This window comes from Lysobacter dokdonensis DS-58 (genome assembly GCF_000770795.1).
Lineage (GTDB): Bacteria > Pseudomonadota > Gammaproteobacteria > Xanthomonadales > Xanthomonadaceae > Noviluteimonas > Noviluteimonas dokdonensis.
The window spans coordinates 171160-225569 of the sequence record NZ_JRKJ01000002.1 but is presented as its reverse complement, the minus strand read 5'-3'; the positions used below and the strand labels follow the sequence as shown (position 1 = coordinate 225569).

Below are 54410 nucleotides of genomic sequence, written 5' to 3'. Positions count from 1 at the left end.
ACCCCGCCGCCTGCAGTTCGAACAATTCCGCGTAGCGCCCGCCTTGTTCCAGCAGTTCGCGATGCGTGCCGCTGGCTTCCAGGCGCCCTTCGTTCAACACGAGGATGCGGTCGGCCATGCGCACGCTGGAGAAGCGGTGCGAGATCAGCACCGCGGTGCGTCCGTGCGAGAGTTCCTTGAAGCGCTGGAAGACTTCGAACTCGCTGCGCGCATCCAGCGCCGCGGTGGGTTCGTCGAGGATCATGACCTGCGCATCGCGCATGTACGCGCGCGCGATCGCGATCTTCTGCCACTGGCCGCCGGAGAGATCCACGCCCGTGCGGAAACGACGGCCGATGACCTGGTCGTAGCCTTTCGGCAACCCCGCGACCACCTCATCTGCGAATGCGCGCCGTGCCGCTTCCTCGATGCGCGCGCGGTCGTCCATCGCATCGATCTGGCCGACGCCGATGTTCTCCCCTGCGGTGAGGTGGTAGCGCACGAAATCCTGGAAGATCACGCCGATGTTGGCGCGCAGGTCGTCGAGGTCGTAGGCGCGCAAGTCGCGGCCGTCGAGCAGGATGCGGCCTTCGTCGGGGTCGTACAGGCGCGCGAGCAGCTTGACGAGCGTGGTCTTGCCCGCGCCGTTTTCGCCGACGAGCGCGAGCACTTCGTCGGCTCGCAGTTCGAAATGGAGATCGCGCAAGGCCCAACGTTCCGCTTCCGGGTAGCGGAAGCCGACGCCTTCGAATACGAAGCCCGTCCTGATCGGCCGCGGCACGGGCACGGCGCCGGGCTTCGAGCGGATCTCCGGTTCGATCTCGAAGAACGAATACAGATCGTCGAGATACAAGGCTTGCCCGGCGACCTGCGAGAACCCGACGAGCAAGCCTTCGAGCAATTGGCGCAGGCGACGGAAGCTGCCGGCCAGGAACGTCAGGTCGCCGATGCTGAAGTCGCCCTTCACTGTGCGCCACGCGATGTAGCCGTACGCGAGGTAATAACCGAGCGTACCGAGCGCGGCGAGCAACGTGCCCCACAGCGCGCGACGCCGCGCCAGGCTGCGATTGGCGACGAGGAACTGCGCCGCCAGCGCGCGGTAACGCGCGATGAAGTACCGGTGCAGGTTGAAGATCTTCACTTCCTTGGCGGTCTCGACGCTCGCGCCCATCTGACGGAGGTATTCGAGTTGCCGGCGCTCCGGCGTCCACTGGAAGTTGAGCTTGTAGTTGAGTGCGTTGAAATGCGATTCGCCGACGAAGGCGGGAATCAGCGCCACCGCCAGCAACAGGATCAGCCACGGTGCGTAGACGATCAGGCCCGCGGTGAAGCCCGCTACGGTGATCGCATCCTGCGCCTGCCCGAACAATTGGCTGAGCAGGTTCATGCGGCCCATCGTCTGGCGGCGCGCGCGGTCGAGGCGATCCTGCAACTCGGGATCCTCGAAATCCTCCAGGTCCAGCGTCGCGGCGTGTTCCATCAGCCGCACGCTGGTGGCGTTGGTGAACATTTCCGACAACACGCCGTCGGCGTAACTCACCAGACGGCCGAGCAGGTCGGAGAGGATCGCCAGGCCGAATTCGAGCAACAGCAATGCGAGCAGGTGGTTCAACGCGCCGCTTTGCCATGCCGCGTGCAGCGAATCGAACGCGAGCCCCTGCCCGACGAGGCGCACCGCTTCGTCGATGATCAGCTTGCCGATGTAGAGCGTGGCGATCGGCAACAGCGCGCGGACCAGGCGGATACCGAGGCTGGTGATCGTCAGCGCGCGCGAGGTCGCCCAGATTTCGCGGAGGAAGGGCGGCAGGTTGCGCAACGCGCCCACGCGTTCGCGCAGCGTGGGGTTGGCCGAGGGCGGGGCAGGCTGAGCCATTTCCCCAGTGTCGCGAGGGCCGGGTGACGGCGGAAAAAAGAAGGGGCGCGGTTGGGTCCGCGCCCCTCAGGGACGAAGCCGGGAAGGGGGAGCCCGGCTGCGTACTGGCTGTGACCGCTTACTCGAAGACAAGTTCCCCGTCGCCGGAGAAAGTTTCGATGCGGATCAGGCCGCTGCCCGAACCGTAGCGGTGTTCGAAGCTGGCGCCCGGGCCGTACTTCGGGCGTTCGATCTTCGCGCCCGGCGCGGTGAGGTCCCCGCTGAAGGTTTCGCCGGAGACCTGGGCCGAGGTGTTCTTCGGCAGCGTCATGTGCAGGTCGCCGCTGACCGATTCGGCCTTGAGCTCGCCGCCGTTCTGCAAACCGGCGCGGACGCGGACGTCGCCGGAGACCGTCGAGGCCGAAATGCGGCGCAGCGCCTTGCCGTTGCTGTCGGCGTCGATGTTGCCCGAGACGGTCTCGACCGACATCTCGCCGTCGAGCTTGCCGCGCAGGCGCAGGTCGCCGCTGACCGACGAGGCGCTGACATCGCGCGTGTTGAGCGTCAGGTTGAGATCGCCGCTGACGCTCTCGATGTCGGCCTCTCGCGGCGCGCCGGCGACGGTGACATCGCCGCTGACGCTGTCGATCTGCAGCGACTCGCCGGCGGTGCCGACGACATCGACCGTGGCGGAGACCGAATCGATCTCCAGTTCGGCCAGCACGGGCACGTTGAGGATCAGGTCCGTCGGCTCGGTGTTGTCGTTGTTGCGCCAGCCGTTGCGGCCGCGGGGATACTCGACCTTGACGACGAGGTCGCTTTCGTCGCCTTCGATCACGAGCTTCTCCACGCCCTTGCCGAGGCTGCCGGTGATCTTCACTTCCTTCCGATCCCACGTGCGCACCTGGATGCGGCCCTTGAGATTCTCGATCTCGATATGGCCGCGCGCGTCCAGCGGGCGGGTCTCGTTGATCGGCGTGGCGGCCCACGCCGCCGGTGCGGCCACGCAGGCGATGAGGGTGAGGACGGTCAGGGTGCGTGTCATCGGGGTGTCTCCGGGTAATGAGGTGCGAACGCGCGCCGGTCAGCTGGCGAGCGAAGTGCGGGCCAGGCGCTGGGTGAGCTCCAGGCGCCGCGTGTAGGTGCGTTGCAGGCGGTCGAGCAGGAAGCGCGCGTCCGGGTCGCGCGTCAGCGCGGTGCGGATCTGCGCGGCGCTGCGGTCGAGCACCTTCAGTTCGGGCGCGGCCTTCGCCGGCTGCGGTGCGTAGGCGTCGATCTCCTTCAGCGCGGCCTGGTATTCGAGCGTCATCGCTTCGGCTTCGCGGGCGATGATGCGCGGCTGCGTGCTGCTCGCCGCGGGCACGTCGGACGGCGAGACCGGGCGCACTTGCCAGGCGATGCCGATGGCCAGCGCGAGCGATGCGGCCGCGGCCAGCGAGGCGATCGGTTGCCAGGCCTTCCGCTGCGGTGCCGGCGCGACCTGGGGCGTCGCCGCGATGCGGGCGGCGATCGACGGCCAGAGGTCGGCCTGCGGGGCGACGTCCTTGCGCAGGGCGCGCAGTTCCCATCGCACCGCGTCGGGGAGGTGGCCGTCTTCTTTGTCGATGTCATGCGTCATGGGAACCTCCGAGGCGCGTGCGCAGCAATCCGCGCGCGCGATGCAACTGGGCTTTCGAACTGCCGACCGCCATGCCGAGTTCGGCGGCGATCTCTTCGTGCTTCCAACCTTCCACGTCGTGCAAGACCAGCACCGCGCGGGCCCGCGGGGGCAGGGTGGCCACCGCGCGTTCCAGGTCCATCGTCAGCGCGGTGCCGTGGCCTGCGGAGTCGGGCGTGCCGAGCTGGTCGAACGCGTCCTCGTCCTCGCTGGCCTGCGGCCGGCTCTTGCGGGCGCGCAGCTCCATCAGGGCGGTGTTCACGGCCAGGCGATGGAGCCACGTCGTGAACGCGCTTTCGAACCGGTACCCGGGCAACGCCTGCCAGCACCGCACGAACGCTTCCTGCGTGAGGTCCTCCGCGCGGCCCGCGTGGCCGCCGACCAGGCGGAGAATGGTGCCGTGCACCCGCGAACTATGGCGGCGATAGAGCGCTTCGAAGGCGGTCGTGTCGCCGCGGCCCGCCGAGCGCACCAACGCGCCATCCACGTCCTCCGCGGGCGCGGAAGACAGGGGCGCTGCTGTGGTGTGGGGTGTCCATTCGGTCACGGCGGAAGTCAGCATACCCACTCCGATGCACGGTCCGCCCGCAGGGTTTAGAGCCGACGGACGGTCGCCGGCGGGCTAGAATCCCGCCTTTCGCACGCCCCCGGTTGTCCCGTGACCCACGCTCCCGTCTCGCCCCGTCCTTCCGGCCCTGTCTCGATCCGCCAGGACGACCTCATCCAGTCGGTCGCCGACGCCCTGCAGTACATCTCGTACTACCACCCGGTCGACTACATCCGGAATCTCGCCGCGGCCTACGAGCGCGAAGAAAGCGAGGCGGCGAAGGACGCCATCGCGCAGATCCTGATCAATTCGCGCATGTGCGCCGAAGGCCATCGCCCGATCTGCCAGGACACCGGCATCGTCACGGTGTTCCTCACCATCGGCATGGACGTGCGCTGGGACGACGCCACGATGGGCGTCGAAGACATGGTCCACGAAGGCGTGCGCCGCGCGTACAACCATCCCGACAACAAGTTGCGCGCCAGCGTGCTCGCCGATCCCGCGGGCAAGCGCACCAACACCAAGGACAACACGCCGGGCGTCGTCAACGTCCGCGTCGTGCCGGGCAACACGGTGGAGGTGATCGTCGCGGCGAAGGGCGGCGGTTCGGAAGCCAAGTCGAAGTTCGCGATGCTCAACCCGTCCGATTCCATCGTCGACTGGGTGCTCAAGACCGTGCCGACGATGGGCGCCGGCTGGTGCCCGCCGGGCATGCTCGGCATCGGGATCGGCGGCACCGCGGAGAAGGCGATGCTGCTGGCGAAGGAAGCGCTGATGGAGCCGATCGACATCGTCGACCTGCAGGCGCGCGGCGCGTCCAATCGCGCCGAGGAATTGCGCCTGGAACTCTACGAGAAGGTCAACGCGCTCGGCATCGGCGCGCAGGGCCTCGGTGGTCTCACCACCGTGCTCGACATCAAGGTCAAGGATTACCCGACGCATGCGGCCAACCTGCCCGTCGCGATGATCCCCAACTGCGCCGCCACGCGCCACGCGCACTTCGTGCTCGACGGCAGCGGGCCGGTGATGCTCGATCCGCCGTCGCTCGCCGATTGGCCGCAGCTCACGTACGACGAGAGCAAAGGCCGCCGCGTGGATCTGGATACGCTGACGAAGGACGACCTCGCGTCCTGGCAGCCCGGTGAAGTGTTGCTGCTCAACGGCAAGCTGCTCACCGGCCGCGACGCCGCGCACAAGCGCATGGTCGACATGCTCAACAAGGGCGAAACGCTGCCCGTCGACCTGCGTGGCCGTTTCATCTATTACGTCGGCCCGGTCGACCCGGTGCGCGACGAAGTCGTCGGCCCCGCCGGCCCGACCACCGCCACGCGCATGGACAAGTTCACCGAACAGGTACTTGCGCAGACCGGTTTGCTCGGCATGGTCGGCAAGGCCGAACGCGGTCCGGTGGCGATCGAGGCGATCCGCAAGCACCAGTCCGCATACCTGATGGCGGTCGGCGGCGCGGCGTATCTCGTGTCGAAGGCCATCAAGGCCTCGCGCGTGGTCGCCTTCGAAGACCTCGGCATGGAAGCGATCTATGAGTTCACGGTGCAGGACATGCCGGTGACGGTGGCGGTGGATTCGCGTGGCACGTCTGTCCATGCGACGGGCCCGAAGGAATGGCAGGCGCGCATCGGGAAGATCCCGGTGGTCGTCGCGTGATCGCACCGATCCTCGTCGAACACGACGCCGCAGGCCAGCCGTTCAAGGTTCGATTCGAGCAACACCATGGGTATGTGCGTGCCTTCGTGCACGAAGGCCGCGATTCGCTCGAAGTCTCGGTCGCCATGTGGCACCTGCTGGGCGACCACTGCCGCAAGCACGGCGCCACGCGGTTGCTCGTCGTTGAAGATCTCGACGGCACCGTGCCGATCGACCAGATCGACACCGTCATCGCCGCGATGGCCGACGCCGGCTTCGCGGCGATCCGCACGGCCTTCGTCGAACTGCAGGACGACCTGCAGGGCAGCGAACACGGCTCGATCCTCGCCAGCGAACGCGGCGTGGAGGTGTACGTGACGAACGACGAATTCGTCGCGCGCCACTGGCTGATGTACGGCGAGTGAGCCTGCCCGCGACGCTTATTCGGGCGTCGCGGGGCTCTTGTCGTCGAGCAGGTTGACGTCCTCGGTCTTGCGCTGCGCCTCTGCGAGTTGCGCGTCGATGTCCTTGTCCTTCGACGTATCGACGTGCATCGCGTGCTCCATCGTCGGCATCGCGGGTTGGACCGCCGAAGCCGGCATCCCCGCGCGGCGCACGCCGCCCTTGTCGAGCGCCGACTTGACCGCCCGCATCGCTTCGCTGCGCACGCGCGGCACGCTGTTCTGCCGTTGGTCCACCCAGCCGAGGAACTGCGCCTTCAATTGATCGTGCAGGTATTCCACGATCAGGGCGTTGGGCGCCGGCTCCTCGAGCACTCCGCCGATGCCGCGCAAGCGTTCCAGGCCCAGTTTGAGCGCATCGCCGACCGAGGCGCCCGGGTCGAGCGGCACGATGAAATCGAAACGCCGCTTGGGATTCTCGGTGTAGTTCAGCACGACGCTGCGGAACACCAGCGCATTGGGCAACGCGACCTGGTTGCCGTCGAGCGTCATCAGCAGCGTGGTGCGCGAGGTGAGCGCGACGACCTTGCCTTCGTGCACGCGATCCACGACCACGTGGTCGCCCGGCGCGAACGGCCGCCGCAGGCTGAGCAGGATGCCGGCGATGTAGTTCTCCGCGATGTCCTTGAACGCGAAGCCGAGCACCAGGCCGATGACACCCGCCGAACCCAGCACGGCGCCGACCAGCGACGATGCGCCGAGCAGGTCGAGCGCGATCAGGATGCCGGCGAGCGTGATCAACCCCTGCACCAGGCGGCGGAGCAGGGCTTCCATGTACGGGTTGTTGCTGTGGACGCGCGACATCCACTTCATGCGGCGCGCCAGGCGCCTGCCGATCCACGCCGACAACAGGATGATCGCGATCGCGACGACCAGCAGCGGCGTCGCGGCCACCAGGCGCACGAGTTTTTCGGTCACCGCCTGCATCGCCACCTGAAAGCGGTCGGAGAGCTTGGTGCTCAGCTCGACGCGGTTCTCGACGCGCTCGATGCCCTGCGTCTGCGCCGCGATGGCGCCGGCCATCTTGATGTCGTCTTTCGTCAACACCTCGCCCTGCAGCAGGGCGCCGCGATTGACGACGGCGGCCTCCACTTCCTTCAGGGCCGGCTGCGTCTCCAGGCGCGCCTCGACGCGCTTGCTCAGCGCGTGGTCCACCGCATCGACGGTGGCCGGCGCCGTGCTCGCGGCAACGGGCAGGGTGGCGGTGACGGCGGGCGTGGCCGCATGGGAGGCCAGGCACGCGAGGAACAACAGGGGCGCGATGCGCGCGGCGATCGATCGAGTCATCCAGGACCGTCGGTTCAGGGCGTGGGCCCAGTCTACAACTGCGAGCGGATCGGCAGGATCACCCGCTCGATGAACTTCTCCTTGAGCGGGCGGTTCTCCCACATCTCGTAGCTGTATCGCTTGGTGTGCTTGAGGTCTTCCTCGAAGATCTGCGTCATGCGTTGCGCGAAACCGGTGTCGTAGACATTGAGGCTCGCCTCGTCGTTGAGGCGGAAGCTGCGCAGGTCGAAGTTGGTCGACCCCACCGAGGTGATCTCCGTATCCACGATCAGCATCTTGTTGTGGAACATGGTCGGCTCGTATTCGCTGATCTCGATGCCGGCCTTGAGCATCGGGCCCCAGTCCATGCGCGAGGCATGCCGCGCGGCATCCGAATCGGTGTTCTCGCCAGGCACGATCACGCGGATGCGCACGCCGCGCTTGCGGGCGGCGAGCAAGGCCTGGGTGATCAGTTCGTCGGGGATGAAATACGCCGCTTCCAGGTCGATGGTGCGCTGCGCCGCGGCGATGGTCATCAGGTACATCAGGTGCATGCTCTCGCTGCCGCCGTTGGGCGAGCTGATGAACATGTGCGCATCCATCCCGTCGGCGCTTTCCATCGCCGGGAAGTTCTCCGCGCCGTTGAGGATCTCGCCGGTGGTCTTGATCCAGTTGTCGTTGAACGCCGCCTGGAATTGCGCCACCACCGGCCCTTCGACGCGGAAATGCATGTCGCGCCAATGGTCCTTGTCCTGCGCGTGGCCTTCCCACGGATCGCCGATGCCCACGCCGCCGGTGAAGCCGATGCGCCCGTCGATGATCAGCAGCTTGCGGTGCGTGCGGTTGTTCATCCGCGAGAGGTTGTACCAATGCAGCGGGCGGTAGCGCACGACGTGCACGCCGGCCTCTTTCATCTGATCGAGCAGTTTTTCCTCCATCGAATAGCTGCCGGCCCAGTCGATGGTGACGTGCACCTGGACGCCGGCCTGCGCGCGCTCGCTCAGCGCGGCGGCGAACTTCCGCCCGATTTCGCCTTCCCAGTAGATGTAGGTCTCGAAGCTGATGGTTTTCTTCGCGCCGTGGATTGCCTCGAGCATGGCCGGGAAGATTTCCGACCCGTTCTGCAGGTCCTTGACCGTGTTGTGCGGCAGGATCGCAGGACCGAGCAGCACGCCCATTTCGCGGCGGAACTGTGGGTCGCTCACCGCATAGCGGTGCTCGACCTTCTTCTCGATCTGTTTCTCCGGCTTGACGAAGTTCAAGCCGAGGATGACGGCCAGCGCCGTCGCGAGCACGGTGATGATGATGACCGTCAGCATGCGGGTCTTGCTCCAGCGCATCGCGCGCCCCGTGTTCTAGGGAAGCGCGACGTTAAAGAAGCGGCCGCAGCCGAAGCGTGAATGCGTCACTCAGAAGAACCAGGCGAAGGCGAACACGCCGATCATCGCGAAGGCCAGGCCGAGCTTGAGGACGATGGCCAGCACGATGCCGAGCCACGTGCCGAACCCCACCTTGGCCGCCTTGCGGATTTCGCGCCCGTGGATCAGCTCGCCGATCAGCGCGCCAACGAACGGCCCGACGAACAACCCCAGCGGGGGCATGATGAAAAGTCCGGCGAAGGTGCCGAGCACCGCGCCCCAGATCGCATGCTTGCTGGCGCCCACGCGCTTGGCGCCGTGCGCGGTGGCCCAGAAGTCGACGACGAACGACACCGCGGTCATCAGTCCGAGCACGACCAGCGTGACCCAACCGATTTCCTGGAAGCCCCCGGCCCAGGCCGCGATGAACATGCCCGCGAAGACCAGCGGCAAGCCGGGCAGGGCCGGCAGGACGACGCCGACCAGGCCGACGATGACGAGCAGGACGGCGAGGGCATAGAGCAGGGCTTGCGTGGTCATCGGGATCCTCTGGGATGGCTTCCGCCGGACGGTCGATTCTGGGGGTTCGAGGGGGCCGTTACGGCCGTTGCATTTTGCCGAACCCGGGCGTACGGTGCGGCCGCTGCGTTTCGCCGGACCCCGGCGAGCCACCAACCGCCGAGGGAGCTACACCGATGTCGAACCGCGAGACCGGGACCGTGAAATGGTTCAACGATGCGAAGGGCTTCGGCTTCATCAGCCGGGAAAATGGCGACGACGTGTTCGTGCACTTCCGCGCGATCCAGTCGCAGGGCTTCAAGAGCCTCAAGGAAGGCCAGCAGGTGACCTTCATCGTCGTGCAGGGGCAGAAGGGTTTGCAGGCAGACCAGGTTCAAGCGATGTGATCGGCATCGTCCGATGATGCAAAAAACCCGGCCTTTCGGCCGGGTTTTTCGTTGGTGCGTCCGATCAGTTCTGCGACGGCGTGTTCTCGGCGAAATATTCGTGGCTGTCGGCGTTGTCCACCGCGGCCGCCGGGTCGGAGATCGCCAGGCTCTTCGCGCCCGCCTGCCCGTACACGTGGTCGTCGGTGCCGGCGGTGACGTTGAAGTGGCTCATCTCGTGCACGAGCGTGCCGGCCTTCGAATCGGTGCCGGTCAGCGGCGCGGTCCAGAACGCACGGCAGACGAAGATCTCGTACGGGCGGGTCGGATACACGTAGGCGTAGTAGTTCTGGTTGCAGCCGCAGTTGATCTTGACCTGCCCGGCGTTCTGGTCCATCGCCGCGTCGATCGAAGTGAAGTGCGACTTGACGGTGTTGTAGCGCGATGAGGTGTACGTGCCGAACCACGTCGTGTAACGCGGGCCGGTGGTGCCGGCGTTGAGGTAGCCCTTCGCGTTCTCGGTGTAGTTGCGTGCGCTCACCACCGCGCTGCCGGCGGTGTTGATCTGCGAGGTGGTGCAGCCCACGTAGCTCACGCCGTTGACGACAGTGCCGCCGCCTGCCGGCGGCTTGGCCTTGCCGCCGCCCTTGGCGAGCTGGTCGCGGCCATCCACCCACAACCGCAGCGGAGCCGAGCGCGCGATCATCGGCGCGCCGTTGGCCTGGCGCAGCATCGCGCCGGTCGACAGCGACGCATGTTGCAGCGGCGCGGCGAAGGTCACGGTGTAATCGCCGGACTGCGCAAGGTCATACGCGGCGGACAGGTCCACCTTCGCGATGTAGGTCTGGCCGGGGCGCAGGATCACGAAGTCGGCCGCCGTCGGCAGGCCGCGCTTCACCAGCGGGCCTTCGTACTGCACGGGCTTGCCGTCGCGGCTCACCTGGAACAGGCGGGCTTCGAGGAAGTCCGACGGCAACTGGTAGCGCGGGATGCGCACGGTGTCGCGGCTGGTGTTGGTGAGGCGGACTTCCACCGCACCGAGGAAATCGCTGGCCTTGCCGGTGGCGGCGACCATGCTGACCTGCAGCGGGTTGTTGCGGGCCGATGGCGGCGCGGCCGTCGTGGCGGCGGCGATGGAACCTGCGAGGACTGCGGACGCGACGACGGTCTGGCTGACGGACAGTTTCATGCAGTGGAACCCCCGGAAATGGATGGAAACGCCGATGTCCGCTCTGCGTCGGACGACCCGACCATAGGCCCGGGCGATCCCGCCCGCATCTTGCGCCGCAGCAGTCGCTGCCCGGGGCATATGCGCGAAGGCCCCGTGACGGCGGCGCAAAAGAAGAGGCCGCCCGGAGGCGGCCTCGAAACCCCCGGGACGAGTCGGGGGTTGTCCTGCTGGCGCTGCGGCTCAGTTCGCCCAGGCGCGGCCGTTGTAGACGCGCACGTACGAGCCTTCACGGATGGAGCCCAGGTCGGTCTGGTTGACCGTCACCGTCTGGCCGTTGTCCATCTGCACGAAGACGTTGTAGCTCGACGCCTTGTTCATGTTTTTCTGGATCGCGTTGCCGGCGACCGCACCCGCGGCAGCGCCTGCGATCGTCGCGGTGTTCTGGCGGCCCTTGCTCGAATCCTTCGCGAGCTCATGGCCCGCGACCGCACCGACCACGCCACCGAGCACCGCGCCCGTCGCGCCGCTGGTCTGCTGACCGCCGACCGCGTCGATGCGCGTGACGCGACCGCAGTCGTAACACGATTGCGGCGGCGTGTTGTAACCGTTGTTGGACGTGCTGCCGTTGTAAGACGGCGACGTCGATGCACAGCCCGCGAGCGCCAACGTGGCGACGGCGGCTGCGGCAAGCATCTGCATCTTCATGCGACTCTCCTGTCGGTAATGTCCGGTGCCGATGCTGGGAGTCGCGCGGTGAACGAGGCATCAAGCGCGCGGGTTTGCGCCCGCGCGCATCAGCGCGTGTTCAGTTGCGCAATTTTCAGGCTTGCGGACTTAGCCGCGGAAATCCTGGTGGCACGCCTTGCACGCGCCGCCGATGCTTTCCATCGTCTTGCCGAGGGCAGGGCAGTTGAGCGGCGGATTGGCGCGCGCGGCATCCAGCGCCGCACGCAGCCCGCCCGCGGCCTTGGTGAAGCGCGCGTCGTCGCGCAGGTCGGGGAATGCGGACTCGAGGTCGTCGGCCGTCGAGCGCAGCGCGGAGAAATGCGGCAGCGTGTCGGTCGCGTTGCAACGGTTGGCTTCGAGGTTGTTCTTCAACTGCACCGCGTGCCACTGCTGCACGTGCATCAATGCATCGGGGAACGGATCCTGGCGCGCTTGCCACGTGCGCACGGCCATGACGGCGAGCACGGCGCCCATCACGAGGCCGACGAGGAAAAGGAAGAAGTAACGCGCCCCGGTGCCTGCCATGTCCGTGCTCCTGCGTGGATGGTGGCGGGAGGGTAGCAGAGGGCCGGGCTTGGCTGTGTCCTTCGCTAGAATGCGCGGTATGCGACAGGACTTGCGGGATCGATTCGCCGGCATCGACCGGCTCTATGGGCGCGGCGCCGTCGAGCGCCTCGACACGCGCCGCGTGGCCGTCATCGGGCTGGGCGGCGTGGGCGCGTGGGCCGCCGAAGCGCTGGCGCGCTCGGGCGTCGGACATCTCACGCTCGTCGACGCGGACGACCTGTGCGTGTCGAACACGAATCGCCAGTTGCCCGCGCTGGCCGGCAACTACGGCCGCAACAAGGCCGAGGTGATGGCCGAGCGCGTGCGCGCGATCCACCCGCAGATCGACGTCGACCCCGTACAGCATTTCCTGACGCCGACCAACCTCGACACGATGCTCGACCGCGGCTTCGACCTCGTGCTCGATGCGTGCGACAGCTTCCGCACGAAAGTCACATCCATCGCCTGGTGTCGGCGCCGCAAGGTGCCGATGGTGACGGTGGGGTCCGCGGGCGGCCGCACCGATCCGACGCAAGTGCGCGTGCGCGATCTGTCGCGCACCGAGCACGACGCGATGTTGTCGCTGATCCGCAAGAAGCTGCGTGGCGAGTTCAACTTCCCGCGCAGCAAGGAGCGCTACTTCGGCGTCTCGGCCGTGTATTCGCTGGAGAACGTGCGCTACCCGCAGGCCGACGGCAGCGTGTGCGGCCTGCGCCCGCAACTGGATGCGGATGCGGCGTTGAAGCTGGACTGCGGCGCGGGCCTGGGGGCGGCGACGCACGTCACCGGCGCGTTCGCGTTCGCGGCGGTGGGCAAGGCGATGGAGGTCTTGCTCAAAGGGCGAACAACCGCTCCGCATTCCGCGTCGTAGCGTCGGCGACCACCGACGCGTCGACGCCGCGCAGTTCGGCGATCGTCTCCAGCACGCGCACCATGCGCGCCGGTTCGTTCCGCTGCCCGCGGTGCGCGCAATCGGGTTGGTCGGGCGCGTCGGTTTCCAGCAGCAAGGTGTCGAGCGGCACGGACGCCGCCACGCGGCGCACGCGGTTCGCGCGGTCGTACGTCACCGGCCCGCCGATGCCGATCAGGAAGCCCAGGTCCGCGAGCTGCCGCGCCTGTTCCTCGCTCCCGGCGAAGCTGTGGACCACGCCGCGCAACTTGCCGACGCGCTTGATGGCCTTCATGACATCGTCCACCGCGCGCCGTGCATGCACGACGAGCGGCAGGTCGTATTCGCGCGCGAGTTCGAGCTGGCCGTCGAAGTACGTCGCCTGCACGTCGCGGTCGAGGTCCTCGATCCAGTAGTCCAGCCCGCATTCGCCGATGGCGACGGGCCGTTCGCGTTCGATCCAATCGCGCAGGTCGCGCAAGTGGTGTTCGCGATGTTCGGCGATCAGCAACGGATGCAACCCGTAGGCGGCGAACAACCCCGCGTCGCGTGCGCACGCATCCCGCAAACCGGGCCACGTCTTCGCTTCGATCGCCGGCACGATCTGCCGCGTGACGCCGGCGGCGCGCGCACGCGCGACCACGTCGTCGCGGTCGGCGTCGAACTCGCTGACGTCGAGATGGCAGTGCGTGTCGACCAGCGCGTGCATCAGCGCGGCGGGGCGTCGACGATGTTCGGATCCTTGCGCTTGCGGATGTTCGCGAGCAACAGCGTGCCCAGGCCGAGCAGGATCTCGTCGGCGAAGGGAATGATGTCGGGAATCAGCGTGTCGAGCGCGAACAACGCCGCCGTGACCATGAAAAGGCGCGGGAAACTCAACTTCGAAACGAACCCGAGCACCCGGTTGGTGATGGGATTGGGCATGGCCAATGCGCTCCGACGCGACCGTTTATCTGAACGCTAGCATGCACGATGCAGCGTTCGTGCCGTGCTTCACGATTCGGTTAAAAGAACGTCAATTTCTACGGTGCCCGTTCAGGAAGGGAGTGTTGGAATCCACACCAACGCCGGGGCTTGTGCACTGGCAGCAAGCACCAAAGGCCGAAGGAGGCCCAAGCCATGTTGAAGAACAACACGATCGCCATCGCCATCGCCGCGCTGCTCGTTGGCGGCGTCGCCACTGCCGCCTTCATGAACAATCGCGACAAGGCGCCCGTCGTCGCCGACGTGCAGCCGTCGCCGTCGCTCGCCGCCGATCCGGCCGCCGCCGGCGCGGACCAGGCGCTCGACGACACCGGCGTCCCGGCCAGCGGCAAGGTCGAATACGCCGACGTGGTCAACGTCAAGCCGATCAAGACGTCGGAAAAGCTGTACGCGCAGGTCATCGGCACCGAGCCGATCAAGGAAACCAGCACCACGTCCACGCCCCGCGAGGTGTGCCAGGACGTCGTCGTGCAGGAACGCGCGCCGGAACGCGACGGCAACGTCGGCGGCACGGTCGCCGGTGCGGTGATCGGCGGCCTGCTGGGCAACCAGGTCGGCAGCGGCAACGGCAAGAAGGCCGCGACCGTCGCCGGCGCGGTGGCCGGTGGCTTCGCCGGCCGCGAGATCGACAAGCGCCACGTGGGCGGCAAGGTCGTGGACAAGACCGAGCGCCAGTGCCACACGGAGACCTCGACGTCGCAGTCGTCGAGGACCGTCGCCTGGAACGTCACCTACCGCAATCCGGACGGCACCACGGGCACGATGCGCACGGGCGAGAAGCCGGGCAGCCGGATCCCGCTGGGCAGCGAGTCCAAGACGGTCGGCTATGACGTGACCTACCGCTACGACGGCCAGGAACGCACCGTGCGCATGGACGACAAGCCGGGCCAGCGCCTGCCGGTGATCGACGGCCAGGTCGTCACGCAGGTCGCTTCGGCGACCGGCAGCGACGACAACGGCTAAAAGAATCAGCGGGAAACCGTTACCACGCGGGGCCGGAGCGATCCGGCCCCGTTTTTTTTACCTACAATGCCGGGCTTCCGTCGCCGTCCAAGCCCCCCCAATGGCCCTGCATCCCTACGATCTGTACGACGTCCGTTCCCTCCTGAGCGAAGAGGAGCGCGCCGTCCAGGACACCGTCGCGCGCTTCACCGACGAGCGCGTCATCCCGATCATCGGCGATGCCTTCGACCAGGGCCGCTTCCCGCGCGAGCTGGTCGGCGAGATCGCCGAACTCGGCCTGCTCGGTTCCTCGCTGCCCGAAAAGTACGGCTGCGCCGGCCTCAACGCCGTCAGCTACGGCCTGATCTGCCAGGAACTCGAACGCGGCGACAGCGGCATCCGCAGCTTCGTCAGCGTGCAGTCCTCGCTGTGCATGTACCCGATCTACGCCTACGGCTCGGAAGAACAGCGCGCGCGCTGGCTGCCCGACATGGCCGCGGGCAAGGTCATCGGCTGCTTCGGCCTGACCGAACCGCACGGCGGTTCCGACCCGGCCAACATGAAGACCAACGCGCGCCGCGATGGCGACGACTGGGTCCTCAACGGCTCGAAGATGTGGATCACCAACGGCAACCTCGCCGACATCGCCATCGTGTGGGCGCAGACCGACGAAGGCATCCAGGGCTTCATCGTCGAAAAGGGCATGGCCGGTTTCGCGGCGCAGGAGATCAAGCACAAGATGTCGCTGCGCGCCTCGGTCACCAGCGCGCTGTTCTTCGACAACGTGCGCGTGCCCGATTCCAGCCGCCTGCCGAACGTCAAGGGCCTCAAGGGCCCGCTCGGCTGCCTGACGCAGGCGCGCTACGGCATCACGTGGGGCCCGATCGGCGCGGCCATTGCCTGCCTCGACGAAGTGCTGCACTACACCAAGGAACGCATCCTGTTCGACCGCCCCGTTGCGGCCACGCAGAGCGCGCAGATCAAGATGGCCGAGATGGCCCGCCGCATCACGCTCGCGCAGATGCTCGTGGTGCAACTCGGCCGCCTGAAGGACGCGGGCAAGATGCAGCCGGCGCAGGTGTCGCTCGCCAAGTGGAACAACTGCCGCATGGCCATCGACATCGCGCGCGAATGCCGCGACCTGCTCGGCGGCGCGGGCATCACCACCGAACACGCGGCCATCCGCCACGCGCTCAACCTCGAGTCGGTCATCACCTACGAAGGCACGGAGACCGTGCACCAGCTGGTGATCGGCCGCGAACTCACGGGCATCAACGCGTTCTGACGCCCGTGTCGCGCCTGGACACCCGCATCGAGACCGATCGCCTGCTGCTGCGCGTGCAACGCGCGGAAGACTTCGAGTATTTCGCGGAGTTGCAGCGCGACGAAGAAGCATGCCGCTACATCGGCGGCACCTCGCCGCGCGCCGCCGCCTGGCGCAAGTTCCTGCAGATGCCCGGCGCGTGGCTGGTGCAGGGCTTCGGCATGTTCGCGGTGATCGAGAAATCCACGAACCAGTGGGTCGGCAACATCGGCCCCTGGTATCCCGAAGGCTGGCCCGGCACCGAAGTGGGCTGGGCGTTGCGCCGCGCCGCGTGGGGCAAGGGCTACGCGTTCGAAGCCGCGGAAGCGGCCATCGACTGGGCCTTCGAGGAACTCGGCTGGACCGAAGTGATCCACTCGATCGACCTGGACAACCTCGGCTCGCAGCAACTCGCGCAGCGCCTGGGCTCGCACAACAAGGGGCGCGGCAAGTTGCCGGCGCCGTTCGAGGATGTCGTCATCGATATCTGGGGCCAGACGCGCGACGAATGGCGCGCGCGCAAACGCTGATGGAAACGCTCACCGTCCACGGCTTCTCGCCCTCGGGCAACTGCCACAAGGTGCGCTTGCTGCTCGAGCAACTCGGCCGCCCGTACCGCTGGGTGGAAACGCGCAGCGACATCGGCGCCACGCGCACGCCCGAGTTCCTCGCGCTCAATTCCAACGGCCGCGTGCCCGTGCTCGTGCGCGAAGACGGCGCGGTGCTGACCGAATCCAACGCGATGCTGTGCTGGCTCGCCGACGGCACGCCGTACCTGCCGGCCGATGCATGGGACCGCGCGCAGGCACTGCGCTGGATGTTCTTCGAGCAATACAGCCACGAACCGTATGTCGCCGTCGCGCGCTTCATCTGCGGATGGACGCCGGCCGATTCGCCACGCCGTGCCGAACTGCCGCGCCTGCGCGAACGCGCACACGACGCGTTGAAAGTGATGGAACGCCACCTCGCCGAACACGCATGGTTCACCGGCGCGCATTACGGCATCGCCGACATCGCGTTGTTCGCGTACACGGATGTCGCCGGTCACGGCGGCGTGTCGCTCGACGCGTATCCCGCGATCAACGCTTGGCGGGCGCGCGTGCGCGCGACGCCGGGCTTCGTCGCCTTGCCCGACCCCGATCCCGAGGCCGCCGCGCTGATCGCGCGCAGCGCCTGACCGCATCCCCCGGAGCTTTCCCGCAATGAACGCCGCCAAGCCGATTCCCGCCCGCATGAAGGGCCTCAACCGCGCCGAGATCTGCGACGTCAATTTCCAGGAGTTCGTGCGCGATTGGAACGGGCAGCGTGATGTCGCGCCCGCGCCGCACGAAGCGATCCTCGATGGCAGCGCGCTCGATGCGAAGGGCTTCCGCGAGCTGTTCGAATCGCAGCTGATTTCGCGGCACCTGGACCTGATGGCGCGCGTGCTGCGCGTGCAGAACAAGGTCTTCTACACCATCGGTTCGAGCGGCCACGAAGGCAACGCGATGGTCGCGCGCCTGACGCGCCATACCGATCCTGCCTTCCTGCATTACCGCTCGGGCGGTTTCATGGCCGAGCGCTTCCGCAAGCTGCCGGGCATGGACCCGATCATGGATTCGGCGCTGTCCTTCGCGGCCAGCAAGGACGATCCGGCCAGCGGCGGCCGCCACAAGGTGTGGGGCAGCAAGCCGTTATGGGTTCTGCCGCAGACCTCGACCATCGCCTCGCACCTGCCGAAGGCGTTGGGCACCGCGTTGGCGATCGAGCAGGGCCCGCGCATCGGCCACGATCTGCCGATTCCCAACGACAGCATCGTGGTCTGCTCCTTCGGCGATGCATCGAGCAACCATGCGACCGCGCAGACGGCGTTCAACGCCGCCGCGTGGACCGCGTACCAGAAGCTCCCCGCGCCCGTGCTGTACGTGTGCGAAGACAACGGCATCGGCATTTCGGTGAAGACGCCGACCGGGTGGGTCGCGCGCAACTTCAAGGACCGCGCGGACCTGGATTATTTCTACGCCGACGGCCTCGACCTCGCCGAAGGCTACGGCCAGGTGCAGGCCGCGGTCGAACACTGCCGACGCACGCGCCGCCCGACCTTCCTGCACCTGCGCACCACGCGCATCATGGGCCACGCGGGTACGGACTTCGAGATCGAATGGCGTTCGATCGAGGAACTGTGCGCGGTGGAAGCCACCGATCCGCTGCTGCGCTCGGCCGCGATCGCGCTCGAATCGGGCCTGATGTCGAAGGACGAAGTGATCGCGCTGTACGAAGCCACCCGCAAGAAGTGCTTCGCCGCCGCCGAGGATGCCGACAGTCGCCCGCGCCTGACGGAACTCGACGACGTCATGAAGCCGCTCGCGCCGTACACGCCCGACGCCGTGCGCGCCGAAGCCGCCCGCGCACCGGACGCCGCGCGCCGCGAGCAAGCCTTCGGCGGCGACGCGAAGTTGCCGGAGAAGCAACCGCCGCGCCACCTCGCGATCCAGATCAACAACGCGCTGCACGACCTGTTCGCGAAGTATCCGCAGGCGCTGCTGTTCGGCGAGGACGTCGCGCAGAAGGGCGGCGTGTACACGGTGACCAAGGGCCTGCAGAAGGCGTTCTCCGGCAAGCGCGTGTTCAACACGCTGCTCGATGAAACGATCATCCTGGGCCTGGCGCAGGGTTACGCGAACATGGGGATGTTGCCGTTCCCGGAAATCCAGTACCTGGCGTACTTCCACAACGCGTGCGACCAGATCCGCGGCGAAGCGGCGAGCCTGCAGTTCTTCAGCAACGGCCAGTACCGCAATCCGATGGTGATGCGCATTGCCTCGCTCGGTTACCAGCGCGGGTTCGGCGGCCACTTCCACAACGACAACTCGATCACCGCGTTGCGCGACATCCCGGGGCTCGTCGTCGGTTGCCCGTCGCGCGGCGACGACGCCGCGACGATGCTGCGTACGATGGCCGCGCTCGCGCAGGTCGACGGCCGCGTGTGCGCGTTCCTCGAACCCATCGCGCTGTACATGGCGAAGGACCTGCACGAAGCCGGCGACGGCGGTTGGCTGACGGACTACCCGGCGCCCACCGAGGCGATGGAACTCGGCGAAGGCCGCGTCTATGGCGATGGCGACGACCTGGTGATCTTCACCTTCGGCAACGGCGTGCCGATGTCGCTGCGCGCGGCGAAGAAGATCGAGGCCCAGCACGGTTGGAAGACGCGCGTCGTCGACCTGCGCTGGCTGGTGCCGCTCAACGAGGCCTTCATCCGCGCGCAGGCGAAGAACGCCAAGCGCATGATCATCGTCGACGAAGGCCGCCGCAGCGCTGGCGTGGGCGAGGGCATCGTCACCGCGATCGTCGAGGGCGGTTACGGTGCGCGTCCGTTCCAGCGCGTGGTCGGCGCCGATACGTTCACGCCGCTCGCGGGCGCCGCGTTCCTGGTGATCCCGTCGGACGAGGACATCGTCGCGGCGGCCGGCCGGCTCGCCGCGCAATAATCAGCGCGACAAGCCCGCGAGCAACGCACGCTCGCGCAGCGGGATGCCGTTCGACACGATCGGCGCATCCGGGCGCTCGACCGGCAACACGGCGAGCGCCACCCAGCCCTCCGCGTTCCGCGCGGTGCTGACGATCTGCCCCAGCGAGGCCACGCCGACCTCGACGTTGGCGCCGACTTCAGGTTCCTGCGCGCATTCGAACAACGTCAGCCCGCGCTTGACCTGCCCGAGGAAGTGCGTGCGCGCGACGATCTCCTGGCCGGGATAACAGCCTTTCTTGACGCTGAAGGCATGCAGGCGATCGAGCGAGAGCATCTGCGGCGTCCACTGTTCGACCTGCGAGGGCGGCAATCGCGGGAACCCCAGCCGCAGGTCGGCCGCGCGCCAGCGCATTTCCGAGGCTTCGTCGCGGGGCGCATCGTCCGAGGACGAGATGCGCAACGTGCGCTTGAGCCCGAATCCGCCGAAGTCGAATTCGATCCCGTCCGCCGGCGTGCCCGCGAAGCTCGCGCCCTGGGCCCTGGGCGGCGCGTCGAACACGCCGCTGGCGTGAAGGTCGTCGCGCACGGTCACCTGCAACTGACGGCGCAGGACGAAGCGCTGCAGTTGCGTCGCCAGCGTGGACGCGTCGGCGTCGGGCACGATGAGCCAAACCATGTCCGGCGCCACGCGCGCCAGCGCGAACAACGCAATGACACGGCCTTTCGGGGTCAGCCACCCGCTCCAGTGCCAGCGCCCGGCGGGCACGGCCTCCACGTCGTTCATGCATTGCGATTGCGCGAATGCGATGGCGTCGCGCCCTTCGAGGGCGATCACGCGGTGGCCGGGGAGGGCGAAAGCCTGGGCGGTCGGGGGTGCGAGGTTGTGGGACATCCGGTGCGGACTTAAACTTCGGGGGTTGTGACGCCGCGAATCATAGGTCAATCCGAACCCGCCACCGACGCCGGAACGCTGCCCGATGGTGCAGCGACGCCGCACGAAGGCACGCAGGTTGTCCCGGCCGACGACACACCCGCACCCACGCGTCCCGTCGAGATCGGCGGTCGCAAGGGTCCGGATCCGGTCCGCTACGGCGACTGGGAAAAGAACGGCCGCTGCATCGATTTCTGATGCCGCGCCGCTGACGATCACGTAAGGAAGGACGAGCCGATGGCGACGCAACGCCCCCTGTCACCGCACCTGCAGGTGTATCGCTGGCAGATCACGATGACGCTGTCGATCATCCACCGCGCCACCGGGGTGGGGTTGACCGTCGGCGCCTTCGCGTTGACCTGGTTCCTGGTGATGCTGGCATTGGGCCCGGAGCAGGGCGCGCATGCGATGGCGTGCGTGGGCTCGCCGGTGGGGCTGTTCTTCGCCTTCGCCTTCTCGCTGTGCCTGATGTACCACTTGCTCAACGGCCTGCGGCACCTGTTGTGGGACATCGGCCGCGGCTACGACATTCCGTCGGTCTACAAGACCGGTTGGACCGTGATCGTGCTGACCGTCGTGTTCACCGCCGCGCTCTGGTTCTTCGCGATGGGGAGGGCCTGAGCCATGACCGATCTTCGTACGCCGCTCGCGCGCGCCCGCGGCCTGGGTTCCGGCAAGACCGGCACCAGCCACTTCTGGGTGCAGCGCGTCACCGCGGTCGCGTTGGCGCTGCTGGTGCCGTGGTTGTTGTGGGTGGTGCTGTCGATGGTGGGCGGCACGTACCAAAACGCCATCGATGTGCTGCACCGTCCCTGGAACGCGATCCTGATGGGCGCGTTCCTCGTCGCGATGTTCTGGCACGCCAAGCTCGGCATCCAGGTGATCATCGAAGACTACGTCCACACGCGCGGTTGGGAAGTCACGCTCCAACTGCTGAATCTTTTCCTGTGCACCCTCGGCGCGATCGCGTCGCTGTTCGCGATCGTCCGCATCGCGCTGATGGCCTGAGCCCATGACCGCTTACAAGATCCAGGAACACAAGTACGACATGATCGTCGTCGGCGCCGGCGGCGCCGGCCTGCGCGCCACCTTCGGCCTTGCGCAGAAGGGCCTGAAGACGGCGTGCCTGACGAAGGTCTTCCCGACGCGTTCGCACACCGTCGCGGCGCAGGGCGGTATCTCCGCCGCGCTCGGCAACATGGGCGAAGACGACTGGCGCTTCCACTTCTACGACACCATCAAGGGGTCGGACTGGCTGGGTGACCAGGACGCGATCGAATACATGTGCCGCGAGGCCATCCCCGCGATCATCGAACTCGAACACCAGGGCGTGCCGTTCTCGCGCACCGAAGACGGGCGCATCTACCAGCGTCCGTTCGGCGGCATGACCACGCACTACGGCAAGGGCATCGCGCAGCGCACGTGCGCCGCGGCCGACCGCACCGGCCACGCGATCCTGCACACGCTGTACCAGCAGTCGCTGGCGCACAAGGCGCAGTTCTTCATCGAGTACTTCGCCCTCGACCTGATCATGGACGAGGAGGGCGCCTGCCGCGGCGTACTCGCGCTCGACATGGCCGAAGGCACGCTGCACCTGTTCCGCGCGCACGGCACCGTGCTCGCCACCGGCGGCTACGGCCGCGCGTACTTCTCGGCAACTTCGGCGCACACCTGCACGGGCGACGGCGGCGGCATGGCGCTGCGCGCGGGCCTGGGCATGCAGGACATGGAGTTCGTGCAGTTCCACCCGACCGGCATCTACGGCGCGGGCTGCCTGATCACCGAGGGCGTGCGCGGCGAAGGCGGCATCCTGCGCAACAGCAACGGCGAGCGCTTCATGGAGCGTTACGCGCCGAATGCGAAGGACCTCGCTTCGCGCGACGTCGTCTCGCGTTCGATGACCATCGAAATCCGCGAAGGCCGCGGCGTGGGCGAGCACAAGGACCACATCCACCTCGACCTCACGCACCTCGACCCGAAGGACATCCACGAAAAACTCCCCGGCATCGCCGAGAGCGCGAAGATCTTCGCGGGCGTGGACGTCGAGAAGGAACCGATCCCGGTCATTCCCACCGTCCACTACAACATGGGCGGCATCCCGACCAACTACCACGGCGAAGTCGTGCAGCTGCGCGACGGCAACCCCGACGCGGTGGTGCAGGGCCTGTACGCCATCGGCGAAGCCGCCTGCGTGTCGGTGCACGGCGCGAACCGCCTGGGCTCCAACTCGCTGCTCGACCTGGTCGTCTTCGGCCGCGCGGTGGCGAACCGCTGCGCCGAAACCATCAAGTCCGGCTCGCCGCACAAGGACCTGAAGGCCGGCGCGTGCGATGCATCGCTCGCCAACTTCGACAAGCTGCGCCACGCCAACGGCTCGCTGCCGACGGCGGAAATCCGCAACAACATGCAGCGCGCCATGCAGGCCGACGCCGCGGTGTTCCGCACCGGCCAAACGCTGGCCGAAGGCGTGGCGAAGGTGCGCGACATCCACGCCTCGTTCGCCGACGTGCGCGTCAGCGACCGTTCGCTGGTGTGGAACTCCGACCTGGTCGAAACGCTGGAACTGCAGAACCTGCTCGGCCAGGCGCTGACCACCATCGTCTCGGCCGAGAACCGCACCGAATCCCGCGGCGCCCACGCGCGCGAGGACTTCCCGGAACGCGACGACGCCAACTGGCACAAGCACACCGTGTGCTGGGTGGACGATGCGGGCGCCACGCGCATCGACTACCGCCCGGTGCACATGTACACGCTCAGCGACGACGTCGAAGTCGTGCCGCCGAAGCCGCGCGTCTACTGATCGAGGGAACGAGACACCATGGCTGAATTCACGCTCCCGAAGAATTCCAAGATCGGCAAGGGCCGCCACTTTCCCGCGCCCAGCGGCGCGAAGAACGTGCGCACCTTCAAGGTCTATCGCTGGAACCCGGACGACGGCAAGAACCCGAGCGTCGACACGTACGACGTCGACCTCGCCACCTGCGGCCCGATGGTTCTCGACGCGCTGATCAAGATCAAGAACGAGATCGACCCGACGCTGACGTTCCGCCGTTCGTGCCGCGAAGGCATCTGCGGGTCGTGCGCGATGAACATCGACGGCACCAACACGCTGGCGTGCACCCGCGCGATCTCCGACTGCACGAAGGCCGAAGTGCCGATCTACCCGCTGCCGCACATGGCGGTGGTGAAGGACCTGGTGCCGGACCTCACGCACTTCTACGCGCAGTACGCGTCGATCAAACCGTGGCTGCGCACGCAGACGCCGGCGCCGGACCGCGAACGCCTGCAGTCGAAGGAAGACCGCGCGCTGCTCGACGGCCTCTACGAATGCATCCTGTGCGCGTGCTGCTCGACGAGCTGCCCGAGCTACTGGTGGAACGGCGACCGTTACCTCGGCCCGGCGATCCTGTTGCAGGCCTACCGCTGGATCATCGACTCGCGTGATGAAGACACCGGCGCGCGCCTGGACGACCTCGAAGACCCGTTCAAGCTCTACCGCTGCCACACGATCATGAACTGCGCGCGGACCTGCCCGAAGGGCCTGAATCCCGCCAAGGCCATCGGCGAGATCAAGAAGCTGATGCTGGCGCGTCGCGGCTGATCGCCATGGTGGACGCGGAGATCCTCAAGCCCGCGTTCGCCCTCGTCGGCCTGACGGTCGTCGTGTTCCTCCGCATGTACTGGCTGCGCCTGTCCGAGATCCGGCGCGGGCGCATCGACGCGCAGGCCGTCGCCACGTCGGCAGAGATGGCGCGCCTGCTCAGCGACACGCGCGCGGCGGACAACTTCCGCAACCTGTTCGAACTCCCGGTGTTGTTCTACGCGGCCGTGTTCGTGGCGGTGACGATCGGCCGCGCGGACCACGTCTCGCTCATCCTCGCCTGGGCCTTCGTCGTGCTGCGCATCGCGCACAGCGCCGTGCATTGCACGTACAACCGCGTGATGCATCGCTTCGCGCTCTACGCCGCGGGCGCGGCCGTGCTGTTCGCCTGGTGGGGTTACCTCGCGGCCGGGATCGCCTGGTGAACGACGACGTCGAAATCCGCAAGCTCAAATGGCGCTGCCGCCGCGGCATGCGCGAGCTGGATCAATTGCTGGAACGCTGGCTCGATACGTCGTGGCGGCAATCGGGAACGGCGGACCGCGCAACGTTCCTGCGCCTGCTGGACAGCGAAGACGACCGACTGTGGAAGTGGTTCCTCGGCCACGAGGACGCACCCGATGCGGAACTGCAATCGCTGATCGAGCGGATCCGCACGCGCTAGAGCGCACGCCCATCGTAGTTGTGCACCGGAATCGTCGAAAGATCGACGCCGTCCAGCACGCGCAGATTCACCGCGGCCACCGGATTCCCCTTCGGATCGTTCGCCTCGCCGAACACATGGATCCCGCACTTGTCGCAGAACCGATGCTGGATGTGGTGCTTGTTGAACGTGTAGGTGGCCATGTCCGCTTCCGGTGTCTTCAACACCAGCTTCTCGCGCGGCACGAACCACAACAGCGATCCGCGCTTGCCGCACATCGAGCAATTGCACGCCAGGCCGCTGTCGATCTCGCCCTCGACATCGAAGGCCACCTGGCCGCATTGGCAGCTACCGGAATACTGCATGGACGTGCTCCTCGGATCGGATCGACGCATGCTGCGCGTGGGGAGCGCATCGTACAAGTCCCTTCCGAATCCGGCGCCGAAGGGGCCAATCGCGTGCCCGGCCTAACGCATTTTTGACCCCCGGCGCCGCCGCGCGGAGTACGGTCCGACGTTCCGCCCACGCAGGAGGTCGCATGACTGCCCCCAAGATCCAGCCGTGCCTGTGGTTCGACAAGAACGGCGAAGAAGCCGCGCGGTTCTACGCCGACACGTTCCCCGACTCGAAGATCATCAGCATCGGCCGGGCGCCGGGCGACTATCCGGACGGCAAGCAGGGCGACGTGCTGATCGTCGAACTGACGATCTTCAAGATGCCGTTCCTGCTGTTGAACGGCGGGCCGCAGTTCAAGTTCGACGAAGCGGTGAGTTTCCAGGTCGCCACCGACGACCAGGCGGAGACCGACCGCTACTGGAACGCGATCGTGGACAACGGCGGCCAGGAGAGTGCGTGCGGCTGGTGCAAGGACCGGTTCGGCCTGTCGTGGCAGATCACGCCGCGCCGCCTGACCGACCTGATGCACGAAGGCGGCGAGAAAGCGCAGCGTGCGTTCGCAGTGATGATGGACATGCGCAAGATCGACATCGCCACCATCGACCGCGCCGTGGCGGGGCTCTGAGCACAGGCGCCATGACGTTCCGGTAACCGCGCATCGTGCATCACTGCGCCTTCGCAGAATCCGGAGGCGCAGATGACCACCACGTACACCGTCGGCTACCTCATCGGTAGCCTCGCGAAGGCCTCGATCAACCGCAAGCTGGCGAAGGCGCTCGTGAAACTCGCGCCGCCCGAACTCGAGATGCGCGAGATCCCCATCGGCGACCTGCCGCTCTACAGCTACGACTACGACGCGGACTACCCCGAGGTCGCGCGCAAGTTCAAGCAATCCATCGCCGACGTCGACGCCATCCTGTTCGTCACGCCCGAATACAACCGGTCGATCCCGGGCGCATTGAAGAACGCGATCGACTGGGCGAGCCGCCCGTGGGGGCAGAACTCCTTCGCGCGCAAGCCATCGGGCCTGATCGGCACCTCGCCCGGCGCCATCGGCACCGCGGTGGCGCAGCAGCAACTGCGCGGCGTGCTGTGCTTCTGCAACTCGCCGCTGATGAACACCGTGGAGGCGTACATCCAGTTCAAGCCCGGCCTGATCGACGACGAAGGCGTCGTCAGCAACGACGACACCGCGGAATTCCTGCGCAACTACCTGTCCGAGTACGCGCAGTTCGTGAAGCGCGTGCTGACGGTGTTGCCGCGCGGCGGTTGATCAACCGCCCGGCGAACCCGCCCGCGCCAACACTTCCATCAACATCGCCACGGCTTGACGAGATGGAAGTCGAGCCCTGCTTCCCGCGAGGCCGCGTGGTCCTGCGGTTGCCCGTAACCCGACAACGCCGCGAGCACGCCCGCGCGCGCGCCGAGGCGCTGGCGGATCTCGCGTGCGAGTTCGTGGCCGGTGATGTCGGGCAGCCCGATATCGAGGAACGCGACCTGCGGCGGTGATTCGATGATGGCGTTCAACGCATCCCCGGCGCGATGGAACACGCGCGCGCGATGGCCGAGTGCTTCCAGCAGTACCTGCAACGTTTGCGCGGCATCGACGTTGTCGTCGACGACCACGACATCGAGCGTGGCGCCGGCCCCGTCGATGCGATGCGCGTGCGTGTCCTCGGCGACAGGCGGGGCCTCCACGCGCGGCAGGCAGATGGTGAAAACCGCGCCCTGGTCGCGGCCATGGCTGTCGGCAGTGATCGTGCCGCCGTGCAGCGCGACCAGGCTGCGCACCAACGCCAATCCGATGCCGAGCCCGCCCTGCGTGCGATCCGGCGAGCGGTCGGCCTGCGTGAACAGGTCGAAGATGCGCGGCAGCAGCGCCGGTTCGATGCCTTGCCCGTTATCGCGGATGCGCACGCGCACGTGGCCGTCGTCGCTTTCCGCGTCGAGGTGGATCTCGCCGCCCTCGGGCGTGTACTTCGCGGCGTTGTTCAACAAGTTCGCGAGGATCTGTGTGAGGCGCGTACGGTCGCCGTGCACCCAGAGGGCGCGCGCGGGCAATCGCGTGCGGAGAGCGTGGCCGCGCGCATCGATGAGCGGTCGGACCTGTTCGATCGCGCTGATGACGATCGCCTTGAAGTCGACGGTTTCCAGATCGAGATGCACGAGGCCGCGCGTGACGCGCGAGACGTCGAGCAAATCGTCGACCAACTCCGTCATGTGCCGCACCTGCCGCCCGATCACATCGCCGGCCGCGCGGATGCGCACCGGATCGGACGAGAGCTTGAGCAACTGCGACGCAGTGCTGATCGGCGCGAGCGGATTGCGCAATTCGTGCGCGAGCATCGCGAGGAATTCGTCCTTGCGCTGGTCCGCGTCGCGCAACGCGCGTTCGCTGCGCTCCAATGCATCCTGCGCGATCCGGTGTTCGTGGATGTCCGTCGCCGTGCCGAGCCAGCGCAAGATGCCGCCATCGTCGCCGCGCACGGGCACGGCGCGCACCAGCACCCAGCGGAAGTCGCCGGAGTGGTGGTGCAGGCGCATCTGGATTTCGTAATCCTCGCCGGAGTCCAGGCTGCGGCCCCAGCGCGCCCATGCACGCACGCGGTCGTCCGGATGCACGACTTCCGCCCAACGCTGGCCTTCGCCTTCGCCCGGGATCAGCCCGGTGAACTCGTACCACTGGCGGTTGTAGTAATCGTTGAACCCGTCGGGCAACGCCGACCACACCATCTGCGGCATCGCGTCGGTGATGGAACGGAAGCGCGCCTCGCTCGCACGCAGATCGGCTTCGGCGCGCACTCGGTCGCTGATGTCGGTCTGCGCAACAACGGCGCCTGCGAGTTCGCCATCGGCCAGACGCACCGGCGTGGCCTGCAGCAGCAACGTGCGCCGGGGGTGATCGTCGAACGGTTGGATCTCGACGATGTCGCCGCGCACGACTTCCCCACGCAAGGCGCGCGACAGCGCCCAATCGTCGGGTGCCACTTGTTGGCCGCGACGCGTCGAATCCTCCGCCCACCAGCCCTGGCGCTCGCCATATGCGGCGACATCGCCAGACGTCGGATGCATGCCCCAGATCTCGCGATTGGCGGCGTTCACGCGAATGATGTCGCCCTCGTTGTTGGCGAGCGCGACGCCGGAGGGGAGGGAGTCGATGACCGCTTCCAGGCGCAGGCGCTCGGTTTCCACCAGGCGTTCGGCCGTGGCCTGGTTGGTGATGTCGGTGCCCTGGATGAAGATGCCATCGACGCGGCCGTGATCGTCGACGATCGGCTGGAACACGAAGTCGACAATACGGTCGGTCATTTCGCCATCGTTCCCGCGCACCAGGCCGACGGGGATGCGATTGCCGATGTACGGCACGCCCGTGTCGTACACCTGCGTGAGAATGTCGATGAACTTCTGGTCGAGCTCCGGCAGCGCGGCGCGCACCGACAGCCCGACGATGTGCTGCCGCCCGACGAACTCCAGGTAGGCGGGATTCGCGATCTCGTAGATATGCTCGCGCCCCAGCGTGACCGCCACGAAGCCCGGCGCCTGTTCGAACAACGAAATCAGCCGCTGCATCTGCGCAATGCGCGTGCGCTCGGCGATCACGCCCGCCGTAGTCTCCGTGCACGCGCAATACATGCCGGCGATGTCGCCCTGTTCATCGGTGACCGGCGAATAGGAGAAAGTGAACCAGGTCGGCTCGTCGTAGCCCTTGCGCCGCATGAGCAGCGGCAGGTTCTCCATGTAAGTCGCCTCACCGGCCAACGCACGACGCGCCAACGGGCCGACGTCCTCCCAGATCTCCGACCAGATCTCCTCGAACGGCAACCCCAGCGCGAACGGATGCTTCGCCCCGAGGACCTCGACGTACGGATCGTTGTAGAGGAAGCCCATCGACGGCCCCCAGGCGACGAACATCGGGAACTTCGACCGCAGCATCAGGCTCACCACGCTGCGGAGCGACTGCGGCCAAGACTCCGGCGCCCCCAGCGGCGAACCGGACCAATCGTGGGAGCGCATGAGGGCTGCGACCTCGCCGGGGGCGTCGAGGAAGCGCAGGTTGGTGTCGGGGGTCATGGGGCGAATCTGGGGCAGGGCAGCGCACAGTATGCGGATGGCGCGGTGCGTGCCTTGTCACGGCGTCGCGACGGGGTTCATCAGCCGCTTGTCCTTCCGTGGCGTTATGCTTCCCGGCGGGCCCGCATGGGGACGGCGCCCGGGGAATGAATCAATGAAACTTCGGCTCATGGCGCTCGCATCCGTGCTGGCGCTGCTCGCAGGTTGCGGCGGTGGCGCTTACACGGGGGCCGGCACCAAGTCGCTTCCGCCGGCGGAGGTCGCGGTGCTGGAACACGAGCACCCCGAGGCGAGCCACTTCGTCATCTCGCACGTCGACGGCAAACGCCGTGGCATCGGCCTCTTCAAGGAATACGTCCTGACGCCGGGCGAACACGCCATCCGCCTGACCGGCGGCGTGCGCGTCGACGCCGCAACGTCGCTGATCGCCGAGAAACCCGTGGAAGTCGTGTTCAACGCGGAGGCAGGGAAGCGCTACCTGATCGACGCCGGCTTCGACGTACCAGGCAAGGCCTGGGGTGCGTTCGTGATCGACAAATCCACCGGCAAGGTCGTCAGCACCAGCCGCTCGGTTCTGGAATAAGGGAGAAAGGGATCGCCATGCTCAATTGCCCGCACTGCAACGAACGCACCATCAGCCCGATCAAGAAGCTGTTCCTCGGGCCCATCTTCGAACACCGCTGCCCGTCGTGCCGCAAGCACTGGGGCATCTCGCAATGGTCGGTCGTGGTGGCCGCCGTCGCCGCGGCTTCGTATTTCGGCTTCCTGATGGTCGCCAATCCGTCGCGGCAGGTCGCGCAGATTGGGATGGTGGGGATGATGGTCGCGGTTGCGTTGGCGTTGGTGTTCGTCGTGCCCGTGGTTCGCAAGTAACGGAAGGTCAAGCAGAAGGAATCGGGAAATGACACCTGATGCAGTCCATGCGTTCATTTCCCGCCGCTACCCGCAGCTGACTTCCGAACGACGGACCAATCCCGACGGTTGGTCCTTCTTCCTTGGGCCCGCCACCGGCGGGCCGGCGTCGAACAGAATCTTTCGCGTGGTGGCCAACGCGCCCAATCTGCCGTCTCGGTTGAAGCTTTCCGTCACTTCGCGGCTCACCTCCGATTTCGAAATGACGTTTCGCGGTGATGAGGTGGAACTCGAGGCTTTGATCGAGCGTGAGTTGCAATTGTTCCAGGCACACTTCGGCGAAACTTAGCGCCCCGCATACCGCAACCTGCTGGCGTGCTTGAGCGTGCCCTTCTTGTAATACGCATCCGCCCAGCTATTGTCCTCGGCCAGCGGCCGCACCTCTTTCAGCTTCAGCAGCTTCGCGTAATAGCGAAACCGGTAGTGCTCGTAGAAGCGCAGGATCTCGATGCCGTAGCGGTCCGCCAGGTCGGTATCGCCGCGGATGATCAGGAAGTTCTCGTCGTTGCTTTCGCTGGCGGGTTTGCTGAGGTTGTGGCTGCCGCTGATGATCACCGGGTGGTCGGTGGTGAAGTCCACGACGACGGCCTTGGTGTGCACCAGCAAGTTGCCGCGCTGCCCCTTCAGGCCTTCCTTCACCCAGCCTTCGAGGCCCTTGGAGAGCAGGGCGGGCGTGGTGAATTCCGCCGTGCGATCGGCGTGGTAGCCGGTGATGCGGCTGGCGGTGTTCTGCAAGCCGTAGCGCAGGATGGGGTCGTTGTCGCCGCCGAGCAGCGCGTCGAGGATGCTCTCCGGCAGCTTGAACGCGGTGGCGAACAGCAAGTCCGTCTGCGCGCCGTTGATCGTGCGCACGAACTCCGCCAGGTCGGCGCCGCCCTTGCGCGGTGAGAAGCCGCAATAGAGCGCGGCGTCCTCGTCGATCAGGTTGTTTTCCGAAATCCACTTCCGTGCCGCCGGCACATCCGCCGGGCTGCTCCAGACCTGCTCGAACAACCCGAGGTACTTCGATGCCGCCTCCGTGTCCTCGGCCACGTGCACGACATTGGCCTGCCGATAGACGCCGTTCTCGGTGAAGTTGGTGCTGCCGCACAGTACCGCCTTCGGCTTGCGCGCCCCCGACGACGCGGACAGCTTGCTCAGCACGATGAACTTGTTGTGGAAGATCTTCGACGTGATCCGCCCCCGCTTGCACGCCTTCGGCAAGCCCTTGAGGCTCTTCTCGTTCTGTTCGGTCTGCTCGTCGTTGGCCTTGGCGTGATAGATCACGCGCACGTTGACGCCGCGCTGGTGCGCCTGCTTCACCGCATCGACGATGGCCTTGAGCTCGTACTCGTAGATCGCCACGTCGAGCGCCCACGTCTCATCCTTGGCGCGCGCGATGAACGCCAGGATCCGATCCAGCAACCCATGCTGCAGCCAGTTGCGCGGCTCCTCGGGCCAATCTTCGATCGGGATCGACTTCTTCTTGGTCAGTTCCTTGTTCCATTCCTTGAAGCGATTCTCGAAGCCCTGGCTCGCTGCGACCGCGCGGTTGAAGATCACCCGATGATTCTTCGGGTGCCCGTCGTCGGTGGTGAGCTTCACGCTCAGCGGATCGTGCAGTTCGATGAAATCCGGACTGCCGTGCACCGGGTGCACGCGATACGTGCACGTCGTGCCGGGCTCGATGGAGTAATCGGCCCAACGGAACTTCTGGATCGGCGCCAGGTTCGACTCCGTCGCCCTCCACTCGGGCCGGGTATGCGCGCGGCCCGGGAACGTCAGTCCGTTGAACATCCACTGCCAATCGCCACCGGTTTCCTTCTTCTGGATGGCGAAGCCGAGGAAATCCTTCGCGGGCTTCTTCGTGATGTCGAACGCCAGCAACACACCGTTGGTGCCCGCGTAGGCTTTGACGCGGAACGAGTCGTCGTCGTTGCGCTTGAGGACGCGCATGGGGTGTCTCCTGCCGGCGGAGTGCCGGATGACACACGCTGCAACGCCGCACTTGCGCCGAGGCGGACAGCCGCTTGTCCGGCGGCTACCGGAAGGAGACAAAGCGAATGTCGTGCACGTCGTTCGAACCATGCGTACCGACCAACGGTCTTCCGGAAGCAGACATGCCCCGCGTTCGTTCTCTCTGTCGAATTGTCGGCGAGGAGGGCGTTGCCATGCACGCGCGCATAGCGTCGTCGATCGGGCTGCTGAGTCCACGCCACCGTGCGAGTAGCTTCGTGCTGGGTGCGACGCTGTTGCTGGGTTGCGTGGCCTCGGGACAAGAGCCCCCAAAATCCCTGGTCGTCGAACCAGGCGACGTAGTGGATCAAGCCGGCATCGTCACCGGCTCGTTCAAGTTGATCGCCGGGTACGACGTTGGTGCGCACCACATCGGCATTCCCTCGGAAGGGTATGGCGGCGCGTGTCTGATGACGGACTTCGGTGGGCCGCACGAGGCTTGCTCGACACAGGACGATTGCCACGTTCCGCCGCAACTCCCGGGCGGTCAATCAGAGTGCTTGGCCGCGAACGAGCACGCACAAACGATGAGCTGCTGGTACAAATCCGAAGACTGGTGCGTCAAGCGCCCGCCGCCACCGATCGGTGCATCGCCGCCGCTGGAAGTGAACAAGACGATGTCGTTGCCGAAGGTCCAGGGCGGCATCCACACTGCGGCGTTGCACAAGGGCAAGAACGCAAGCTGGATGGTCGTCGCGTGCCTCAACGGCATCGACGCGGCGAGTGGGAAGTCCGTGCCCGATTGCGGGCGAGGCGGGCCTCAGAAGCTCATGCAGCTTGGGAAGCAGAAGCAGGTGAAGGGGCGGGGAGCGTCGCCGCCTTGAAGCACCAGGCGCGCGGATACACGGGCGATCACGTTGTCATTCGGATAGAGGCGTCATCGCAGTGCGTACGCGGAAGATGCATGCAGCCTTGAGCGCCACTTCGCTCGAAACGCTTGGACCCTTCCATACGCACGTCCAAGGCCGCTTGTGGCTTCCTTGCTCTGTTGCTGCCATAACCGGACAGTGGTGCGTTCGCCGGTCTCGATTACGACTTCTCAGGAGAAAATGATGAGGGAGCTGAAAGCTATCGAGGTGTCCCAAGTGCATGGAGGCGCGGGAGTCTCCGGGGAAACGATCGGCTGCGCATTTGGTGGGGCAATCGGCGTCAGCTTGGGCGGTGCGTGGGGTGGGGCGCTTGGATGCATCGGCGGGGCGTACTTTGCAAACAACTGGAACGGTTGGGTCGGGGACGCATTCGGCAGCCTCAACCACGCTGCATTTGCGCTCTGAATTTCCGGTTCCGAGCGGGCGCTGGGCCTCTCGGAGCTCTTCGAATGGGTGACACACCATGAAAGAGCTACTTCAGGCGCTTGTCGTGGGAACGGCGATCGTGATCGCCTCATTTCCCCTCAAACTGCTGGTGTCTGATTCGGCATTCATTTGGTGCCTCGCGATCGTCGCAGGACTTGCGAGCGCCGGTGCCAAGCGATGGGTGCGCGCAAAGGACTCGTCGCCGCCTGAAGACGATGCCGCTTAGCGCGAGACGCGAAGGCAACGGCGCCCGATGGTCGCCGTTGCCGACGGCCGCATCGCATTCAATTTGCGCAAGCGCGTTGCTGCTTCGGGCGACTGGCAGCGCGGTCCACGGTATTGTCTGTCGGCGCGGAAGAAGCGAACTGGATCGTACTCATCACCGCATCCATCTCCTTCGACAGATTGGCGAAGCACCAACCGATGGCATCAGGTGCCAGGCGTGCGTTCTGCACGCTGGCGGGCGTGCCGCTTTCGGTCAGGTGCGCCATCAGGCGGATGAAGTAGGCGATCTGCACCAGTTGGAAGTGCGTTGGCTCGGGGATGGAGAGGACGGCGGGCGCGGAGCGGGCGTCGCGGACAACTTTAGTCATGGCAACCTCTCGGACGGGAATGACTTGCGCCGCGGGTGCAGGCGGACCCGAGGTGACTTCGTACTACAGGCGATCGGACCGGCCTGGCCAAAGTTCGCTTTCGACCCAAAGAGGACATTGGCTCATGCGGGGCCGGTCGTTCATCATTGGCCTCGCTCCCAATATCGACAAGCCGAAATGAACCTTTGCCGTGTTTTCGTGCTTTCCCTGGCAGGACTCGCATGCTCGCTCGGCGTCAGCGCGAGTGACCGGAAAGCTCTGGTTGAATTAGATCATCAGATCGTGGGGCCAGCGTTGGAGACTTGGTCTTTGCGACTTGAAGCAAACGGCAAGATCGTCGAGGAGCGCTACGACGTCTCTAAGAAGCCTTATCTCTGGGTGGAGACGCGGTGCAAGCTCTCGAAGATCGATTCAGAGCGAGCGGTTGAAGCTTCGCGGCAACTCTTGAGTACGTTACCTATGACGGTCGACCAAGGTCGGGCCATCGCCTTTGATGGCCCATCCAAGCGGCTGATTGTTCGACAGGGAGATGACGTTCTTACGTCGTCTTGGTATTCCTCGGACGACAATAGTCCCTCTGATGAGGCTCAAGCGTTTGTGCGTACTTGGGAGAACGTCCAAGCTTTGCTGATGTGCGCCGCTAAGAAGTAACGCGCTGTCGTGACTGTGAATCAAGTCGGAAATGTCCGCTTCTGGCCGAAAGCGGACATCGGCGATGACCGCTCTCACCCGATTTCATCCAAGCGCTGACACCCATGACTGACAGGTTTGCAGACGTCGAGGAGCCGAGATCCCGCATCGCCGTTGGCATACTGGCCGCGGTTCTGATTGTCGGCGTGTTCCTGCTTTTTCGTTGGTCTGGCTCGGAGCCGCGGCGGCTGGTAGGCGTCGTCGAGTCCACCGGAAGCATTTCGGTCGCGAAGATTCAGGGCGGGACACGCGAGGAGGCTGCAGTTCGCTTGGCGGACGGCACCCTTGTCCTTGCCCATGTCGTTTCCGGTGGGCCCCTTTCGGAAGGAGACAGGGTGTTGCTACTTAAGGCGCAAAGACCCCTGGGCGGGCCGGTGTATCAAGTCGTCGGCAAAGAGTCCCATCGCTGAGCGCTTGTCCGCTTTTGGCCGAAAGCGGACACTCAGACGCAGTTGGCCCAGAAACGACGAAGCCCCGGACAACGCCCGAGGCTCAATCAAAGATCGCGCTTGTTGTTGCGCCAGCGGCGGCGTCGGGTGTGACGCGAAGGGTGCCATAGGCTCCCCCGGCTGCGCCGTCCACAACGGTGCCGAAGTCCTCTAATGTCTCCCCTAAGGTCGCGCCTAAAATCAGCCGTAATGCACTGATTTATAGGGGCCTACATGGGGTGGTGCCGGAAGTGGGACTCGAACCCACACGCTTTTAAGGGCGGCGGATTTTGAGTCCGCTGCGTCTACCGATTCCGCCATTCCGGCGCGGAGGGGAAGTATAGCCGTGCTTGCCGTTCTTCAGAACCCGCCGTAGCGGGCCATCGCGGCGGCGAGGACGAAGATCAGCGCGACCAGGGCCAACTCGACGCGCAGGATCGTCCGCATCTTCGCCAGCTCTCCGGCTTCCGGCACGAACGCGGGCTGCGTCTTCTGCATCTTCCGCCAGCGCACGAATCGCAGGGTCGGGAGGATCGACAGCAAGCCGACCAGCACGAACGCGCCGATCTTCGCGTGGAAGTAGGGGTTGTGGAGGTAGAAGTCGGGGCCTTTCACGCCGAGGAACACGCGGCACAGGCCGACGACGAGCAGCAGGCCTGCACACATGCCGTAGCCGCCATCGAGTTTGGCCAGGCGGGGAATGGTGTCGGCGGTCAGGGGGCCGCGGAGGAGGTTGGCTTCGGCGACCAGCATCGCGACGATGCCGAAGACGAGGAGGTGGTGGAGGGCGGCCAGGCCGAGGTCGGTCGCCATCCGGTCAGGCCGCTTCGTCCGTTTCGAGGATTGCGCTTTCGCGGACGAACCATTCGTCCTTCACGTTGGCGAACTTCGAGCAGCATTCCATCGGCGCTTTGTAGATGTGCAGCGAGATGGCGATCTGGTCGGGGCTGGCGTTGCGGATGGTGTGGTACTCGTGCGGCGGGATCAGGCTGCCGGCGCTGCCGGGGCCGGCATGCATGCCGCCGGCGGCACGGAAGCGGTAGCGGTCGCCTTCGCGGGCCAGCAATTCGTATTGCACGATTTCGAGCGAGCCGTCCCACACGCCTTCCACGCACCACAGGCCGGAGTGGTCGTGCAGCGGCGTGCCCTGGCCCGGGCCCCACGTCATGCAGACGATGCTGTAGCCGTGCTCGGGGCTGCGATAAAGCTCGCGGCGGGCGTAGTGGTCGGTGATCGGCTCGTGCACGCAGTCGGGCAGTTGCACGTCGCGGTCGCGGATCATGCGGCACAGGGCGTCGCGCAATGCGGCGGTGACCTTGTGCTCGTCGTCGTGCTCGACGGCCGCATCGACCGCGGCCACCAGCTTGGCGCGGCCCGGGAAGTCGACATCCGGACAGCAGGAGGCGTCGTGGGCGGCGGGAGACGCGTTCATGGCGTTGGGCTCGAAGGGCGGCGGCGGACGCCGGGAATTGTACTCAGAGGGTCGACAGGAAATTGCGAACCGCCGGCCCGAAACGCGCGATATCCACCAGGAACGCGTCATGGCCTTGCGGCGAGGGCAGGGGCCGGAAGTCGGCGTCGGCGCCCGCGGCCCGCAGGCCGTCGGCCACCTGTTGCTGCTGTTGCAGGGGGAAGAGGATGTCCGTTTCCACGCCGATGGCCAACGCACGGTCCACCCGGATCCGGCCGAGGCCGGTGTCGACGTTGCCGTCTCCGTACTCGGCGAGATCGAACCAATCCATCGAACGGCTGAGGTAGAGGTAGCAATTGGGGTCGAAGCTGCGCACGAAACGGCGCGCGTGGCCCTCGAGGTAGCTCTCCACCTGGAACTCCAGGCCGAAGGGATCCTCTTCATCGCGGTCGTCCGAATCCAGGCGCACGCGGCCGAAGCGCCCGTCCCATTCCAGCGCCGAGCGATACGTGATCACGCCCAGCTTGCGCGCCATGCGCATGCCGGCGTCTGGGTACAACTCTTCGGTGTACTCGCCGTGGTTCCAGTGCGGGTCCAGGCGGATGGCTTCGCGCTGCAGCGAGCGGATCGCGATCGAGAACGGCAACGCACGCGCGCTGCCCGAGATGTTGATGTGCGAACGCGCGGAGCCCGGATGCAGCATCAGGTACGCGAGCGCGACCATGCCGCCCATCGAGTTGCCGACGACGCACGCGAGCGTTTCGACGCCGAGGCCCTTGACCACTTCGAATGCCGCATTCGCACCGTCTTCCACCGCGAGTTCGGGGAATGCGAGTCCATACCGCTCGCCGGTCTCCGGGTTCACCGATGCGGGGCCGGTGGAGCCTTTGCAGCTGCCCAACGAGTTCGTACAGATGACGAACCAACGGTCGGTGTCGATCGGCTTGCCGGGCCCGATCATGTCTTCCCACCAGCCGGCTTCACCGTTCGCGTCGTTCTTCGCGGCGTGCGCATTCGGCGACAACCCGGTGAGCACCAGCACCGCGTTGTCGCGCGCGGCGTTGAGCGTGCCCCAGGTTTCGTACGCCATGCGCGCGTTGCGCAGTTCGCCGCCGCGTTTCATCGCGAAGGGCGAGGGGAGGTCGTGGAAGCGCGTGCCGGGGGGGATGAATTCGGTCATGCGGCGCAGTTTACTTCGCGAGCTTCACTTCGGAAGGACGGCGCGCCGCGTGACGTGGTGTGGTGCCCCTGTCGCTCCGCGGGAGCGGCATCCTGCCCACCGAGTCGCGAGCGCACGGCCATCCATGGCCGTGCTCTGGTGCACCACACCACGTCACGCGGCGCGCCTCATCGCATTTGATGTGTCGTCCCCTTCGGTTTGCATGGACCCGTCGGAGAGGGAGCCGGGAGGTCACCGAGGAGGACGTCAAACGAATCGCGGTGAGCCTCGGCGTGCGGCGTGAGGGGTTTCCCGAAGCGCGGCCATGGATGGCCGCGCGCTCGCACGTCGGTGGCCATGGATGGTCTTCCGCCGGGCGATCGGCGGAACCCCTCACGCCGCACGTCGAGGCGTCGTTCCGAAGAGACGTACGCAATTGCTCTGGATCCCTGCTTCCGCAGCGATGACAGCTACTCGCGAACGGTGCCGATCGTCAGGTCGACCGGCTTGTCGGCCGGGAGTTTGACTTGCACGGGGGCGGACTCGAGGTCGCCGGCGGCGCCGATGGCGTTGCCGCTGGTGGAGATGCGGGCGATCACCTCGACGTCCTTCAGCGCGGAGAGCTTGGCCGTCGGCATCGGGCTATCGCCGTCGTCGAGCGTGATGTCGAGTGGGAGGTCGGCGAGCGTGTGGCGTTCGACGGCCACCGGCATCGGCGGGCCGCCGGCGGCGCGTGCGATGACGAAGACGGTGGCGTCTCCGCGCAGGCGGGCGCGTGCGGCGAGGTCGGCGTCCAGCGCGACGCGGACGCGCAGGGCGTTCGGCGTGGCCGGGGTCGCCGGTTCGGGCAACGGCTGCATGCCGGCGGCGACGCGCGCTTCGTTGATCTGCGCGCGCAGCGAGGACTGCGTGGACGCGTCGACCATCGCCAACAACGGCTCCCACGTCTTCGCTGCTTCGGCGTCCTGGCCCTGCTGGCGCTGCGCGATGCCGAGGAACCAGCGGGCGCGCTGGTGCTGCGGCTGCACCTGGATCGCGTCGCGCAACATCGTCACAGCGGTGATGTCGAAGCGGCGGTCCTTGTCGGCGAGCGCGCGCGCTTGCGCGGCTTCGACGAGCAGGTCGGGGTCCTTCGGCGTCAGGTTCACCGCGTGCGCGAAGGCGTCGCGCGACTCAGCGAAACGCTGGTTGTTGCCCAGCACCTGGCCGAGCAGGCGCCAGCCTTCGGCGTTGTCGGGGTTCTTCGCCAGCTGGCTTTGCAATTCCTTGATCGCGTCGTCCAGCGTTTCGGGCATGGCGACGTTTGCCTTTGCGTCCAGCGCCGCCGGCGTGCCGACGATGCGGTACAGCGCGACGGCCGAGAGGCTCACGCAGACCGCGATGCCGAACACGAGCCGTTGCGAATCGCGCCACAACGGCCGCACGAGCACCGCGACGACGATGAGGACGAGCACTGCGCCCGCGATGGCGAACTGCAACGTGGGCGACATCACCACTCCTGGTCGGGTTCGTCGGCGACGGGCGTCGACACGGCGCGCTTGCGCACGATGCGCGCGATGACGAAGCCGCCCGCGAGCAACAACAGCGCCGGCCCGAGCCACAGCAGCCACGTCTTCTGTTCCATGCGCGGCTGGTACAGCACGAACTCGCCGTAGCGCGCGACGAGGAACTCCTTGATCTCGGCGTCGCTGCGGCCTTCGCGCATCAGGTCGAGCACTTCCTTGCGCAGGTCGAAGGCGATCTGCGCGTTGGAATCGGCGAGTGATTGGTTCTGGCACATCACGCAGCGCAATTCCGACACCAGTGCGTGGAAGCGCTTTTCTTCGGCGGCGTCCTGGAACTGCAGCGGGGCGACGTCGGTGCCGACTTGCGCGTGCGCCTGCGGCGCGGTGAACGCGGCAGCCAGCGTGAGCAGCAGTGCGAGGAGGAGCTTCATTGCTTGCCCTGCGGGTCGATGGTGTCGAGCGCGGGCATTAACTCGCTCTGGATCAGCGCGTCGGTCAGCGGGCCGACATGCTTCCAGCGGATCGTGCCGTTGGCGTCGACCAGGAAGGTTTCCGGCGCGCCGTAGATGCCCCAGTTGATCGCGGACTTGCCCTCGATGTCGGTGATCACCAGCCAGTACGGATTGCCGAACTGGTCGAGCCAGCGCAGGGCATCGGCGCGATCGTCCTTCCAGTTGAAGCCGACCAGGCGCACGCGCTTGGTTTCGGCGAAGCGCGTGAGCACCGGATGTTCGTCGCGGCACGACGGGCACCAGCTGCCCCAGACGTTTAGCAGGAACGGCGCGCCCTTGAGGTCGTTGAGCGTGACCGTGCGGTCGGGTTCGTGCAGCACCGGCAGCGCGAATTGCGGTGCGGGCTTGTCGATCAGCGGCGAGGGCAATGCTTCGCGATCCGGGTTGCGGCTCAACCAGACGCCTGCGCCGAGCAGGAGTGCGAGCGCGGCGAAGATCACGAGCGGGAGGAAGCGGGAGGCGGGAGTGGTCATGCGGTCGCCTCCACGCGGCGGAAGCGTTTGTCCGTGGCGGCGATGAAGCCACCGATCGCCATCAGCAACGCGCCGAGCCAGATCCAGCGCACGAAGGGTTTGATGTGCACGCGCACGGCCCATGCGCCGCCGCCGAGTGGTTCGCCGAGGGCGACATACAAGTCGGGTTGGAACAGGCCGGGGCGGATCGCGGCTTCGGTCATCACCTGACCGCCGCTGGCGTAGCGCCGCTTCTCAGGATGCAGCGTCAGGTGCGCGTCGGTGCAGTGTTCGATGACTTCGACGGTGCCGCGGTCGGCGACGTAGTTCGGGCCCTGCAACTGTTCGACGCCCTGGAACTCGAAGCAATCGGCGCCGATCTGGATCGACTGGCCCGGGCGCAATGCGGCTTCCTTCTGCTGCGCCATGCCTTCGACCAGCAACGCGCCGACGAGGAACACCGCGATGCCCGCGTGCGCGAACGTCATGCCGAGCATTTCGGCCGTGAGCTTGCGGCCCGAGGATTGGAAGCGCGTCCACAGGAAGCGCACCGTGCCTGCGGCGACCCACGTCGCGCCCGCGAGGCCTGCGGCCACTTTCCACGGGCCTTGCTCGGCGAGGAAGAACGTCGCGATGCCGATGCCGATCGCAAGGCCGGCCCACGGAATGAGCATCGCCATCGGGCGCGAGGCTTGTTCGCGCTGCCACTTCGTCAGCGGCCCGAACGGCAGCAGCAACACCAGCGGCGCCATCAACAGCGTGAACAGCAAGGCGAAGTAGGGCGGGCCGACGGAAATCTTCCCGAGGTCCAGTGCGTCCGCCAGCAGCGGATACAACGTGCCGATCAGCACCATCGCGCAGGCCGTGGAGAGCAGCAGGTTGTTCGCGAGGAGCAAGGTTTCGCGCGAGGTGGCGGCGAAGGGTGCGCCGTCGTTCTCGCCCGGCGCGCGCAGGGCATACAGCAGCAGCGAGCCGCCGATCACCGCGCCGAGGAACATCAGGATGAACAAGCCGCGCGTCGGATCGGCGGCGAACGCGTGCACGCTGGTCAGTACGCCCGAGCGCACGAGGAAGGTGCCGAGTAACGAGAGCGAGAACGTGGCGATGGCGAGCAGCAGGGTCCAGCCGCGGAAGCTCCCGCGCTTTTCCGTCACCGCCTGCGAATGCAGCAGTGCCGCGCCGGCGAGCCACGGCATGAAGCTGGCGTTCTCCACCGGATCCCAGAACCACCAGCCGCCCCAGCCGAGTTCGTAGTACGCCCACCACGAGCCGAGTGCGATGCCGAGCGTGAGGAAGCCCCACGCGACATTCGTCCACGGGCGCGTCCAGCGCAGCCAGCGTGCATCGACGGTGCCGCCGAGCAACGCGGCGATGGCGAACGCGAACGGCACGGAGAATCCGACGTACCCGAGATACAGCATCGGCGGATGGATGATCATCCCCGGGTCCTGCAGCAGCGGGTTGAGGTCGCGGCCTTCGATCTGCGCGGGCAGCAGGCGCTCGAACGGATTGCTGGTGAACAGCAGGAACGCGAGGAACCCGACGGCCACCAGGCCCATCACGCCGAGCACGCGTGCGATGACTTCAGGCGGCAGGCGTTGCGAGAACCGCGCGACCGCCGCCGTCCACACCGCGAGGATCAGCGCCCACAACAGCAGCGAGCCTTCGTGCGCGCCCCACACGGCGGTGTAGCGATAGACCATCGGCAGCAGCGTGTTGCTGTTCTGCGCGACGTAGCGCAGCGAGAAATCCTGCGTGACGAAGGCTTCGGTCAGCAGGCCGAATGCGAGCGCGACGAGCGCGAGTTGCAGATACGCGGCAGGCCGCGCAACTGCCATCCACGAGGCGCGCGCCTTCTGCGCACCGGCGAGCGGAAGGATGCCCTGCAGCGCGGCGACCAGCAGCGCGAGGACGAGGGCGAGTTGTCCGAGTTCGGCGAGCACTTAGCGCGTGCCTTCGGCGGGCGTCGCGGCATCGGCCGGGTTGGTGTCGACTTCGTGCTTGCGGTGCGCCTTGCCCATCTTGTCGGCGACTTCCTTCGGCATGTAGGCCTCGTCGTGCTTGGCCAGCACTTCCTCGGCGACGAACGTGCCGTTGCGCATGCGCCCCGTGGCGACGACGGCCTGCTTCTCGCGGAACAGGTCGGGCAGGATGCCGGTGTAGACGACGGGCATCTGCGCGTCGCCGTCGTCGACGTTGAAGTGCGCTTCCATCGAGCCTTCGGCGCGCTTGAAGGAATTGGCGGCGACCATGCCGCCGAGGCGGATGCGCGCTTGTCCCGACGACACCGCGTCGCCCGCACGGCCGTCGAGGATCTCCGCCGGCGTGTAGAGGTAGGTGACGTTGCGGCCGAGCGCGGTGACGACGAGGCCGACGGCGATCGCGGCGGCGACCAGCAGCGCGATGACGTACCAGAGGCGGCGCTGGCGGGTGGGGTTCATTCGGTTTCGGTCCTGCTCAAGGTGTCGACGTTGGGGCGCGGTTGCTTGCGCGTGGCGCGCAAACGCGCGGCGCGCAACTGGCGCGCGATGTCGATGCGCGGGGCGATGAAGTCCCACAGCATCACGACGAAGAAGACGGCGTACGCGCCGATGACGTAATTCATGTAGCTCATCGCGCGCGCTCCTCTCCGGAGGCCATGCGCACGACCCAGTCCTTGCCCGATTCGCGGCGCAGGTTGTCGGCGCGCGCACGCGCCAGCAGCGACCCGACGAACCAGAACTTGGTGGCGATGATCATCGCGAACAGCGGCGGCAGCATGCTCGAATCCATCTTCGACCCGCCGAGCAGGCTGATCGTCTGCCCCTGGTGCAGCGAATTCCACCAATACACCGAGTAGCGGATCACCGGCAGCAACGCGACGCCGACGATGGCGAGCAGCCCCGCGGCGCGCGCGGCCTGGCGGCGGTCGTCGATCGCGTGGTACAGGCCCATCACGCCGAGATACAGGAACAGCAGTACGAGCTCGCTGGTCAGACGCGGGTCCCAATCCCACCACGTGCCCCACATCGGCTTGCCCCAGATCGAACCGGTGGCCAGCGTGATCACCGTGAACGCGGCGCCCGACGGCGCGCATGCCATCGCGAGGATCTCGCACAGCTTGATGCGCCAGATCTGCGCGATGGCCGCATAGAACGCCATCAACCCGAACACGAACAGGCTCATCCAGGCGGCGGGCACGTGGATGTAGAGAATGCGGAACGAGTCGCCCTGCTGGTAGTCGGCCGGCACGTTGAACAGCGCGGCCCACAAGCCGTACGCCATGACGAGCACCGCGAGGATGTATGCCACCGGCGACCAGCGCGCGGCGAAGCGGTCGAAGTAGGGCGGCGAGCCGAGTTGGTGGAACCAGCGGACGAGCGGATGCATGCGATGTCAGCTCAGTGAAATGCGGATCGCGGCCGCCGCGGCGAGCGGCGCCAGGACCAGCGCGAGCACGAGGCCCGCGCCGAGGTAGAGCAGCGGCGCGGCGGCATCCAGGCCCTGGCCGGCGAGCGCGACGGCGCCCGCGCCGAACACCAGCACCGGTACGTACAGCGGCAGTGCAAGCAGCGCGACAAGGATACCGGAGCGGCGCATGCCGACGGTCAAGGCGGCGACGACGGCGCCGATCAGGCTTAACAGCGGCGTGCCCAGGGCGAGGGAGGCCATGAGCACGGGGAGTTCGGCGCGCGGGAGGTGGAGCAGTTCGCCGAGGATCGGGGTGGCGATCAGCAGCGGCAGCGCGGTGGACGCCCAGTGCATGAACGTGCGGACCAGCACCAGCCACGACAGCGGCACCGGCGCGAGCATCCATTGTTCGAGCGAGCCGTCCTCGGCGTCGCCGCGGAACAGCGTGTCGAGCGCGAGCAGCCCGGCGAGCAACACCGCGAGCCACAACACGGGCGCGGCGACCCGCGCGAGGATTTTCGCTTCGGCGCCCAGCGCGAGCGCGAACAGGACGACGACGAGCAGCGCGAACAACGCCGGCTGCAACGCATCGCCGCGGCGGCGCCACAACAGGCGCGCATCACGAGAAAGCAACGCGATGGCCGCCGAACGCATCAAGCGGCGCGCTCCAGCGTGAGCATGCGCGTGCGCACCGGCGGCGCGGCGTACGCGCCATGCGTGGTGAGCAGGCTCGCACCGCCGGCGCGCAGGTGCGCCTGCACCATGCGGTTCACGAGGTTGATGCCGTCGAGGTCGAGGTTCGCGTAGGGCTCGTCGAGCAACCACAGCGGCGCGGGCGAGAGCCACAAGCGTGCGAGCGAGAGGCGCTTCTTCTGTCCCGCGGACAGTTGCCGCGCGGGCGTGTCTTCGTAACCGGACAGGCCGACGATGCCCATCGCCGTCTCCGGCACCTGGCCGCGGCGGCGGCCGTGCAGCCCGCAGAGGAAACGGAGGTTTTCCAGCGCGGTGAGATCGCCCTTCAGGGCCGGCAGGTGCCCGAGGTAGGCGATGGCCCGTGCGCGCAGCAACGGCGCGGCCGGGCTGCCGTCGATGTCGATCTCGCCTTCGTCGGCGCGCAGCAACCCGGCGAGCACGCGCAGCAACGTCGTCTTGCCCGCGCCGTTGTCGCCCTGGACGAGCAAGGCTTCGCCTGCGTCCACGGAGAACGCGAGGGGGCCGAACACCGGTTGTTCGTTGCGCGCGAAGCGAAGACCGCGTGCTGCGAGCAGCGGGACGTTGCTCATTCGGGGGCCGGATCCTGCGGAGCGGCCATTTTACCGGGTCGCGCGCGCGGCGCGTGCCCGATGGCCGTCATTTGGCCTTCGTCGGCTGCCGGATCGCCTTCGAATGCAGCGGCGCCCATTCGACGTGGTCGCGGTGCTTCGCCATCAGCGGCTGCGTGGCGTACATGCGCAGGCCCACGGGCTCCCCGCGTGTCCACACCAGCGTGCCCAGTTGTCCGTAGCGCAGCGCCAGGCGGTCGAATTCCGGGTCCGGCATGTCCATCACCACCCAGCTCGGCTCGCGCCAGCTGCGGTTCGGTGCCGACGAAAACCCCGGACGGAAGGACAGACCGCTGGTGAGCAGGGCGGCGTGCAGCGATTCGTCGGCGCGGCGGTTGACCGCCTCGGTGCGCGGGATCGACTGCGGGTCCCAGGCCGACAGCAGCCCGAACCGCCGGCTCAACGGGAAGAAGGCTTCCAGCTCCGGGCACCGCTGCCCGATGCGGATGGCGCGCCACTCTCCATCGAGCTCCCAGCGGTATTCGGCCGCGTAGTAGGCGTCGAGCAGGGTGGCGATGCGCAGGTCGGTGTGTAATGACATGGACGCTCAGGTTTAACGCATGCACCTGCCTTACGTAAACTCGGAAGCCCGCCGGACGCCCGCCTTCCGTCGGAATCCCCCCGAACCGCACGGACCGCCCATGCCCACCATCGTTTCCAAGCTGCCGAAGGTCGGCACCACCATCTTCACCGTGATGTCGCAGCTGGCGATGGAGCACCAGGCGGTGAACCTCGGCCAGGGCTTCCCCGACTTCCCCGTGCCCGACCTGCTGGTCGAATCGCTGGACCGCGCGATGCGCGCCGGCCACAACCAGTACGCGCCGATGACCGGCATTCCCGCGTTGCGGCAGGCCATCGCGAACAAGACCGAGCGCGTGTACGGCTGGCGGCCGAACGCCGACACCGAAGTGACGGTGACCTCGGGCGCGACCGAAGCGATCTTCAACGCGATCCACGCCGTGGTGCACGCGGGCGAGGAAGTCGTCGTGCTCGACCCGTGCTACGACTGCTACGAACCGGCGATCGAACTGGCCGAAGCCACGGCCGTGCATGTCGCGCTCGACCCGCAGACCTTCGCGCCGGATTGGTCGAAGGTGCGCGCCGCGATCACCCCGCGCACCCGCATGCTGATGATCAACAGCCCGCACAATCCGTCGGGCGCGATGTTGTCGGCGGCCGACATGGCTGAAGTGGCGGCGATCCTGCGCGACAACCCGAACGTGTTCCTGCTGTCCGACGAGGTGTACGAACACATCGTGTTCGACGGCGCGCGCCATGAATCGGTGCTGCGCTATCCGGAATTGCGCGAGCGCGCGTTCGTCGTTTCGAGCTTCGGCAAGACCTATCACTGCACGGGCTGGAAGGTCGGCTACTGCATCGCGCCGGCCGCGTTGTCCGCCGAATTCCGCAAGGTCCATCAATACAACACGTTCTGCACGTTCGCGCCGGCGCAGCATGCGTTCGCGGAGATGATCGAACGCGAGCCCGCGCATTACGAAGAACTCGGCGCGTTCTACCAGGCCAAGCGTGACCGCTTCGCAGCGCAATTGCGCGAAACGCGGTTGAAGCCGTTGCACGTGCCGGGCGGTTACTTCCAGCTCGTCGATTACTCGGCCGTCAGCGACCTCGACGACCTCGCGTTCTGCCGCTGGCTGACGACCGAGCACGGCGTCGCCGCGATCCCGCTGTCGCCGTTCTACGAAACCCCGCCGGCCGGCCAGCGCCTGGCGCGCCTGTGCTTCGCGAAGAACGACGCGACGCTGGACGCGGCCCTTGCGCGTCTTCGCAAGCTCTGAAGGACGGGGTGCCTATCGTGGCGGCCATGAACGATCTCCGCGTTTCCCTCGTCCAGGGTGAGACCCGTTGGCACGATCCGGACGCCAACCGGGAGTACTACGGCCACCTCATCGCGCCGCTGCATGGCACGACCGACCTGGTGCTGCTGCCGGAGACTTTCACCAGCGGCTTCAGCAACGACGCGATCGACCAGGCCGAAACGATGGACGGGCCGACGACGGAATGGCTTCGCACGCAGGCGTCGACGCTCGGCGCGGCGATCTGCGGCAGCGTGCAGATCCGCGATGGCGAGGGCGTCTACAACCGCCTGTGCTTCGTGACGCCGGACGGCGCGCTGTCGACGTACGACAAGCGTCATCTGTTCCGCTATGCGAAGGAACACGAACGCTATGCCTCGGGCCGCGTCCGGCTGACGGTCGAATGGAAGGGCTGGCGCATTTGCCCGCTGGTTTGCTACGACCTGCGGTTCCCGGTGTTCTCGCGCAATCGCTTCGACGTCGAACGGCCCGGCGCGCTGGATTACGACTTGCTGGTGTACGTCGCCAACTGGCCGTCGGCGCGGACGTATGCGTGGCGCACGCTGCTGCGCGCGCGTGCGATCGAGAACCTGTGCTTCGTCGCGGGGTTGAACCGCGTCGGCACGGACGGCAACGGGTTGTCGTACGACGGCGCAAGCGCGGTGATCGACGTGTTCGGGCAGCCGTTGAGCGAGTGCGCCGGCGAAGAGGTCGTGGTCACGACGAGTTTGCCGGCGAAGGAGCTATTGGCGCATCGGGAGCGGTTCCCGGCAATGCTGGATGCGGATGCGTTCGATCTGAAGTAGCGCCGTCTCCCAACCCCTCTCCCTGCGGGAGAGGGGCTCGGAAGCATCACGCCGCGGCGGCTTTCTGCTTCGCGAAGCGAGGGAACAGCGCTTCGGCGTTGCCGCGTTCGATGGCACGCTGCGCGCCCGCATCGAGCACCGGGCTGCCGTCGAGCGACGTGTTCTCGTACTGCACCACCATCTCCGGCACCATCGGCCAGTCGCTGCCGTAGAGGATGTGGCCCGGGCGCGCGATGTTCGTCAGCGCGGCCAGGGTCGAGGGCGCGGTGGACAGGGCGGTGTCGAAGTACAACTGGTCGATGTAGTGACCGACGTCCTTCGGTGCGTGCTCGCCGTAGCCCATGCGCCGGCTCAGCTCCATGCGCATCGGCAGGTACGGGATCGTGCCGCCCGCATGCGAGACGATGTACTTGATGTTCGGGTAGCGCTCCATCGTTCCGCTGTAGATCAGGTTGGCGACGGCGCGCGAAGTGTCGAGCACGAATTCCACGATGCCCCACGGGATCGTCAGCTGCGGCACGATCGCGCCCGGCACGACGGTGCTCGGGTGGATGTGCACGATGGCGTTGCGGCGGTCGAGTTCCTGGAAAAACTCCTCGAACTCCGGGTTGCCCGGGTACTGGTTGCCGAAGCTGCTGAACATCTGCACGCCGTCGAGTTTCAGCACGTCCATGGCGTATTCGAGTTCGCGCAGCGCAGCGCCCGTATCGGGCAGCGGCATCGCGGCGAACGCGCCGAACGTGGCGGGGTCGTCCTGCACGACGCGCGCCATGAATTCGTTGGCGTGGCGCGCCCAGTGCGCGGCCGCGGCGTTGTCGCCCCAGAACACGCCCGGCACGACCGAACCGACGGCCTGCGCGATGCCGTTGCGCGCCATCGTTTCCTTGGCGAGCTGGATGCTCCAGTCGGGAATGGGCGGGCCGCCGGTCCAGTGCGCGCCCTGCTTGGCGAGCCAGGCGACGAATTCGGGCGGCACGAAGTGGTGGTGGACATCGATGCGTTGCATGGTCGTGTGACTCCTGTGGTTACCAATCGAAAGCGACGCCGAGCGTCGGGCCGGAAAAGTCGAGGTCTGCGATGTGGCGGTCGTCGCCGAAGTCGTAGTCGAGGCGGCGATAGGTCACGAAGACTTCGCCCCAATGCGCGGCGTAACCGACGCCCGCGCTCGCGTTCCAGGTGAGGTCGGTCGCGCCGGTGCCGGCGTCGACGTACCAAGGGACGAACCACTGCTTGCGCTCTCCGAAGTACACGCGGCCCTTCGCGCCGACGATGCCGTCCCACGTCGAATGCCCGACTTGCGTCGAGCCGCTGCGCAGGGTGCCGATCACATCGGCGTTGAAGTCCCAGTCGAGTTTCACGGTCGCATCGAGCAAGCGCCCGCCGGCGAACACGTCGATGTGAGCGTTGTCGCCTTCGAGCGCGCGGTAGGTGCCGGCGACGGTGAGGGCGAAGGCTTCGATGTCGAGCGACGCGTTCGCGTACGTACCCGGCGGCAGCGGCGCGCGGCCGGCGAGCAGGGCGCGCGTGCCGTTGACGTGCTGCCCGAGGTCCATCGCGACGAGGTCCGCGAATCCGCCCCAGCGGCCCTTGCGGAACTCGAACGTCGCCATGCCGGCGGCGTCGGTGTGCGAGATCAGGTCGTCGGCGCTGAGATACAACTCGCGTTCGCCGCCGCTGGGCAGGCGGGCGTTGCCGCCGACTTTCGGAACGAAAGCGTAGAGGCTGGCGCGGAAACGCCAGTCGTCGCTGGAATCGTCGAACCGGTCCTGCGCGAACGCCAGCGATGGCAGGAGCAACGATGCGGCGAGGATCGCAAGGGGGAGATGGCGGGGCACGTCGGGCGCTCCAGAGGGGATGCCCGTTTCAACGCACGTGGCGTGCCAGTGTGTAAGTGATTGATGTGGCGAGGATTGCGTGCGTGGGCAGGTTCGAGATGGTGGCGATCGACAGCCAACTGGCGATTCGCAACCACCGTCCCGTCAAGCCAACCCGTGCTTCTCGATGCGTGACCGCAGCTGCGCCCGTGTAATCCCCAACAAGCGTGCCGCTTCGGACTTGTTGTGCTTCGCCCGCGCCAGCGCGTCTTCGATCATGTTCCGTTCCGCATCGCCGAGCGATTGCGGCGGGCCGATGCGCACGATCGGCATGGGTTTCGCCGCTGCGATTCCGATCGGCAAGTGATCGGCGGTGATCATCCCGCCCTCGCTCAGGATCACCGCGCGTTCGATGGCGTTGCGCAGTTCGCGCACGTTCCCTGGCCAGGCGTGCGCGGTGAGTGCGGCGATGGCGTCGTCGCTCACGCCCGCGGCGGGGCGGCCGATGCTTTGTCCGACTTCGTGCAGGAAGGCTTCGACGAGCAGTGGAATGTCTTCGCGCCGATCGCGCAGCGGTGGCAGCGCGATGTCGAACACCGCCAGGCGATAGAACAGGTCCTCGCGGAACGTGCCTTGCGCGATCGCAGCTTGCAGGTCGCGATGCGTGGCCGCCAGGACGCGCACGTCCGCGCGCAACGTGCGGGTGCCGCCGAGACGTTGGTATTCGCGTTCCTGCAACACGCGCAGGAACTTGGCCTGCACCGTGGGGCTCATTTCCGCGACTTCGTCGAGGAACAGCACGCCGCCGGCGGCCTGTTCGAGTTTCCCCGGATGCGCGGCCTGCGCGCCGGTGAAGGCGCCGCGGTCGTGGCCGAACAGTTCCGACTCCAGCAATTGTTCCGGCAACGCGGCGCAATTGAGCGCGACGAACGGACCCTTGCGCCGCACCGATCCGCGATGGATGAAGCGCGCGATGACTTCCTTGCCGGTGCCCGATTCTCCGGAGAGCAACACCGTCGTGTCGGTGGGCGCGACCTTCGTTGCCAGTTCGAGCACTTCGCGCCAACGCCGCGAGCGGCCCAGCGTGCGATGCGCGCTGCGTGCATCGAGTTCTTCGGCCAGCACCTGGATGCGGCGTTCGAGTTCGGAAGCACGTTCGCGCGCGGCTGCGCTGCGGCGGGTTTCGTCCGCAAGCGTGCGCGCCAAACCTTCGTGTGCGAGCGCGAGCGATGCGAGTTCGGCGATCACCAGCAGCGCTTCACCGTGCGCCTGCGTGAACCGGCCGGGCGTGCGCGAGACGAGCAGCACCGAGCCGAGCCGCCGATCGCGATGTTGCAACGGCGCGCGCAGGATCGCGCGGAAGCCGCGTTCGAGCGCGAGGCGATCCATCGGGTAGGCGAGGTCGAGTTGCGTCTGCGCGTCATCGATGACGACGAGGAAGCGATCTTCGTCGGGCCAGAACGCCGGCGAATATCCCGCGCGCGGAAAGACAACGCCTTCGAGCTGCTTGACGTCGGCTTCGCCCGCGGCGGCGACGGCGCGCACGGTGCCGTCGCTTTCCAGCTTGACGATGCCCATGGCATCGAACGGCACCAGCGCGCTGCACGCATCGGCCACCGCGTCCCAGACCGCGCGCACCTCGAGCGAATCGGCGATCGCGCGTGCGATCGCGGCGAGTGCCGCGTGCAACTCCGATGGCGCCTGGACGGCCATGGCCCGGATCATACGCCCGGGCTTTTTCGATGCATCAGCCGAAATACACCCGTTCGGCCGCCCATCGGACGGGCGGCGCGGACAGCAACAGATCGAAAGGCCAGTCGAAGGGCATGCGGTCGTAGGCCCAGCGCAATGCACGCTTGGTGCGGAAGCGCGGTGCGGCATCGATGGCGACGCTTTCCGGCGACGGGCCGCCATGTCGCAAGTGCGCGGCGACGGCGCGGCCGACGGTCCATGCGTGTTCCCACGATGCGCGGATGCCGCCGGCAGTGACGGGCGAGACGATGCCCGCGGCGTCGCCGGTGAGGATCGCGCCGTCGCGCGCGAGTGGCCACACCGGTCCGCTGCACGGGATCAAGCCCGCGCGCGTGGGGCCGGGCGTGAGCCGCAACGGCAACCCGCCGGCCTGGCCGACGCGCAGCAGGAAGGCATCGAGGTCGGGGACGCGCACGTTCGCCGGATCGTGGCGCAGTGCGAGACCGGCCTGCACGCCGCCCGGGTTCTGCGCGATCCAGCCGATGTAGCCGGGCGCGTGGCGTTTGCTGATGAAGCAATGCAGCGCGTCGGGGTCGGCGAGCATTGCGTGCGGGAATTCGTACTCGATGCCGTAGAGGAAGCCGCGCACGCGCCCGAGGCCGCAACGCTCGGCGACACGCGAACGTGCACCGTCGGCTCCGATCAGGAAGCGCGCGCGACCCGCACCTTCGACCTCCCAATGATCGCCGACGCGTTGCGCATCGCGAAACGATGTTCCCAAGCGCAAGTCGACGCCATGCGCGCGCAGTTGGTCGGCGAGCCAGCGCATGACGCCGGGCGTATCGGTCGTCAGGAAGTAGCAGCCCGGCGCGGCGAGCGCGACTTGTCTCAGGCTCGGGGCGTAGAGCTGGACGCGTTCGACGCGCCGCGTGAGATGCGCCGGCAACTGGCCGAGCAGCGTGCGCTCGGCGGCTTCCTTCACGATGATGCCGGTGGTGCGCAGTTTGTCGCCGGGGTCCGTCTTGCGTTCGAGCACGCACACGCGCAACCCCGATTGCGCGGCGGCGAGTGCGCACGCCGCGCCGGCGAAACTGGCGCCGACGACGATGAGGTCATGGTCCATGCGCGCAGTGTTCGCGCGCGCGGCGAAGCGACGACGAACTTGATGTGAAGCGAAAAAGAAGAAAGGGCGCCGGAGCGCCCTTCCATTCGTCGATCAACCGCCGCTATGCCGGCCGCCGCCGGGGCGACCGCCACCACGCGGGCCACCGGGGCGCGGGCCGCCGGGGCGGGGGCCACCGGGACGCTGGCCGCCGGGGCGTGCGCCGCCGGGGCGCGGGCCACCGGGACGTGCGCCGCCAGGACGCGGGCCACCGGGGCCACGCGGACCACCGGGAGCGCGCGGCTTGTCGCCGTACGGATTGAAGCCGCCCGGATTCGCGTGGTCCGACGGGAACGACGGTGCGTTTCCCGGGTGCCCGTAAGGACGCGAACCGCCACCACCACCACCGGGACCGCGATTCGGACGATCGGCGCGATTGCCGTCGCGATCCCCGAACGGACGCGGCTGGCCGCCGCCGCGATTCGGATTCGGGCCGCCGAAACGATTGCCGCCACCGCCGCCCGGCTTGCCGGCGCCGCCGGGCTTCGGGCCGTACGGCTTGCGCGGACCGCGCGCGCCATCCGGATTGCGATGACCGGTCGGGCCGGTATCGACGCCATCGGGCACGTACCACGTGCGGAACGCGGCGGGGTTGCCGTTGTCGCGCTGTTCGCCGGGACGCATGCGCTGGCCCTGCTGGCGCGGGCCCTTCGGCTTGAATGCCTTGTTGCCGGCCTTCGCCGCGGCTTCGCCGCTGACGGTCAGGCCGCCGTGCGGCTTCTTGCCGCCGCGACCCGGGCCGCGACGATCTTCGCGCACGTGGTCGAAGCGACGCAGTTCACGCCCTTCGTCCGCGGTGTTGTGGCCGCCGACGTAACCCGCCGTGCGCGCGCCACCGAAATGCAGCGTGGACTTCGCCGCGCGACGCTGGCCGATCACCGGCATCAGCGTGAGCGAGGAGGGCGCACCGTCTTCCAGGCCGAGCTTGCCGCGCAACGTCGCGACCTTGTCAGGCGCCAGTTCCTGCGACTGGCCGCGCAGCAGCGGCTGCGGCAGGGACACCTCGCCGTAGCGGATGCGCTTGAGGCGCGAGACCTGGCAGCCCTGCGATTCCCACAGGCGGCGCACTTCGCGATTGCGGCCTTCCTTCAGCAGCACGCGGTACCAGTCGTGCGACTGGTCTTCGCCGCCGGAGATCTTTTCGATCTCGTCGAACTTCGCCGGGCCGTCTTCCAGCGCGACGCCGCGACGCAGGCGGTCGACGAGCTTGTCCGACACTTCCTCTTCCCCTTCCGGCGGACGCACGCGGCAGACGTACTCGCGTTCGATCTCGTAGGAGGGATGCATCATCGCGTTGGCCAGCTCGCCGTCGGTGGTGAGCAGCAGCAAGCCGGTGGTGTTGATGTCGAGGCGGCCGATCGCGATCCAGCGCGCGCCCTTCAGCGAGGGCAGCGATTCGAAGATGGTCGGGCGGCCTTCGGGGTCTTCGCGCGTGGTGACTTCGCCTTCGGGCTTGTTGTAGATCAGCACGCGGGCCGGTTCAGTCAGCGCGGTGGCGACGAACGTGCGTCCGTCGATTTCGATCTTGTCGCCGCCGGTGACGCTCATGCCGACTTGCGCGACGTTGCCGTTGACCTTCACCAGGCCATCGGCGATGCGCTGTTCCAGCGCGCGGCGGGAGCCGAGGCCGGCCTGCGCGAGGACCTTGTGCAGGCGCTCCTCGATGCGGGGGGCGTCGGCGGGTTGTTCCTGTGCGCCGCGCTTCAGGGACAGCTTGCGGCGTTCTTGCTCGCTCATTGGGTTTGCTCCGACGAGGCCATTTCGGCGTCGTCATCTTGGGTGGCGTCCGCGGTGTCTTCTTCAGTTTCCGCATCGCCGTGGGGGACAGGAAGTTCCTGCGTTTCGTTGTCGTCGACGTTCGTTTCGTCGACCGGTGGGGACATCGCGGCCTGCGGGCCGGTGTCGGGTTCGAACTGCAGTTGCGGTTCGAGCTCGCCGATGTCCTTGAGTTCGGACAGCGGGGGGAGTTCGTCGAGGCGCTTGAGGCCGAAGTAATCCAGGAAGGCCTTCGTCGTGCCGAACAACGCCGGCTTGCCCGGGACGTCGCGATGGCCGACGACGCGGATCCATTCGCGTTCTTCGAGCGCCTTGATGATGTTGCTGTTTACCGCCACGCCGCGGACCTGTTCGATCTCGCCGCGGGTGATGGGCTGGCG

61 protein-coding genes, 1 tRNA gene and 2 pseudogenes (2 of these 64 only partly in view) are annotated in these 54410 nt (G+C 67.0%); 27 read left to right on the top strand and 37 right to left on the bottom strand.

The genetic code is table 11. From position 1 onward, the window contains the following. The 4 genes from LF41_RS01445 to LF41_RS01430 all read right to left on the bottom strand — a co-directional run. Positions 1-1852: the 5' portion of an ABC transporter ATP-binding protein gene (locus tag LF41_RS01445; protein ID WP_036164759.1), read on the bottom strand. Its footprint begins 8 nt before the window's first position; the window shows 1852 of its 1860 coding nt (coding positions 1-1852); the start codon lies at positions 1850-1852; its stop codon lies beyond the left edge, outside the window. A gap of 118 nt (positions 1853-1970) precedes the next feature. Beyond that, the gene (locus LF41_RS01440) at positions 1971-2876 is read right to left on the bottom strand and encodes a DUF4097 family beta strand repeat-containing protein (protein ID WP_036164757.1); all 906 of its coding nucleotides are present in this window, start codon (positions 2874-2876) and stop codon (positions 1971-1973) included. Between the two features lie 39 nt (positions 2877-2915). Then, positions 2916-3449: a hypothetical protein gene (locus LF41_RS01435; protein WP_052116022.1), complete on the bottom strand. Its 534-nt coding sequence runs from the start codon at positions 3447-3449 to the stop codon at positions 2916-2918. Continuing rightward, entirely contained in the window at positions 3439-4050 is a 612-nt protein-coding gene (locus LF41_RS01430) for an RNA polymerase sigma factor (RefSeq protein WP_084073203.1), read from the bottom strand. The genes LF41_RS01435 and LF41_RS01430 overlap by 11 nt, the downstream gene beginning before the upstream one ends. 96 nt (positions 4051-4146) lie before the next feature. Between LF41_RS01430 and LF41_RS01425 the strand changes: the two genes are divergently transcribed. Further along, positions 4147-5700: a fumarate hydratase gene (locus LF41_RS01425; RefSeq protein WP_052116021.1), complete on the top strand. Its 1554-nt coding sequence runs from the start codon at positions 4147-4149 to the stop codon at positions 5698-5700. Next, positions 5697-6104 (top strand): hypothetical protein, encoded by a 408-nt coding sequence (locus LF41_RS01420; protein WP_036164755.1) that lies wholly within the window; start codon positions 5697-5699, stop codon positions 6102-6104. The genes LF41_RS01425 and LF41_RS01420 overlap by 4 nt, the downstream gene beginning before the upstream one ends. Positions 6105-6119: 15 nt before the next feature. Here the strand turns inward: LF41_RS01420 and LF41_RS01415 are convergent, their stop codons facing one another. From LF41_RS01415 to LF41_RS01405, 3 genes are all read right to left on the bottom strand, one after another. Next, positions 6120-7427 (bottom strand): mechanosensitive ion channel family protein, encoded by a 1308-nt coding sequence (locus LF41_RS01415; RefSeq protein WP_052116020.1) that lies wholly within the window; start codon positions 7425-7427, stop codon positions 6120-6122. Positions 7428-7459: 32 nt separating this feature from the next. Beyond that, positions 7460-8725 carry a phospholipase D-like domain-containing protein gene (locus LF41_RS01410; protein WP_036165632.1) on the bottom strand — a complete coding sequence of 422 codons (1266 nt, stop codon included), beginning with the start codon at positions 8723-8725 and terminating at the stop codon, positions 7460-7462. A gap of 90 nt (positions 8726-8815) precedes the next feature. Beyond that, the gene (locus tag LF41_RS01405; protein ID WP_036164752.1) at positions 8816-9304 is read right to left on the bottom strand and encodes a DUF456 domain-containing protein; all 489 of its coding nucleotides are present in this window, start codon (positions 9302-9304) and stop codon (positions 8816-8818) included. A 155-nt stretch (positions 9305-9459) separates the two neighbouring features. Between LF41_RS01405 and LF41_RS01400 the strand changes: the two genes are divergently transcribed. Continuing rightward, the gene (locus tag LF41_RS01400; RefSeq protein ID WP_036164749.1) at positions 9460-9669 is read left to right on the top strand and encodes a cold-shock protein; all 210 of its coding nucleotides are present in this window, start codon (positions 9460-9462) and stop codon (positions 9667-9669) included. Positions 9670-9733: 64 nt separating this feature from the next. On the opposite strand, the gene LF41_RS01395 is transcribed toward LF41_RS01400, so the two are convergent. The 3 genes from LF41_RS01395 to LF41_RS01385 all read right to left on the bottom strand — a co-directional run bounded on the left by LF41_RS01395 (position 9734) and on the right by LF41_RS01385 (position 12070). Continuing rightward, a complete protein-coding gene (locus LF41_RS01395) occupies positions 9734-10837 on the bottom strand; it encodes a M35 family metalloendopeptidase (protein WP_036164746.1) in 1104 nt (367 codons plus the stop codon). 222 nt (positions 10838-11059) lie between these two features. Continuing rightward, positions 11060-11524, bottom strand: a complete 465-nt coding sequence (locus LF41_RS01390) for a glycine zipper 2TM domain-containing protein (RefSeq protein ID WP_036164743.1) — start codon at positions 11522-11524, stop codon at positions 11060-11062. Between the two features lie 129 nt (positions 11525-11653). Further along, positions 11654-12070, bottom strand: a complete 417-nt coding sequence (locus LF41_RS01385; protein WP_036164740.1) for a cytochrome c — start codon at positions 12068-12070, stop codon at positions 11654-11656. Between the two features lie 79 nt (positions 12071-12149). Between LF41_RS01385 and LF41_RS01380 the strand changes: the two genes are divergently transcribed. Beyond that, a complete protein-coding gene (locus LF41_RS01380; protein ID WP_036164736.1) occupies positions 12150-12962 on the top strand; it encodes a tRNA threonylcarbamoyladenosine dehydratase in 813 nt (270 codons plus the stop codon). On the opposite strand, the gene LF41_RS01375 is transcribed toward LF41_RS01380, so the two are convergent. Both LF41_RS01375 and LF41_RS01370 read right to left on the bottom strand, forming a co-directional pair. Further along, on the bottom strand, positions 12925-13689 hold the full coding sequence (locus LF41_RS01375) for a TatD family hydrolase (RefSeq protein ID WP_036164733.1): 765 nt from the start codon (positions 13687-13689) through the stop codon (positions 12925-12927). The genes LF41_RS01380 and LF41_RS01375 overlap by 38 nt on opposite strands. Next, positions 13689-13904, bottom strand: a complete 216-nt coding sequence (locus LF41_RS01370; RefSeq protein WP_036164730.1) for a DUF6116 family protein — start codon at positions 13902-13904, stop codon at positions 13689-13691. The genes LF41_RS01375 and LF41_RS01370 overlap by 1 nt, the downstream gene beginning before the upstream one ends. Positions 13905-14099: 195 nt before the next feature. On the opposite strand from LF41_RS01370, the gene LF41_RS01365 reads away from it, so the two are divergent. The 5 genes from LF41_RS01365 to LF41_RS01345 all read left to right on the top strand — a co-directional run bounded on the left by LF41_RS01365 (position 14100) and on the right by LF41_RS01345 (position 19679). Beyond that, positions 14100-14927: a glycine zipper 2TM domain-containing protein gene (locus tag LF41_RS01365; protein WP_152599825.1), complete on the top strand. Its 828-nt coding sequence runs from the start codon at positions 14100-14102 to the stop codon at positions 14925-14927. A gap of 100 nt (positions 14928-15027) precedes the next feature. After that, positions 15028-16191, top strand: a complete 1164-nt coding sequence (locus LF41_RS01360; protein ID WP_036164727.1) for an acyl-CoA dehydrogenase family protein — start codon at positions 15028-15030, stop codon at positions 16189-16191. Between the two features lie 5 nt (positions 16192-16196). Beyond that, on the top strand, positions 16197-16739 hold the full coding sequence (locus tag LF41_RS01355) for a GNAT family N-acetyltransferase (protein WP_036164724.1): 543 nt from the start codon (positions 16197-16199) through the stop codon (positions 16737-16739). After that, a complete protein-coding gene (locus LF41_RS01350) occupies positions 16718-17386 on the top strand; it encodes a glutathione S-transferase family protein (protein WP_036164721.1) in 669 nt (222 codons plus the stop codon). The genes LF41_RS01355 and LF41_RS01350 overlap by 22 nt, the downstream gene beginning before the upstream one ends. Before the next feature lie 25 nt (positions 17387-17411). Then, entirely contained in the window at positions 17412-19679 is a 2268-nt protein-coding gene (locus LF41_RS01345; protein WP_036164718.1) for a thiamine pyrophosphate-dependent enzyme, read from the top strand. Here LF41_RS01345 and ygfZ read toward each other — a convergent pair whose 3' ends face one another. Beyond that, entirely contained in the window at positions 19680-20552 is an 873-nt protein-coding gene (gene ygfZ / locus LF41_RS01340) for a CAF17-like 4Fe-4S cluster assembly/insertion protein YgfZ (protein WP_036164715.1), read from the bottom strand. Positions 20553-20705: 153 nt separating this feature from the next. Between ygfZ and LF41_RS17315 the strand changes: the two are divergent. From LF41_RS17315 to LF41_RS01305, 7 genes and pseudogenes are all read left to right on the top strand, one after another. Then, a pseudogene (locus LF41_RS17315) lies at positions 20706-20789 on the top strand (DUF1674 domain-containing protein); the annotation flags it as partial. Positions 20790-20828: 39 nt separating this feature from the next. Further along, positions 20829-21212 (top strand): succinate dehydrogenase, cytochrome b556 subunit, encoded by a 384-nt coding sequence (gene sdhC, locus LF41_RS01330; protein ID WP_036164709.1) that lies wholly within the window; start codon positions 20829-20831, stop codon positions 21210-21212. 3 nt (positions 21213-21215) lie between these two features. Then, positions 21216-21599: a succinate dehydrogenase, hydrophobic membrane anchor protein gene (gene sdhD, locus LF41_RS01325; RefSeq protein ID WP_036164706.1), complete on the top strand. Its 384-nt coding sequence runs from the start codon at positions 21216-21218 to the stop codon at positions 21597-21599. 4 nt (positions 21600-21603) lie between these two features. Continuing rightward, positions 21604-23391 carry a succinate dehydrogenase flavoprotein subunit gene (gene sdhA, locus LF41_RS01320; protein WP_036164702.1) on the top strand — a complete coding sequence of 596 codons (1788 nt, stop codon included), beginning with the start codon at positions 21604-21606 and terminating at the stop codon, positions 23389-23391. Positions 23392-23409: 18 nt separating this feature from the next. Further along, the gene (locus LF41_RS01315) at positions 23410-24192 is read left to right on the top strand and encodes a succinate dehydrogenase iron-sulfur subunit (RefSeq protein WP_036164700.1); all 783 of its coding nucleotides are present in this window, start codon (positions 23410-23412) and stop codon (positions 24190-24192) included. Positions 24193-24197: 5 nt separating this feature from the next. Next, positions 24198-24617, top strand: a complete 420-nt coding sequence (locus LF41_RS01310; RefSeq protein ID WP_036164697.1) for an MAPEG family protein — start codon at positions 24198-24200, stop codon at positions 24615-24617. Next, the gene (locus LF41_RS01305) at positions 24614-24856 is read left to right on the top strand and encodes an FAD assembly factor SdhE (protein WP_036164694.1); all 243 of its coding nucleotides are present in this window, start codon (positions 24614-24616) and stop codon (positions 24854-24856) included. The genes LF41_RS01310 and LF41_RS01305 overlap by 4 nt, the downstream gene beginning before the upstream one ends. On the opposite strand, the gene LF41_RS01300 is transcribed toward LF41_RS01305, so the two are convergent. Beyond that, positions 24853-25200, bottom strand: a complete 348-nt coding sequence (locus tag LF41_RS01300; RefSeq protein ID WP_036164691.1) for a GFA family protein — start codon at positions 25198-25200, stop codon at positions 24853-24855. The two genes, LF41_RS01305 and LF41_RS01300, sit on opposite strands and share 4 nt — an antisense overlap. 173 nt (positions 25201-25373) lie before the next feature. Between LF41_RS01300 and LF41_RS01295 the strand changes: the two genes are divergently transcribed. Next, a complete protein-coding gene (locus tag LF41_RS01295) occupies positions 25374-25856 on the top strand; it encodes a VOC family protein (protein ID WP_036164688.1) in 483 nt (160 codons plus the stop codon). A 72-nt stretch (positions 25857-25928) separates the two neighbouring features. After that, positions 25929-26504, top strand: a complete 576-nt coding sequence (locus LF41_RS01290) for an NADPH-dependent FMN reductase (protein WP_036164685.1) — start codon at positions 25929-25931, stop codon at positions 26502-26504. A gap of 38 nt (positions 26505-26542) precedes the next feature. On the opposite strand, the gene LF41_RS15910 is transcribed toward LF41_RS01290, so the two are convergent. Further along, entirely contained in the window at positions 26543-29302 is a 2760-nt protein-coding gene (locus tag LF41_RS15910; protein ID WP_052116019.1) for a hybrid sensor histidine kinase/response regulator, read from the bottom strand. Positions 29303-29456: 154 nt separating this feature from the next. On the opposite strand from LF41_RS15910, the gene LF41_RS01280 reads away from it, so the two are divergent. Genes LF41_RS01280 through LF41_RS01270 form a run of 3 tightly spaced genes read left to right on the top strand, consistent with a single transcriptional unit; the run spans position 29457 to position 30503 of the window. After that, positions 29457-29885: a hypothetical protein gene (locus LF41_RS01280; protein ID WP_152599824.1), complete on the top strand. Its 429-nt coding sequence runs from the start codon at positions 29457-29459 to the stop codon at positions 29883-29885. A gap of 17 nt (positions 29886-29902) precedes the next feature. Further along, positions 29903-30175 carry a hypothetical protein gene (locus LF41_RS01275; protein WP_036164678.1) on the top strand — a complete coding sequence of 91 codons (273 nt, stop codon included), beginning with the start codon at positions 29903-29905 and terminating at the stop codon, positions 30173-30175. 28 nt (positions 30176-30203) lie between these two features. Then, entirely contained in the window at positions 30204-30503 is a 300-nt protein-coding gene (locus LF41_RS01270; RefSeq protein ID WP_036164675.1) for a hypothetical protein, read from the top strand. Here LF41_RS01270 and LF41_RS01265 read toward each other — a convergent pair. Then, the gene (locus LF41_RS01265; protein WP_036164671.1) at positions 30500-32149 is read right to left on the bottom strand and encodes a phospholipase D-like domain-containing protein; all 1650 of its coding nucleotides are present in this window, start codon (positions 32147-32149) and stop codon (positions 30500-30502) included. The genes LF41_RS01270 and LF41_RS01265 overlap by 4 nt on opposite strands. Before the next feature lie 164 nt (positions 32150-32313). On the opposite strand from LF41_RS01265, the gene LF41_RS01260 reads away from it, so the two are divergent. After that, positions 32314-33033, top strand: coding sequence for a hypothetical protein (locus LF41_RS01260; protein WP_152599823.1), 720 nt, complete (start codon positions 32314-32316; stop codon positions 33031-33033). 508 nt (positions 33034-33541) lie between these two features. Continuing rightward, positions 33542-33730 carry a hypothetical protein gene (locus tag LF41_RS01255; RefSeq protein ID WP_036164666.1) on the top strand — a complete coding sequence of 63 codons (189 nt, stop codon included), beginning with the start codon at positions 33542-33544 and terminating at the stop codon, positions 33728-33730. Between the two features lie 58 nt (positions 33731-33788). On the opposite strand, the gene LF41_RS01250 is transcribed toward LF41_RS01255, so the two are convergent. Then, positions 33789-34097 (bottom strand): XAC0095 family protein, encoded by a 309-nt coding sequence (locus LF41_RS01250; RefSeq protein ID WP_036164663.1) that lies wholly within the window; start codon positions 34095-34097, stop codon positions 33789-33791. 177 nt (positions 34098-34274) lie between these two features. Here LF41_RS01250 and LF41_RS01245 point away from each other — a divergent pair, with 177 nt between their 5' ends. Beyond that, on the top strand, positions 34275-34748 hold the full coding sequence (locus LF41_RS01245) for a hypothetical protein (protein WP_036164660.1): 474 nt from the start codon (positions 34275-34277) through the stop codon (positions 34746-34748). Positions 34749-34852: 104 nt separating this feature from the next. Further along, on the top strand, positions 34853-35197 hold the full coding sequence (locus LF41_RS01240; protein WP_036164657.1) for a hypothetical protein: 345 nt from the start codon (positions 34853-34855) through the stop codon (positions 35195-35197). Positions 35198-35455: 258 nt separating this feature from the next. Here the strand turns inward: LF41_RS01240 and LF41_RS01235 are convergent. The 14 genes from LF41_RS01235 to LF41_RS15905 all read right to left on the bottom strand — a co-directional run bounded on the left by LF41_RS01235 (position 35456) and on the right by LF41_RS15905 (position 45507). After that, positions 35456-35542, bottom strand: a tRNA-Leu gene (locus LF41_RS01235). 33 nt (positions 35543-35575) lie between these two features. Next, positions 35576-36028: a DUF2214 family protein gene (locus tag LF41_RS01230; RefSeq protein WP_036164654.1), complete on the bottom strand. Its 453-nt coding sequence runs from the start codon at positions 36026-36028 to the stop codon at positions 35576-35578. 4 nt (positions 36029-36032) lie between these two features. Next, complete coding sequence (locus LF41_RS01225; protein WP_052116018.1) at positions 36033-36647, bottom strand: cysteine dioxygenase family protein; 615 nt, start codon at positions 36645-36647, stop codon at positions 36033-36035. A gap of 43 nt (positions 36648-36690) precedes the next feature. Further along, on the bottom strand, positions 36691-37806 hold the full coding sequence (metX, locus tag LF41_RS01220; protein WP_036164652.1) for a homoserine O-acetyltransferase MetX: 1116 nt from the start codon (positions 37804-37806) through the stop codon (positions 36691-36693). A gap of 449 nt (positions 37807-38255) precedes the next feature. Further along, positions 38256-39275: a tetratricopeptide repeat protein gene (locus LF41_RS01215; protein ID WP_036164649.1), complete on the bottom strand. Its 1020-nt coding sequence runs from the start codon at positions 39273-39275 to the stop codon at positions 38256-38258. After that, positions 39275-39721, bottom strand: coding sequence for a cytochrome c-type biogenesis protein (locus LF41_RS01210; RefSeq protein WP_036164646.1), 447 nt, complete (start codon positions 39719-39721; stop codon positions 39275-39277). Before LF41_RS01210 ends, LF41_RS01215 begins: the two co-directional genes overlap by 1 nt. Beyond that, positions 39718-40275, bottom strand: coding sequence for a DsbE family thiol:disulfide interchange protein (locus LF41_RS01205; protein WP_036164643.1), 558 nt, complete (start codon positions 40273-40275; stop codon positions 39718-39720). Before LF41_RS01205 ends, LF41_RS01210 begins: the two co-directional genes overlap by 4 nt. Then, the gene (locus tag LF41_RS01200; RefSeq protein WP_036164640.1) at positions 40272-42197 is read right to left on the bottom strand and encodes a heme lyase CcmF/NrfE family subunit; all 1926 of its coding nucleotides are present in this window, start codon (positions 42195-42197) and stop codon (positions 40272-40274) included. Before LF41_RS01200 ends, LF41_RS01205 begins: the two co-directional genes overlap by 4 nt. Further along, the gene (gene ccmE / locus LF41_RS01195; RefSeq protein WP_036164638.1) at positions 42198-42695 is read right to left on the bottom strand and encodes a cytochrome c maturation protein CcmE; all 498 of its coding nucleotides are present in this window, start codon (positions 42693-42695) and stop codon (positions 42198-42200) included. It lies immediately after the preceding gene. Further along, positions 42692-42868, bottom strand: coding sequence for a heme exporter protein CcmD (locus LF41_RS01190; protein ID WP_036164636.1), 177 nt, complete (start codon positions 42866-42868; stop codon positions 42692-42694). Before LF41_RS01190 ends, ccmE begins: the two co-directional genes overlap by 4 nt. Then, positions 42865-43623, bottom strand: a complete 759-nt coding sequence (locus LF41_RS01185; protein ID WP_036164633.1) for a heme ABC transporter permease — start codon at positions 43621-43623, stop codon at positions 42865-42867. Before LF41_RS01185 ends, LF41_RS01190 begins: the two co-directional genes overlap by 4 nt. A 6-nt stretch (positions 43624-43629) precedes the next feature. Further along, positions 43630-44298, bottom strand: coding sequence for a heme exporter protein CcmB (ccmB, locus tag LF41_RS01180; protein WP_036164630.1), 669 nt, complete (start codon positions 44296-44298; stop codon positions 43630-43632). Then, positions 44298-44927: a heme ABC exporter ATP-binding protein CcmA gene (gene ccmA, locus LF41_RS01175; protein WP_036164627.1), complete on the bottom strand. Its 630-nt coding sequence runs from the start codon at positions 44925-44927 to the stop codon at positions 44298-44300. Before ccmA ends, ccmB begins: the two co-directional genes overlap by 1 nt. 67 nt (positions 44928-44994) lie before the next feature. Continuing rightward, the gene (locus LF41_RS15905; protein ID WP_052116017.1) at positions 44995-45507 is read right to left on the bottom strand and encodes a DUF3293 domain-containing protein; all 513 of its coding nucleotides are present in this window, start codon (positions 45505-45507) and stop codon (positions 44995-44997) included. A 100-nt stretch (positions 45508-45607) separates the two neighbouring features. Here LF41_RS15905 and LF41_RS01165 point away from each other — a divergent pair, with 100 nt between their 5' ends. Both LF41_RS01165 and LF41_RS01160 read left to right on the top strand, forming a co-directional pair. Next, the gene (locus LF41_RS01165) at positions 45608-46762 is read left to right on the top strand and encodes a pyridoxal phosphate-dependent aminotransferase (RefSeq protein WP_036164624.1); all 1155 of its coding nucleotides are present in this window, start codon (positions 45608-45610) and stop codon (positions 46760-46762) included. A gap of 26 nt (positions 46763-46788) precedes the next feature. Then, the gene (locus LF41_RS01160; protein WP_036165616.1) at positions 46789-47586 is read left to right on the top strand and encodes an amidohydrolase; all 798 of its coding nucleotides are present in this window, start codon (positions 46789-46791) and stop codon (positions 47584-47586) included. Positions 47587-47632: 46 nt separating this feature from the next. Here LF41_RS01160 and LF41_RS01155 read toward each other — a convergent pair whose 3' ends face one another. The 6 genes and pseudogenes from LF41_RS01155 to scpB form a co-directional block, all read right to left on the bottom strand. After that, the gene (locus tag LF41_RS01155) at positions 47633-48592 is read right to left on the bottom strand and encodes an amidohydrolase family protein (protein WP_036164621.1); all 960 of its coding nucleotides are present in this window, start codon (positions 48590-48592) and stop codon (positions 47633-47635) included. Between the two features lie 19 nt (positions 48593-48611). After that, entirely contained in the window at positions 48612-49421 is an 810-nt protein-coding gene (locus LF41_RS01150) for a hypothetical protein (protein ID WP_036164618.1), read from the bottom strand. 144 nt (positions 49422-49565) lie between these two features. Next, positions 49566-51113: a sigma-54-dependent Fis family transcriptional regulator gene (locus LF41_RS01145; RefSeq protein ID WP_052116016.1), complete on the bottom strand. Its 1548-nt coding sequence runs from the start codon at positions 51111-51113 to the stop codon at positions 49566-49568. 34 nt (positions 51114-51147) lie between these two features. Next, on the bottom strand, positions 51148-52215 hold the full coding sequence (locus LF41_RS01140; RefSeq protein WP_036164602.1) for an NAD(P)/FAD-dependent oxidoreductase: 1068 nt from the start codon (positions 52213-52215) through the stop codon (positions 51148-51150). Positions 52216-52308: 93 nt separating this feature from the next. Further along, positions 52309-53991: a pseudouridine synthase gene (locus LF41_RS01135; protein WP_036164600.1), complete on the bottom strand. Its 1683-nt coding sequence runs from the start codon at positions 53989-53991 to the stop codon at positions 52309-52311. 172 nt (positions 53992-54163) lie between these two features. Continuing rightward, positions 54164-54410: pseudogene (gene scpB, locus LF41_RS01130) on the bottom strand (SMC-Scp complex subunit ScpB) (its annotated part continues 306 nt past the right edge of the window); the annotation flags it as partial.

Coding starts and splice junctions, on each gene's coding strand:
- LF41_RS01145 (WP_052116016.1), bottom strand. CDS start 51,113: ATGGCCGTCCAGGCGCCATCGGAGTTGCACGCGGCACTCGCCGCGATC.
- sdhC (WP_036164709.1), top strand. CDS start 20,829: ATGGCGACGCAACGCCCCCTGTCACCGCACCTGCAGGTGTATCGCTGG.
- LF41_RS01360 (WP_036164727.1), top strand. CDS start 15,028: ATGGCCCTGCATCCCTACGATCTGTACGACGTCCGTTCCCTCCTGAGC.
- LF41_RS01310 (WP_036164697.1), top strand. CDS start 24,198: ATGGTGGACGCGGAGATCCTCAAGCCCGCGTTCGCCCTCGTCGGCCTG.
- metX (WP_036164652.1), bottom strand. CDS start 37,806: ATGACCGAATTCATCCCCCCCGGCACGCGCTTCCACGACCTCCCCTCG.
- LF41_RS01185 (WP_036164633.1), bottom strand. CDS start 43,623: ATGCATCCGCTCGTCCGCTGGTTCCACCAACTCGGCTCGCCGCCCTAC.
- LF41_RS01155 (WP_036164621.1), bottom strand. CDS start 48,592: ATGCAACGCATCGATGTCCACCACCACTTCGTGCCGCCCGAATTCGTC.
- ccmE (WP_036164638.1), bottom strand. CDS start 42,695: ATGAACCCCACCCGCCAGCGCCGCCTCTGGTACGTCATCGCGCTGCTG.
- LF41_RS01385 (WP_036164740.1), bottom strand. CDS start 12,070: ATGGCAGGCACCGGGGCGCGTTACTTCTTCCTTTTCCTCGTCGGCCTC.
- LF41_RS01415 (WP_052116020.1), bottom strand. CDS start 7,427: ATGACTCGATCGATCGCCGCGCGCATCGCGCCCCTGTTGTTCCTCGCG.
- sdhA (WP_036164702.1), top strand. CDS start 21,604: ATGACCGCTTACAAGATCCAGGAACACAAGTACGACATGATCGTCGTC.
- LF41_RS01210 (WP_036164646.1), bottom strand. CDS start 39,721: ATGAAGCTCCTCCTCGCACTGCTGCTCACGCTGGCTGCCGCGTTCACC.
- LF41_RS01280 (WP_152599824.1), top strand. CDS start 29,457: ATGAAACTTCGGCTCATGGCGCTCGCATCCGTGCTGGCGCTGCTCGCA.
- LF41_RS01260 (WP_152599823.1), top strand. CDS start 32,314: ATGCCCCGCGTTCGTTCTCTCTGTCGAATTGTCGGCGAGGAGGGCGTT.
- LF41_RS01255 (WP_036164666.1), top strand. CDS start 33,542: ATGAAAGAGCTACTTCAGGCGCTTGTCGTGGGAACGGCGATCGTGATC.
- LF41_RS01400 (WP_036164749.1), top strand. CDS start 9,460: ATGTCGAACCGCGAGACCGGGACCGTGAAATGGTTCAACGATGCGAAG.
- LF41_RS01165 (WP_036164624.1), top strand. CDS start 45,608: ATGCCCACCATCGTTTCCAAGCTGCCGAAGGTCGGCACCACCATCTTC.
- ccmB (WP_036164630.1), bottom strand. CDS start 44,298: ATGCGTTCGGCGGCCATCGCGTTGCTTTCTCGTGATGCGCGCCTGTTG.
- LF41_RS01370 (WP_036164730.1), bottom strand. CDS start 13,904: ATGCCCAATCCCATCACCAACCGGGTGCTCGGGTTCGTTTCGAAGTTG.
- LF41_RS01240 (WP_036164657.1), top strand. CDS start 34,853: ATGACTGACAGGTTTGCAGACGTCGAGGAGCCGAGATCCCGCATCGCC.
- LF41_RS01270 (WP_036164675.1), top strand. CDS start 30,204: ATGACACCTGATGCAGTCCATGCGTTCATTTCCCGCCGCTACCCGCAG.
- LF41_RS01250 (WP_036164663.1), bottom strand. CDS start 34,097: ATGACTAAAGTTGTCCGCGACGCCCGCTCCGCGCCCGCCGTCCTCTCC.
- LF41_RS01350 (WP_036164721.1), top strand. CDS start 16,718: ATGGCGCGCGCGCAAACGCTGATGGAAACGCTCACCGTCCACGGCTTC.
- LF41_RS01225 (WP_052116018.1), bottom strand. CDS start 36,647: ATGAACGCGTCTCCCGCCGCCCACGACGCCTCCTGCTGTCCGGATGTC.
- LF41_RS01390 (WP_036164743.1), bottom strand. CDS start 11,524: ATGAAGATGCAGATGCTTGCCGCAGCCGCCGTCGCCACGTTGGCGCTC.
- LF41_RS01140 (WP_036164602.1), bottom strand. CDS start 52,215: ATGGACCATGACCTCATCGTCGTCGGCGCCAGTTTCGCCGGCGCGGCG.
- LF41_RS01295 (WP_036164688.1), top strand. CDS start 25,374: ATGACTGCCCCCAAGATCCAGCCGTGCCTGTGGTTCGACAAGAACGGC.
- LF41_RS01395 (WP_036164746.1), bottom strand. CDS start 10,837: ATGAAACTGTCCGTCAGCCAGACCGTCGTCGCGTCCGCAGTCCTCGCA.
- LF41_RS01230 (WP_036164654.1), bottom strand. CDS start 36,028: ATGGCGACCGACCTCGGCCTGGCCGCCCTCCACCACCTCCTCGTCTTC.
- sdhD (WP_036164706.1), top strand. CDS start 21,216: ATGACCGATCTTCGTACGCCGCTCGCGCGCGCCCGCGGCCTGGGTTCC.
- LF41_RS01410 (WP_036165632.1), bottom strand. CDS start 8,725: ATGCTGACGGTCATCATCATCACCGTGCTCGCGACGGCGCTGGCCGTC.
- LF41_RS01160 (WP_036165616.1), top strand. CDS start 46,789: ATGAACGATCTCCGCGTTTCCCTCGTCCAGGGTGAGACCCGTTGGCAC.
- LF41_RS01315 (WP_036164700.1), top strand. CDS start 23,410: ATGGCTGAATTCACGCTCCCGAAGAATTCCAAGATCGGCAAGGGCCGC.
- LF41_RS01430 (WP_084073203.1), bottom strand. CDS start 4,050: ATGCTGACTTCCGCCGTGACCGAATGGACACCCCACACCACAGCAGCG.
- LF41_RS01375 (WP_036164733.1), bottom strand. CDS start 13,689: ATGCACGCGCTGGTCGACACGCACTGCCATCTCGACGTCAGCGAGTTC.
- LF41_RS01265 (WP_036164671.1), bottom strand. CDS start 32,149: ATGCGCGTCCTCAAGCGCAACGACGACGACTCGTTCCGCGTCAAAGCC.
- LF41_RS15910 (WP_052116019.1), bottom strand. CDS start 29,302: ATGACCCCCGACACCAACCTGCGCTTCCTCGACGCCCCCGGCGAGGTC.
- LF41_RS01135 (WP_036164600.1), bottom strand. CDS start 53,991: ATGAGCGAGCAAGAACGCCGCAAGCTGTCCCTGAAGCGCGGCGCACAG.
- LF41_RS01345 (WP_036164718.1), top strand. CDS start 17,412: ATGAACGCCGCCAAGCCGATTCCCGCCCGCATGAAGGGCCTCAACCGC.
- LF41_RS01275 (WP_036164678.1), top strand. CDS start 29,903: ATGCTCAATTGCCCGCACTGCAACGAACGCACCATCAGCCCGATCAAG.
- LF41_RS01440 (WP_036164757.1), bottom strand. CDS start 2,876: ATGACACGCACCCTGACCGTCCTCACCCTCATCGCCTGCGTGGCCGCA.
- LF41_RS01245 (WP_036164660.1), top strand. CDS start 34,275: ATGAACCTTTGCCGTGTTTTCGTGCTTTCCCTGGCAGGACTCGCATGC.
- ccmA (WP_036164627.1), bottom strand. CDS start 44,927: ATGAGCAACGTCCCGCTGCTCGCAGCACGCGGTCTTCGCTTCGCGCGC.
- LF41_RS01215 (WP_036164649.1), bottom strand. CDS start 39,275: ATGTCGCCCACGTTGCAGTTCGCCATCGCGGGCGCAGTGCTCGTCCTC.
- LF41_RS01205 (WP_036164643.1), bottom strand. CDS start 40,275: ATGACCACTCCCGCCTCCCGCTTCCTCCCGCTCGTGATCTTCGCCGCG.
- LF41_RS15905 (WP_052116017.1), bottom strand. CDS start 45,507: ATGTCATTACACACCGACCTGCGCATCGCCACCCTGCTCGACGCCTAC.
- LF41_RS01290 (WP_036164685.1), top strand. CDS start 25,929: ATGACCACCACGTACACCGTCGGCTACCTCATCGGTAGCCTCGCGAAG.
- LF41_RS01380 (WP_036164736.1), top strand. CDS start 12,150: ATGCGACAGGACTTGCGGGATCGATTCGCCGGCATCGACCGGCTCTAT.
- LF41_RS01300 (WP_036164691.1), bottom strand. CDS start 25,200: ATGCAGTATTCCGGTAGCTGCCAATGCGGCCAGGTGGCCTTCGATGTC.
- LF41_RS01435 (WP_052116022.1), bottom strand. CDS start 3,449: ATGACGCATGACATCGACAAAGAAGACGGCCACCTCCCCGACGCGGTG.
- LF41_RS01365 (WP_152599825.1), top strand. CDS start 14,100: ATGTTGAAGAACAACACGATCGCCATCGCCATCGCCGCGCTGCTCGTT.
- LF41_RS01190 (WP_036164636.1), bottom strand. CDS start 42,868: ATGAGCTACATGAATTACGTCATCGGCGCGTACGCCGTCTTCTTCGTC.
- ygfZ (WP_036164715.1), bottom strand. CDS start 20,552: ATGTCCCACAACCTCGCACCCCCGACCGCCCAGGCTTTCGCCCTCCCC.
- LF41_RS01405 (WP_036164752.1), bottom strand. CDS start 9,304: ATGACCACGCAAGCCCTGCTCTATGCCCTCGCCGTCCTGCTCGTCATC.